The 56,830-nt window shown below is 63.7% G+C and carries 50 protein-coding genes and 1 pseudogene (2 of these 51 cut by a window edge); 34 read left to right on the forward strand and 17 right to left on the reverse strand.

The genetic code is table 11. The annotated features are described in order from the left end of the window. Positions 1-567, forward strand: partial view of an MFS transporter gene (locus AC07VU_RS23645; RefSeq protein WP_495030581.1) — the 3' end only. 858 nt of this gene lie to the left of the window's left edge; only the last 567 of its 1,425 coding nucleotides appear in the window; the start codon falls outside the window, past its left edge; it ends in the stop codon at positions 565-567. Positions 568-764: 197 nt separating this feature from the next. Here AC07VU_RS23645 and AC07VU_RS23650 read toward each other — a convergent pair whose 3' ends face one another. The 3 genes from AC07VU_RS23650 to AC07VU_RS23660 all read right to left on the reverse strand — a co-directional run bounded on the left by AC07VU_RS23650 (position 765) and on the right by AC07VU_RS23660 (position 3,957). Further along, entirely contained in the window at positions 765-2,294 is a 1,530-nt protein-coding gene (locus tag AC07VU_RS23650; RefSeq protein ID WP_495030582.1) for a phospholipase effector Tle1 domain-containing protein, read from the reverse strand. A gap of 181 nt (positions 2,295-2,475) precedes the next feature. After that, positions 2,476-3,252: a nucleotidyltransferase domain-containing protein gene (locus AC07VU_RS23655; RefSeq protein WP_495030583.1), complete on the reverse strand. Its 777-nt coding sequence runs from the start codon at positions 3,250-3,252 to the stop codon at positions 2,476-2,478. A 114-nt stretch (positions 3,253-3,366) separates the two neighbouring features. Beyond that, a complete protein-coding gene (locus AC07VU_RS23660; RefSeq protein WP_053261981.1) occupies positions 3,367-3,957 on the reverse strand; it encodes a hypothetical protein in 591 nt (196 codons plus the stop codon). A gap of 441 nt (positions 3,958-4,398) precedes the next feature. Between AC07VU_RS23660 and katG the strand changes: the two genes are divergently transcribed. The 7 genes from katG to AC07VU_RS23695 all read left to right on the forward strand — a co-directional run bounded on the left by katG (position 4,399) and on the right by AC07VU_RS23695 (position 15,195). Continuing rightward, complete coding sequence (gene katG, locus AC07VU_RS23665) at positions 4,399-6,663, forward strand: catalase/peroxidase HPI (protein ID WP_495030584.1); 2,265 nt, start codon at positions 4,399-4,401, stop codon at positions 6,661-6,663. Positions 6,664-7,293: 630 nt separating this feature from the next. Then, positions 7,294-9,825, forward strand: a complete 2,532-nt coding sequence (locus tag AC07VU_RS23670; RefSeq protein ID WP_495030585.1) for a type VI secretion system Vgr family protein — start codon at positions 7,294-7,296, stop codon at positions 9,823-9,825. After that, a complete protein-coding gene (locus AC07VU_RS23675) occupies positions 9,822-11,522 on the forward strand; it encodes an esterase/lipase family protein (RefSeq protein ID WP_495030586.1) in 1,701 nt (566 codons plus the stop codon). The genes AC07VU_RS23670 and AC07VU_RS23675 overlap by 4 nt, the downstream gene beginning before the upstream one ends. Next, entirely contained in the window at positions 11,519-12,658 is a 1,140-nt protein-coding gene (locus AC07VU_RS23680) for a T6SS immunity protein Tli4 family protein (RefSeq protein ID WP_495030587.1), read from the forward strand. Before AC07VU_RS23675 ends, AC07VU_RS23680 begins: the two co-directional genes overlap by 4 nt. Positions 12,659-12,901: 243 nt before the next feature. Further along, positions 12,902-13,930 carry a T6SS immunity protein Tli4 family protein gene (locus AC07VU_RS23685; RefSeq protein WP_495030588.1) on the forward strand — a complete coding sequence of 343 codons (1,029 nt, stop codon included), beginning with the start codon at positions 12,902-12,904 and terminating at the stop codon, positions 13,928-13,930. 73 nt (positions 13,931-14,003) lie between these two features. Then, positions 14,004-14,264, forward strand: coding sequence for a PAAR domain-containing protein (locus AC07VU_RS23690; protein WP_150052334.1), 261 nt, complete (start codon positions 14,004-14,006; stop codon positions 14,262-14,264). A gap of 580 nt (positions 14,265-14,844) precedes the next feature. Then, complete coding sequence (locus tag AC07VU_RS23695) at positions 14,845-15,195, forward strand: BON domain-containing protein (RefSeq protein WP_062825222.1); 351 nt, start codon at positions 14,845-14,847, stop codon at positions 15,193-15,195. Positions 15,196-15,388: 193 nt separating this feature from the next. Here AC07VU_RS23695 and argC read toward each other — a convergent pair whose 3' ends face one another. Further along, on the reverse strand, positions 15,389-16,315 hold the full coding sequence (gene argC / locus AC07VU_RS23700; RefSeq protein ID WP_277589266.1) for an N-acetyl-gamma-glutamyl-phosphate reductase: 927 nt from the start codon (positions 16,313-16,315) through the stop codon (positions 15,389-15,391). Positions 16,316-16,427: 112 nt separating this feature from the next. Here argC and AC07VU_RS23705 point away from each other — a divergent pair, with 112 nt between their 5' ends. Next, complete coding sequence (locus AC07VU_RS23705) at positions 16,428-17,312, forward strand: LysR family transcriptional regulator (RefSeq protein ID WP_009044742.1); 885 nt, start codon at positions 16,428-16,430, stop codon at positions 17,310-17,312. 12 nt (positions 17,313-17,324) lie between these two features. Here AC07VU_RS23705 and AC07VU_RS23710 read toward each other — a convergent pair whose 3' ends face one another. Then, positions 17,325-17,696, reverse strand: coding sequence for a PH domain-containing protein (locus AC07VU_RS23710; RefSeq protein WP_009044741.1), 372 nt, complete (start codon positions 17,694-17,696; stop codon positions 17,325-17,327). Between the two features lie 270 nt (positions 17,697-17,966). Here AC07VU_RS23710 and AC07VU_RS23715 point away from each other — a divergent pair, with 270 nt between their 5' ends. Further along, the gene (locus AC07VU_RS23715) at positions 17,967-18,383 is read left to right on the forward strand and encodes a T6SS amidase immunity protein Tai4 family protein (RefSeq protein ID WP_277589265.1); all 417 of its coding nucleotides are present in this window, start codon (positions 17,967-17,969) and stop codon (positions 18,381-18,383) included. 53 nt (positions 18,384-18,436) lie between these two features. On the opposite strand, the gene AC07VU_RS23720 is transcribed toward AC07VU_RS23715, so the two are convergent. Both AC07VU_RS23720 and AC07VU_RS23725 read right to left on the reverse strand, forming a co-directional pair. Further along, positions 18,437-19,699 (reverse strand): OprD family porin, encoded by a 1,263-nt coding sequence (locus tag AC07VU_RS23720; protein WP_277589264.1) that lies wholly within the window; start codon positions 19,697-19,699, stop codon positions 18,437-18,439. A 168-nt stretch (positions 19,700-19,867) separates the two neighbouring features. Further along, positions 19,868-20,761, reverse strand: a complete 894-nt coding sequence (locus AC07VU_RS23725; RefSeq protein ID WP_150052324.1) for a LysR family transcriptional regulator — start codon at positions 20,759-20,761, stop codon at positions 19,868-19,870. Between the two features lie 125 nt (positions 20,762-20,886). Here AC07VU_RS23725 and AC07VU_RS23730 point away from each other — a divergent pair, with 125 nt between their 5' ends. The 13 genes and pseudogenes from AC07VU_RS23730 to AC07VU_RS23790 all read left to right on the forward strand — a co-directional run bounded on the left by AC07VU_RS23730 (position 20,887) and on the right by AC07VU_RS23790 (position 32,829). Then, positions 20,887-22,014, forward strand: coding sequence for a muconate cycloisomerase family protein (locus AC07VU_RS23730; RefSeq protein ID WP_495030603.1), 1,128 nt, complete (start codon positions 20,887-20,889; stop codon positions 22,012-22,014). Positions 22,015-22,046: 32 nt separating this feature from the next. Continuing rightward, complete coding sequence (gene catC / locus AC07VU_RS23735) at positions 22,047-22,337, forward strand: muconolactone Delta-isomerase (protein ID WP_009044734.1); 291 nt, start codon at positions 22,047-22,049, stop codon at positions 22,335-22,337. Between the two features lie 41 nt (positions 22,338-22,378). Next, positions 22,379-23,308, forward strand: coding sequence for a catechol 1,2-dioxygenase (gene catA, locus AC07VU_RS23740; RefSeq protein ID WP_274304122.1), 930 nt, complete (start codon positions 22,379-22,381; stop codon positions 23,306-23,308). A gap of 164 nt (positions 23,309-23,472) precedes the next feature. Then, positions 23,473-24,429, forward strand: coding sequence for an AraC family transcriptional regulator (locus tag AC07VU_RS23745; RefSeq protein WP_277589263.1), 957 nt, complete (start codon positions 23,473-23,475; stop codon positions 24,427-24,429). Between the two features lie 441 nt (positions 24,430-24,870). Further along, positions 24,871-26,232, forward strand: coding sequence for a benzoate 1,2-dioxygenase large subunit (gene benA, locus AC07VU_RS23750; RefSeq protein WP_053262097.1), 1,362 nt, complete (start codon positions 24,871-24,873; stop codon positions 26,230-26,232). Next, positions 26,232-26,720, forward strand: a complete 489-nt coding sequence (gene benB, locus AC07VU_RS23755; protein ID WP_009044730.1) for a benzoate 1,2-dioxygenase small subunit — start codon at positions 26,232-26,234, stop codon at positions 26,718-26,720. Before benA ends, benB begins: the two co-directional genes overlap by 1 nt. Positions 26,721-26,730: 10 nt before the next feature. Continuing rightward, the gene (gene benC / locus AC07VU_RS23760) at positions 26,731-27,744 is read left to right on the forward strand and encodes a benzoate 1,2-dioxygenase electron transfer component BenC (RefSeq protein ID WP_007922864.1); all 1,014 of its coding nucleotides are present in this window, start codon (positions 26,731-26,733) and stop codon (positions 27,742-27,744) included. Positions 27,745-27,894: 150 nt separating this feature from the next. Beyond that, a complete protein-coding gene (locus AC07VU_RS23765) occupies positions 27,895-28,668 on the forward strand; it encodes a 1,6-dihydroxycyclohexa-2,4-diene-1-carboxylate dehydrogenase (protein ID WP_495030589.1) in 774 nt (257 codons plus the stop codon). Between the two features lie 170 nt (positions 28,669-28,838). Further along, a complete protein-coding gene (locus AC07VU_RS23770; protein ID WP_274304119.1) occupies positions 28,839-30,176 on the forward strand; it encodes an MFS transporter in 1,338 nt (445 codons plus the stop codon). A gap of 117 nt (positions 30,177-30,293) precedes the next feature. Continuing rightward, positions 30,294-30,599, forward strand: a pseudogene (locus AC07VU_RS23775) (benzoate/H(+) symporter BenE family transporter); the annotation flags it as partial. A 242-nt stretch (positions 30,600-30,841) separates the two neighbouring features. Further along, positions 30,842-31,012 carry a hypothetical protein gene (locus AC07VU_RS23780; RefSeq protein ID WP_277589260.1) on the forward strand — a complete coding sequence of 57 codons (171 nt, stop codon included), beginning with the start codon at positions 30,842-30,844 and terminating at the stop codon, positions 31,010-31,012. Between the two features lie 242 nt (positions 31,013-31,254). Further along, positions 31,255-32,340, forward strand: a complete 1,086-nt coding sequence (locus AC07VU_RS23785) for a hypothetical protein (RefSeq protein WP_277589259.1) — start codon at positions 31,255-31,257, stop codon at positions 32,338-32,340. A 135-nt stretch (positions 32,341-32,475) separates the two neighbouring features. Further along, positions 32,476-32,829, forward strand: coding sequence for a DUF1428 domain-containing protein (locus AC07VU_RS23790; protein WP_053261957.1), 354 nt, complete (start codon positions 32,476-32,478; stop codon positions 32,827-32,829). A gap of 4 nt (positions 32,830-32,833) precedes the next feature. On the opposite strand, the gene AC07VU_RS23795 is transcribed toward AC07VU_RS23790, so the two are convergent. From AC07VU_RS23795 to AC07VU_RS23805, 3 genes are all read right to left on the reverse strand, one after another. Next, positions 32,834-33,373: a phosphohydrolase gene (locus tag AC07VU_RS23795; RefSeq protein ID WP_274304115.1), complete on the reverse strand. Its 540-nt coding sequence runs from the start codon at positions 33,371-33,373 to the stop codon at positions 32,834-32,836. Between the two features lie 143 nt (positions 33,374-33,516). Further along, positions 33,517-33,723 carry a tautomerase family protein gene (locus tag AC07VU_RS23800; RefSeq protein ID WP_007922853.1) on the reverse strand — a complete coding sequence of 69 codons (207 nt, stop codon included), beginning with the start codon at positions 33,721-33,723 and terminating at the stop codon, positions 33,517-33,519. Positions 33,724-33,789: 66 nt separating this feature from the next. Continuing rightward, the gene (locus AC07VU_RS23805) at positions 33,790-34,536 is read right to left on the reverse strand and encodes an SDR family NAD(P)-dependent oxidoreductase (protein WP_277589258.1); all 747 of its coding nucleotides are present in this window, start codon (positions 34,534-34,536) and stop codon (positions 33,790-33,792) included. Between the two features lie 118 nt (positions 34,537-34,654). On the opposite strand from AC07VU_RS23805, the gene AC07VU_RS23810 reads away from it, so the two are divergent. Next, the gene (locus AC07VU_RS23810) at positions 34,655-35,575 is read left to right on the forward strand and encodes a LysR family transcriptional regulator (protein WP_277589257.1); all 921 of its coding nucleotides are present in this window, start codon (positions 34,655-34,657) and stop codon (positions 35,573-35,575) included. A 159-nt stretch (positions 35,576-35,734) separates the two neighbouring features. Continuing rightward, the gene (locus AC07VU_RS23815; RefSeq protein WP_274304113.1) at positions 35,735-36,184 is read left to right on the forward strand and encodes a hypothetical protein; all 450 of its coding nucleotides are present in this window, start codon (positions 35,735-35,737) and stop codon (positions 36,182-36,184) included. Between the two features lie 109 nt (positions 36,185-36,293). Here the strand turns inward: AC07VU_RS23815 and AC07VU_RS23820 are convergent, their stop codons facing one another. Further along, on the reverse strand, positions 36,294-37,340 hold the full coding sequence (locus AC07VU_RS23820; RefSeq protein WP_277589256.1) for a class I SAM-dependent methyltransferase: 1,047 nt from the start codon (positions 37,338-37,340) through the stop codon (positions 36,294-36,296). Between the two features lie 389 nt (positions 37,341-37,729). Then, positions 37,730-38,581, reverse strand: coding sequence for a CAP domain-containing protein (locus AC07VU_RS23825; protein WP_053261951.1), 852 nt, complete (start codon positions 38,579-38,581; stop codon positions 37,730-37,732). Between the two features lie 225 nt (positions 38,582-38,806). Between AC07VU_RS23825 and AC07VU_RS23830 the strand changes: the two genes are divergently transcribed. Continuing rightward, positions 38,807-39,418, forward strand: coding sequence for a cell wall hydrolase (locus AC07VU_RS23830; protein ID WP_277589255.1), 612 nt, complete (start codon positions 38,807-38,809; stop codon positions 39,416-39,418). A 185-nt stretch (positions 39,419-39,603) separates the two neighbouring features. Beyond that, positions 39,604-40,290 (forward strand): GNAT family N-acetyltransferase, encoded by a 687-nt coding sequence (locus AC07VU_RS23835; protein ID WP_277589254.1) that lies wholly within the window; start codon positions 39,604-39,606, stop codon positions 40,288-40,290. Between the two features lie 34 nt (positions 40,291-40,324). Here AC07VU_RS23835 and AC07VU_RS23840 read toward each other — a convergent pair whose 3' ends face one another. Together AC07VU_RS23840 and AC07VU_RS23845 are read right to left on the reverse strand one after the other, a co-directional pair. Beyond that, a complete protein-coding gene (locus AC07VU_RS23840; protein WP_277589253.1) occupies positions 40,325-42,499 on the reverse strand; it encodes a DNA/RNA non-specific endonuclease in 2,175 nt (724 codons plus the stop codon). A 111-nt stretch (positions 42,500-42,610) separates the two neighbouring features. Continuing rightward, positions 42,611-43,471 carry a type 1 glutamine amidotransferase domain-containing protein gene (locus AC07VU_RS23845; protein ID WP_053261947.1) on the reverse strand — a complete coding sequence of 287 codons (861 nt, stop codon included), beginning with the start codon at positions 43,469-43,471 and terminating at the stop codon, positions 42,611-42,613. Positions 43,472-43,592: 121 nt separating this feature from the next. On the opposite strand from AC07VU_RS23845, the gene AC07VU_RS23850 reads away from it, so the two are divergent. The 5 genes from AC07VU_RS23850 (at position 43,593) to AC07VU_RS23870 (ending at position 49,329) form a co-directional block, all read left to right on the forward strand. Next, entirely contained in the window at positions 43,593-44,498 is a 906-nt protein-coding gene (locus AC07VU_RS23850) for a LysR family transcriptional regulator (protein ID WP_274304107.1), read from the forward strand. Between the two features lie 150 nt (positions 44,499-44,648). Continuing rightward, a complete protein-coding gene (locus AC07VU_RS23855) occupies positions 44,649-46,775 on the forward strand; it encodes a TonB-dependent siderophore receptor (protein WP_495030590.1) in 2,127 nt (708 codons plus the stop codon). A gap of 304 nt (positions 46,776-47,079) precedes the next feature. Then, the gene (locus tag AC07VU_RS23860; RefSeq protein ID WP_274304105.1) at positions 47,080-48,576 is read left to right on the forward strand and encodes a methyl-accepting chemotaxis protein; all 1,497 of its coding nucleotides are present in this window, start codon (positions 47,080-47,082) and stop codon (positions 48,574-48,576) included. 230 nt (positions 48,577-48,806) lie between these two features. Further along, positions 48,807-49,061 carry a bacteriocin immunity protein gene (locus AC07VU_RS23865; RefSeq protein WP_274304104.1) on the forward strand — a complete coding sequence of 85 codons (255 nt, stop codon included), beginning with the start codon at positions 48,807-48,809 and terminating at the stop codon, positions 49,059-49,061. A 7-nt stretch (positions 49,062-49,068) separates the two neighbouring features. Continuing rightward, positions 49,069-49,329, forward strand: coding sequence for a bacteriocin immunity protein (locus tag AC07VU_RS23870; RefSeq protein ID WP_274304103.1), 261 nt, complete (start codon positions 49,069-49,071; stop codon positions 49,327-49,329). A 76-nt stretch (positions 49,330-49,405) separates the two neighbouring features. On the opposite strand, the gene AC07VU_RS23875 is transcribed toward AC07VU_RS23870, so the two are convergent. Genes AC07VU_RS23875 through AC07VU_RS23885 form a run of 3 tightly spaced genes read right to left on the reverse strand, consistent with a single transcriptional unit; the run spans position 49,406 to position 53,462 of the window. Further along, positions 49,406-50,701, reverse strand: a complete 1,296-nt coding sequence (locus AC07VU_RS23875) for a cytochrome c (RefSeq protein WP_277589251.1) — start codon at positions 50,699-50,701, stop codon at positions 49,406-49,408. Beyond that, positions 50,698-52,992, reverse strand: a complete 2,295-nt coding sequence (locus tag AC07VU_RS23880; protein WP_495030591.1) for a xanthine dehydrogenase family protein molybdopterin-binding subunit — start codon at positions 52,990-52,992, stop codon at positions 50,698-50,700. Before AC07VU_RS23880 ends, AC07VU_RS23875 begins: the two co-directional genes overlap by 4 nt. Next, entirely contained in the window at positions 52,989-53,462 is a 474-nt protein-coding gene (locus tag AC07VU_RS23885; protein WP_123363376.1) for a (2Fe-2S)-binding protein, read from the reverse strand. Before AC07VU_RS23885 ends, AC07VU_RS23880 begins: the two co-directional genes overlap by 4 nt. Positions 53,463-53,819: 357 nt before the next feature. Here AC07VU_RS23885 and AC07VU_RS23890 point away from each other — a divergent pair, with 357 nt between their 5' ends. After that, positions 53,820-55,232 (forward strand): TolC family outer membrane protein, encoded by a 1,413-nt coding sequence (locus AC07VU_RS23890; protein ID WP_495030592.1) that lies wholly within the window; start codon positions 53,820-53,822, stop codon positions 55,230-55,232. Positions 55,233-55,364: 132 nt separating this feature from the next. Further along, positions 55,365-56,830 carry the 5' portion of a type I secretion system permease/ATPase gene (locus tag AC07VU_RS23895; RefSeq protein WP_495030593.1) on the forward strand. 673 nt of this gene lie beyond the right edge of the window, so 1,466 of the gene's 2,139 nt are visible here — the first part of the coding sequence; it begins with the start codon at positions 55,365-55,367; its stop codon lies beyond the right edge, outside the window.

Below are 56,830 nucleotides of genomic sequence, written 5' to 3' on the forward strand. Positions count from 1 at the left end.
ATGGCGACGCTGGTGGTCGGGCCTTTTTACCTGGCCCACGGGCTCGGGCTGGAAACCTTCGCGGTGGGCCTGGCGATGTCGCTCGGCCCCTGTGTCACCGCGCTGAGCGGCGTGCCGGCCGGGCGCATCGCCGATCGTTTGGGCGTGCGGCCGATGATTCTCGCCGGTCTCGGCGCCATGGTCCTCGGTTGCCTGATGCTGGCCTTGCTGCCGGCGAGCCTGGGCATTGGCGGCTACCTGGCGCCCATCGTTGTCATCACCCTGGGCTATGCGACGTTTCAGACCGCCAACAACACCGCGGTGATGAGCGAGGTGGGCGCCGAACAGCGCGGGGTGATTTCCGGCCTGCTCAACCTGTCGCGCAACCTCGGGCTGATCACCGGCGCCTCGCTGATGGGCGCGCTGTTCGCCGCGGTGACAGGGGACCTGAGCACGGCAAGCGCCGAGGCCGTCGGCAGTGGTATGGGCTTCACCTTCGCCCTGGCCGCGGGGCTGGTGGTCATGGCGTTGTCTGTTGCGCTGGCCAGCCAGCTGCGTGGGCGGCAGGCAGTGGATTCGACGGTTTAGCCCGCAGGCAGCGTCAGCCGACCGCAAACATCTTCTGTAGGAGCGAGGCTTGCCCGCGATAGAGCCATTACATACAACCCGCTTCTTGCGTCGGACCAGAGTCCGTCATCGCGGGCAAGCCTCGCTCCTACAGAGGCGTGGCGGGGAGCGGCCGCGATTGCGTGGGACAATCGCGGGCCGTTCCTGGTCCGGTGGTTTTATTGGGCGCTCTCGACGTTCACCGCGTCGTTGTTTGCGCCTTTCCTGACGGTGCCGTTGGTGGTTGAGCAATTGGGCCTGTAGGTACCGACAATGGTGTAGTTGCGCTCCAGGTCGTCGTTCTGGCAGCGTTCGCGCCTGGCGTAACCCAGGTTGATCGGGTCGTAGCGGGCCTCGGGTTCGCGCAAGGGATGAGGCGCCTTCAATTGGGGGATGTCCATTCTCAAAAACACACTGGCATGGACCTTGTCTCGTTCCACCGGTTTGCGGCGAATCAGCCCGGCTTCCTTATAGGCGGAACTGATCACGTATTTGGCATCGTGGAATTCATCATGCAGCGGACCGCCGATGCACTCGGCCGGCCAGCTCGTGCTGTTGGCGAATAGGCCGTCGCTCTCGAGGTTTTTCAGCATCCAGCGCAGCGGGATGGTCTCCAGTCCCTGGCCACCCTTGGCATACGGGCTTTCACCGCACTTGGCGGTGTCCGGGTCATTGAGGTAGCCGCCCCCCACATCGGCATGCACGCCGGCGAACCACACCTCTTCCAGTACCTGTGACTTCGATTGCTGCAGGCCGAAACGCAGCAGGCGGAACGACGCCCTCTGTTCGTCCAGGGACATGGCGTGGTAACCGCGCTCGGCATACAGCTCCAGGCGGTGTTCGTCGGGCTCTTCCTTCAGGTTGGTGCCCACCGCCGGCACGGTGTCGAATACACCGATGACTTTGACCACGACCTTTTTTTCGTCTTTTTTAGCCGGGTCGTCTCCGTAGACCCGGATGCCGTTGGCGTCTTGATAGTTCTTCAGGCGCTTGCGCAGCGTGTCATCGAAGCCGGGTACACCATCGTTGCGCGACTTGTAGATGTCGTACATGTCTTCGACCACATCGTGCATATGGCCGGTCCAGCCCCACAGGAGGCTGTTGTCCCAGTAATCGGCCTTCAGGTTGCTGGGCAGGCCGGCGACTTCGATAAAACCGTTCAACGAACGTGCGGTGAAGGCTCCCCGGCTGAACCCGAAGATATAGATCTCGTCACCGGGCCGGTAAGCCTCGATCAGAAAGCGGTAGGCCTGGCGGATATTCAGGCTGACCCCGCTGCCGAACAGGGCACCGAAGGGAGTAGTAATACTGGTGGCCACGCCCTTGTCGTAATAAGGAATGACCCTGGCCCCGCTATTGGCCTGTTCGAGCGCCTGGTTATACATGCGCCAGATATTGGTGTTGTCCTTTTTGGTGTTTTCCGTGCCATCGAGCAGCACCACCAGTTTTCTGGGGCCTTGGTTGTTGTACAGGCACTTGTTGAGTCGCTGCCAGAGTTTGCGGACTTTGCGGTAGCCGTCTTCGACGCCCCCGGCGGCTTTGGCGTCGGAATCCTTACATTCTGGTGTCTTTGCCGCCTGGGGGGATATTCGGGTTTTTGCCAGTAGCTGGCGGTCCAGGGTTTGTGTGGTTTGCAGGTTGATCGCGCTGTACTGCGAGGTGGAACAGGCTGACAGGAGGGCGAGGCTCAACAGAAGGGCGATGCGCATTTCGAAGGTCTCCGTGACCGGATACGGAAGGCGTGGCAATGCAGCCGATGGAGGTCGGTGAGGGTGCCCCGCTGGCTGCTCAAGTGAACCTAGTCGAAGGTTGTCAAAATGCCATCATCGGGTCGGAATCAGGTTCCCCAAAGCGACGCCAGCGCCATGAGCGGAGAGGGCGTGCCAGGAATCACCCCACGCTTTCCCCTGCCAGCAACGCGCTGTAGGCCCGCAACCGCCGCACGAATTCACTCACCGAACCCTGGGAAACATAGGCCTGCTTGAGGAGGAACGCGGCGTACTCGGCCATCCCAGGTTCGGCCGCGGTCAGCAGCTGCGCATGCTCCTCCAGGGTGGTCGGCCAGCCGCGCTCCTGTTCGCCGCGCAGCAGGTTGGCCGAACGTAGCGCCTTGCGCGCCGCGGCCCGTTGCAGGCGTTGCTGCTGCAACGGTTCGCGGCTTTGTTCCAGCTGCTGAGCGTAGCCTTCCAGCACTTGGGAGAAGTCGCCATTCAGTGCCAGGGCGATGGTCCGGCTCGGACGGAAGGGTTCGAAGCGCAGCCCCAGGTCATTGCCCCAGATGCAGCGGCACTGATGCTTGAGCCAGAAACCCCAGCGGTAGCGATTGTCGGGCGCCAGCACTTCGCTGAGCACACCGATGTCGAAATCGATCTTCGACACTTCCGGGTGCCGCGCCTCCAGCGCCTGCCGCGTCTGCTCCAGCCGCTGGCGCTCCGCGGGGCTCGGCGCCCAGGCCAGGACCAGGGTCACATCCAGGTCGGAGGTGCCCGGCCGCGCGTCGCCACGGGCCACGCTGCCGTAGAGGTACAGGCCATCGAGCAGCGCCGGAAAACGCCGCGAGAGCATCGCGCGCAACTCATCCACCAGGTGGCTGAACGCTGGTTGCAACGGCTGGTCGGGCAGGGACTGGATAAAACCTTCGGCGTCGACGCCTGGGTACTGCGACATGGTGATCTCGGTGGGGCAATGGCGATGAAAACCGCCCGGGCCAGGCGGGCGATTGGCAGACAGTCTGGCTGACTTCACGGATCGCGCAAGCCGGCGCGGTTCAACGCCACGCCGTCACGGGTCGAGGCTTGCCAGATCGTTACCGAGGGGCGTCGGCGACTCGCCGTTGATCGCGCACAACAGCGCCGTGATGGCTTCCCCCTCGACCATGCCGCGCTCTTGCAGCAGGTCCGCCACCGCGCCGACCGCCGGCCAGTAGCGATGCACCAGGCAACTGGCGCGGGCCAGGGCCCGGGATTCGGCGTCGAGCAGCTTGCGCGGTGGCAGCAGGCTGATCAGCTCATGAGCGCGGCTCAGGTCGCCGCGGCCGCTGCCTCTTATCAGCCTGTCGGATCGGCCATGGCGGTAGATCGCTTCGGCCACCGGGCCGGCAAAGCAATGCAGCAGGTCGCGCTCGATGGACTCAATCATCGATGGCAGGTATTCGGCGATCCCCGGGGCGTCGAAGGCCGGGCGCGGGACCAGGTAATCGGCTTCCACCAACCCCTCTACATAGCGCGGGTTGCCCCGCCGATCGAGCATCGGACCCGCGTCGGCTTCGGCCCTGGTGCGCACGGTAATGCGGGCGATCGGCTGACCGTTCCACCAGAAGGCCAGGGCGTGGCCGGCTTCGTGGATGGCCGTGCAACGCGGGCGCTGGTTCATGGTCTTCTCCCGTGCTCTGTACGCGTCGGGCGGACGAAAAAGGCGGGGCATCAGTCGCAAAAGCCGTCAGAGCCCCCGCGGGGCTGTCCCTATCATTGGCTTCGGCCTTGGGCCCCGGGTAAAAGTTTGTCCCTATCAACAACCAATAGTCCGGCTATTAGCGATCCGCCACAGAGGGTCTAGCCTTAATTCAGCGCTGGCGCGAGCCGGCCGGATGAGACCTGATCAAGAGATAACGAAGAACGAGTCAGAAGCGTACTGGGCTTACCGTGGGCCACCGTCCTGGCAACTCGCTTGCCGCTCTGCAGCATGCCCTGTGGCCACACCCATCAGTTGAGCGAACTGTGAGCCCCGCAACCTATGTCATTGCTTTCGCCTGTCGCTATTTCGCGCCCATCCGGGGGCGGATAGCTGGATGAACACGACCAAAGGTAGCTCCTCATGGCAAACGAATCGAAATGCCCGTTCAACCACGCCGCCGGCGGTGGGGTAACCAACCGCGACTGGTGGCCGAACCAACTGAACCTGAAGATCCTGCACCAGCACTCGTCCCTGTCCGACCCCATGGGCGAGGACTTCAACTATGCCGAAGCCTTCAAGCGCCTGGATTTTCAGGCCCTGAAACAAGACCTGCATGCGCTGATGACCGACTCCCAGGACTGGTGGCCCGCCGACTTCGGCCACTATGGGCCGCTGTTCATCCGCATGGCCTGGCACAGCGCCGGGACCTACCGCGTCGGTGACGGCCGTGGCGGCGCCGGTTCTGGCCAGCAGCGTTTCGCCCCGCTCAACAGCTGGCCGGATAACGTCAGCCTCGACAAGGCGCGCCGGCTGCTGTGGCCGATCAAGCAGAAGTACGGCCGCAACATCTCCTGGGCCGACCTGATCGTACTCACCGGCAACGTCGCCCTGGAATCCATGGGCTTCAAGACCTTCGGTTTTTCCGGCGGTCGCCCGGACGCCTGGGAGCCGGACGAAGACGTCTATTGGGGCTCGGAAAACAAATGGCTGGGCGGCGACACCCGCTATGGCAAACCGGATAAAGCCGCCATGCAAGAACCCGGCGAGGGCCAACTGGTGGCCGAGCCTGGCAATGAAGAAAGCCGCACCGACCAGGGGCGCAATCTGGAAAACCCCCTGGCCGCGGTGCAGATGGGCCTGATCTATGTGAACCCCGAAGGCCCCGAGGGCAACCCGGACCCGGTGGCCGCCGGGGTGGATATCCGCGAAACCTTCGCCCGCATGGCGATGAACGACGAAGAAACCGTGGCCCTGATCGCCGGCGGCCACGCCTTCGGCAAGACCCACGGCGCCGGCCCCGCCGACAATGTCGGCGCCGAACCCGAAGCCGCCGGCCTGGAACTGCAGGGCCTGGGCTGGAAGAGCACTTTCGGCAGTGGCAAGGGCGCCGACACCATCACCAGCGGCCTGGAAGTGACCTGGACCACCACGCCCACCCGCTGGAGCAACAACTACCTGGAAAACCTGTTCGGCTTCGAGTGGGAACTGACCAAGAGCCCGGCGGGCGCGCACCAGTGGACGCCCAAAGGTGGCGCCGGCGCCGGCATCATCCCCGATGCCCACGACCCCTCCAAGCGGCGCAACCCGACCATGCTGACCACCGACCTGTCGCTGCGCTTCGACCCGATCTACGAGCCGATCTCGCGACGCTTCCTGGCGAACCCTGATCAGCTTGCCGACGCCTTTGCCCGCGCCTGGTTCAAGCTGATCCACCGCGACATGGGCCCGCTCTCGCGCTACCTCGGCCCGGAACTGCCCCACGAAGAACTGCTGTGGCAAGACCCGATCCCTGCGGTGGACCATGCCCTGGTCAACGACAGCGATATCGCCGCACTCAAGGCCAAATTGCTGGCCTCGGGCCTGTCGGTGTCGCAACTGGTGTCCACCGCCTGGGCGGCGGCTTCCAGCTTCCGTGGCTCCGACAAACGCGGCGGCGCCAACGGCGGGCGCCTGCGCCTGGCCCCGCAAAAGGACTGGCCAGTCAACCAGCCCGAGCAACTGGCCAAGGTGCTGGCGACCCTCGAAGGGGTCCAGAAGGACTTCAACAGTGCGCAATCCGGTGGCAAGAAAGTCTCCCTGGCCGACCTGATCGTGCTCGGCGGTAGCGCCGGCATCGAACAGGCCGCGAAAAACACCGGCCTCGACATCAGCGTGCCGTTCTCCCCAGGGCGCATGGACGCCAGCCAGGAGCAGACGGACGTCGAGTCGTTCGGCTACCTCGAACCCATCGCCGATGGTTTTCGCAACTACCTCAAGACCCGCTACGCGGTACCGGCCGAAGCGCTGCTGATCGACAAGGCGCAACTGCTGACCCTCACCGCCCCCCAAATGACGGTGCTGATCGGCGGCCTGCGCGTGCTCGACATCAATGTCGGCCACACCCCCCACGGCGTCTTCACCACACGGCCGGGCGCGCTGACCAACGACTTCTTCGTCAACCTGCTGGACATGGGCGTGGAATGGAAACCTGTCTCCGACGCCCAACAAGAGTTCGAAGCCCGCGACCGCAAGACCGGCCAGGTCAAATGGACCGGCACCCGCGTCGACCTGGTCTTCGGCTCCAACGCCCAGTTGCGGGCCCTGGCCGAGGTCTATGCCAGTGCGGATGCGCAGGGGCAGTTCGTGCAGGACTTTGTCGCGGCGTGGGTCAAGGTGATGAACCTGGATCGGTTTGATTTGCGGTGAGGAGGGCGCCTTAAGGTCTGGAAACAGGGCTCTCGACCTGATGGTTCAGGTCGGGGGCACCCGGCCGGAGGTAGGCGCGTCATAAACCATTCGGTGTTTTGAAAGTTGCTAACGCCTCCCAGTGTGGAGGCGTTTTTTTGTCCGAGGGGAAGGTGCAGTGACTGTTCGCGGGGTGGAGATTGCCTGGGCTCATTGGGGCAGGACGGGGATATCCACCTCTTGATAGGTGTCGACAACCTGTCCTTTCTCTGGCTACTCAAGTGCATTTGATCTGATCAGGATCAGGTTTTCCTTACGGCAATTTTGGATAATTCCTACCCCTATACCTTCGTCTCTTTGGGTATGGTGGCAAGCCTGATTTGGACGCCTGATGTGGCGGCCACAGGCCCATCGGATCAGGCGTCGAGAACATGCAAGCGGTGTGAGTGCGGAGTTGACCCTCGTGCATTTTTACAAATAGGCTGCTGCCCTGATGTGCTGCCTGGGCAGATGAACAGTGCTGGATTGTTCAGTCATTTCCGGGGCGGAGCCAGGTATCAGTCCAGGTATTACAAGGTGCGGTTGACGCTTGGTATTGGATGCCAAGTTCATACACCGGGCGCCTCAATACGTTGACCAAGGATGAGTCATATGCGTCAAAGGGATTTGAGATTCACCTTCTCCGTGCTGTCCGGCCGGATGGAGTTCGAGGTCGTAGAGTTCACCCTGGAAGAAGCCATTTGCGAGCCTTATCGGCTGACGCTCGAACTGGCCAGCGACAACCCCGCCATCGATTTTGCCCAGGTCCTCGATCAGCCGGCGTTGCTGACCATCTGGCAAGGCACCACGGCTGTCCGTCATGTGCATGGCATGGTCTCCCGCTTCACCCAGGGCAAAACCGGGTTCCGCCGCACACGTTACCGTGTCGTGGTCGAGCCACAGCTGGCCCGACTGGCCCTGAGTTCCGACTGGCGGATCTTCCAGCAGAAAAACGTGCCCGAAATACTCAAGTCGGTATTGGCCGAGCACGGCATCCTGGATTATCAGCAGAGCACTCATACCGAGCACCTGCCCCGCGAATATTGTGTCCAGGCCGGGGACACCGACCTTTATTGGTTCGACAGGCTTTCCACCGAAGAAGGCCTGTTCTACTACTTCAAATCCGACGCGACCTCCCACACGCTGATCCAGAGCGACAAACTCTACGTTCAGAAGCGCATCCAGGGTGATCCGGTGCTGTACAGCGCACAGCCGGCTGCAGATGCCACGCGACCGGTGCTGTATGCGTTCAGCTACACGGAAAACGTCCGCACGGCCGAACAGACCCAGCGCGACTACACCTTCAAGCGTCCGGCTTTCGACCAGCAACAGCGTCTTGTCGGCGAAGAGCTGCAACACCAGGCCCGGCACTATGAACGCTACGATTATCCAGGGCGCTACAAGGCCAGCGCGGCCGGCAAACCCTTCACTGAAAACCGCCTGCGTGGCCACCGTCGGGACGCCCAGGGCGCCCTGGTCGAAGGTGACGATCCGCGTTTGATCCCGGGTCTTTCCTTCCAGTTGACGGGCCACCCTCGGCAAGACTTCAACCGCTGGTGGCGCTCGGTTCGCATTACCCACCGAGGCGTGCAGCACGCCAGCCAGCAGGAAGAGTCCGCCGACGCCGAAATGGGCGTGAGCTACGACTTCACCGCCGAGATCATTCCCGAAGAACTGGAATGGCGCCCAGCACCCCTGCCCAAGCCCCGTATCGACGGGCCGCAGATCGCCAGCGTGGTGGGCCCGGAAGGCGAGGAGATCCACACCGACGAGTTTGGCCGGGTCAAGGTCCAGTTCCCCTGGGACCGGGAGGGCCGGAGCAACGAATTCAGTTCCTGCTGGGTCCGGGTCTCGCAGAACTGGGCCGGTGCTGACTGGGGCCATATGGCGATCCCGCGTATCGGCCAGGAAGTCATAGTCGATTATCTCGATGGCGACTGCGACCAGCCGATCATCACCGGCCGCACCTACCGTGCGAGCAACATGCCGCCGTACCCACTGCCCAATCACAAGATCCTCAGCACCATCAAGAGCAAGGAATACAAAGGCAGCCGTGCCAACGAACTACGCATCGATGACACCACCAAGCAAATCAGCGCGGCCCTGATGAGCGATCACGGCAGCACCGCGCTGCACCTGGGGTACCTGACCCACCCGCGCCCCGACGGTGGTGCGCCACGGGGTGAAGGTTTCGAGCTGCGCACCGACGAGCATGGTGCGTTGCGCGCAGCCAAGGGGCTGTTGCTCAGCACCGAAGAACAGTTGAATGCCGGCGGTGGCCACCTTGACCGTGACACCGTCGTTCAAGTGCTGGAGGCTGCGCTGCAACTGGCCAAGGGCCTGGGAGACTATGCCGCCGATCACCAGGGCATCGACCACGACACCGATCCTCAGAAAGCCCTCAGTGAAGCGGTTCGCGATCTGGGGCATGGCGCCAACGATGAGTCGGGCAAAACCAACGGTGGCATACCGGCCATCGCCCTGAGCGGCCAGGCGGGTATCGCTGCCGCCTCTCCCAACAGCGTCACGCTGGCGGCCGGGGAGCATATCGACAGCGTGGCCCAGCAGAACCAGCAACTGACTTCAGGCCAGAAGTTCGTGGTCAACGCCGGCACCGACCTCGGGCTGTTCGCCCAAGGCGGGGAGATGCGCCATATCGCTCACCAGGGGCCAATGTTGCTGCAGGCGCAGAAGAACACCATCCGCCTGGAGGCGGACCAGAGCGTAGAGGTCAGTGCAAGCAATCAGCACGTGCTGATTGCCGCGAAGGAGCACATCACCCTGATGTGTGGTGGCGCCTACCTCACCCTCAAGGGCGGCAACATCGAGCTGGGAATGCCGGGCAACTTCATTGTCAAGGCGGCCAAGCACAGTCACGTCGGACCGGCACACGCCTCGACCACCTTCAACACCTGGGACTCCACGCCGTTTGACGATGCCTTTGTCCTGCGTGACGAAAACACCTTGGAGCCCCTGGCCAATACGGCTGTAGAGCTGCTGCGTGGCGACGGAGCCCCGCTTAAGCTCACTACCGACGCTCAGGGTCGTTTGCCGAGGCAACAGGACCTGGCCATGGATCGGGTTCAAATACGTGTTTTGGCCAAGGGAGCCAGTATCAAGGGTGCCAGGGAGTCCACCACATGAGCAGCGAAGCGAATACCCAGGAAGTGATAGTCCCGCGTGCGCGCGACAACCTGGGCCGTCCCATCTACACCAGTCAGCTCACCCGCACTGAGGATCAGCGCGACAAGGTGTTACTTGTGAAGCAGCAGGTCACCATTCCGGTGATTTTCATTCCCGGCATCATGGGGACCAACCTGCGCAACAAGAAGACCTTGAACAGTGTCTGGAGTCCGCCCAACGCGTCGTTCAGCCTTGGCGATATCGCGGGTGCCCTGGGAGCATTGTTTGTCTGGGGTTTCCGGGGGCCGAAAAGACGACAGGAGTTGCTCAAGGCCGATGATGTCGAGGTCGATGATCGTGGAACGGTCGATCCCGGCGCATCGGGGCTGAGCGAGGAGGCCGCACGGATGCGCGGTTGGGGCAAGGTCATGCGCACCTCCTATAACCCGATCATGGCGCTGCTGGAAAACCGGCTGGATCATATCGTCAAACAACGCGAGCTTCAGGGATGGTGGAAAGCTGAAAGCCTGCGCCCGCCTGCCGACTATGGCGAAGAGTTGGGCAATGCCGCCCCCCTTAGCAGCGACGAGCTGAGCGCGGCGGGCAAGTATCAGTTCGATGTCTGGTGCGCAGGCTACAACTGGCTGCAATCCAACCGTCAATCCGGCCAGGACGTGCGCGACTATATCGAGAACACGGTATTGCCTTTCTATCGCGAGAAGGGCGGGGTCGACCCTGAGCAACTGGCGCGGACCAAGGTCATTGTGGTCACTCACTCGATGGGTGGCCTGGTGGCCCGATCGCTGACTCAACTGCATGGCTACAAGCGGGTGCTGGGCGTGGTCCATGGTGTGCTGCCCGCGCTTGGCTCATCGGCCATCTATCACCATGTGCGCTGTGGCTACGAAGGGGTGCCCCAGGTTGTCCTCGGCGCCAACGCCGGTGAAGTCACGGCGGTAGTGGCCAACTCGCCCGGCGCGTTGGAACTGACCCCCTCCGCGGAGTACCGGGAAGGGCGCCCTTGGCTGTTCCTGTGCGATGCACAGGGGCAGGTCATGAAGGACATCGATGGAACGCCTCGTGCTTATCCTCAGCAGCGCGACCCTTATGAGGAGATCTATAAGAGTTCAGCCTGGTATGGGTTGGTGCCGGAGCAGAATACTAAGTACCTCAATATGTCGGATGGCCTCAGTAATGCTGACGTGATGGGACCACGAGTAGTTTTCAAAAGGCTGATTGACTCTGTAGCCAAATTTCATCGTGAACTTGCGGCGGCTGGGTATTACCCCGAAACCTACGCTCATTATGGCGCCGACGACTCCCCTGACAGGCACAGTTGGCGGGACATGATCTGGCAAGGCGATTCAACTTCCCTGGAGTCATCCGGTTCTACCGTCAAGGATGATGAGAATGGCAGTTACAACGGCTGGTTTCGCCGAGGTCTGCCTTCGGTTGTTGAGGGCCCTTTACGGTCCGCAATGTCCCAGGAGTCATTCGGCAGCGGCGGGGACGGGACCGTTCCGACCGACTCCGGACTGGCCCCCGGCAAAGCCGGCATCAAGGCCAGCTTCCGCCAGGGCGGCAAGGGCGTCGGGCAGTACAACACCGACAAAGGCTACGAACATCAAAAAAGCTACAACGACAAACGTGCCCAATGGGCCACTCTCTATGGCGTTATCAAGATTGCCCAGCATGCTGACTGGGCAGGAGGTTCATGATGCGCCGGCGTCAGTTCTTCGCTGTTCTTGGCATGGTCGCCTTGACCAGTATCACCAGTTGCACATCATTCTCCTCTTCTCGGAACTCTTCCATGGACAAGACCGGATGGATCACCCATTGCTTCGGCAGATTCCTGATTGATTTGCCGCCCCAAGCGGAAGTCAGAGCGGGGTATTACTTGCGTGGGCAGGTTATTGAGCCACTAAAGGACGATCTCGCTGCATTCACGTCCAGGATCGATCAGCATGAGCAGGAGCTTAAACGGCAGCAGCATGATACGAAGGGAAGCATGTTTGTGCGCCGGTATGATCTGGGCAAAGGCTCAACCGGGATACTGTCTTGGGCTTCCGATGCCAGCATCGAGTCGTATTACCTGTACGCCTATGCTGTTTCAGAACCTGTGTGGCAGCCTTATTACTGGAGGATTGAGATGGAGCCAGATCGCGAGCCTCGTGGCATTGAGGTCGCGAAGAACCTGGTACGCGATCTTCGCTCTCGCGAACCCAGTGAAATTCCCACCGAGCCGGGGTTTTGCATTGATCGTGGCTATATCGCAGGCAATCACTTCCAGAGCGAACGTTTCGATATTGGCGTGACTTTCCCGGATCATCCCGGTGCTCATTTCGAATTCAGTTCCAGCACCGGCGCAGAAGAGAACCGCCTGCTGGATCGTGTGGGAGGTTTCCTAGCAGGTGCCGCCAGGGCTGTTACGGGTATCGAGACCCTGCGTAAAAGGGAGCGGGGCGGTCCGGTTCCCGCTGACGAATACCTGTTGGCTGGCACCGACAAGGGGCAGCGCATCTATACGTTCGCCTGGGAAGCTCAAGGCAAAGACGGCTCTATCACCGAGCCAAATATCTCAGCTGCCCTTGGCGTACTCGAGCGTAGCCCTGACAGCAGCGGCAAACTACCTGCGCCCCCATTCAAGTCAGACAAAGAAGCGCTGGAATTGTGGGACACCATCATTGGCTCTATCCGCTTGCGCCCGGTGTCTTCTGCGCCGCGTGGCAGTAACGCAGGCAGCCCCGCTCCAACTGCCCCAACGGGGAATACGAAGGCCGTGGATGACGATTACGCCATCGAGAGATTCCTGGCCGACCTGAAGCCGAACAACAACTGGATGGATGAGTTGTAGGAGCTTTGTCGGCATCAGTACGCGTTGGGGCAGAGGGTACTTCTCTCTCTGGATCATCACTCTTCACAGCCGACACTTTTCCTTCGGCGGGCATAAAGCCTGCCGAGGCAGAAGTGTCGGGTGGTACAGCGGAAAAGGACTAGACGTGAACATCATTCGAGATGATAAGGACCGCAGGGATAACGGCCGGTTTCACCGAGATTTGCCATCGATTGTCGAAGTCCTCCAGCAGTTAGAAGATTCATGATGCGTGCCCATCAGTTCCTCACTGTTCTTGGCATCGTTGCCCTGACCGGGATAACCAGTTGCACATTATTTTCTTCTTCTCGGGACCCAGTCATGGACAAGAGCGGATGGATCACCCATTGCTTTGGCAGATACCTGATCGATTTGCCGCCCCAAGCGGAAGTCAGAGCGGGTTACTACCTGTGGGGTGACAATATTGAGGCTCTCGACGAAACGCCTGCGGCCTTGGCCACCAAAATCAATCAGAGTGAGCAGGAATTAAAAAGCCAACAACATGACTCGAAGGGCAGTATGTTTCTTCGCCGGTTGGATTTTGGTGCAGGTGCATCTGGATTGTTATCTTGGTCTTCGGAAGTCGCTTCTAAGGTATATCTTCTAGATACCTACGTTGTTTCTCACCCAACATGGCGTGCTTATAGATGGAAAGGAAATGTGTCGGCAGATAGAGAGCCTCGCGCCATAGAGCTTTCTACCCTTCTAGCCCGTAGTCTTCGCTCCCGTGAGCCTAATGAAGTTCCTTCCGAGCCCGGATTTTGCATTGATCGTGCCTATATCGCAGGCAACAGTTTCCAGAGCGAACGTTTCGATATCGGCGTGACTTTCCCGGATCATCCCGGCGCCCACTTCGAATTCACCTCCAGCACCGGAGCAGAAGAGAACCGTCTGCTGGATCGGGTGAGTGGTTTCCTCGCAGGTGCCGCCAGGATGGTGCTGGGGATCGAGACCCTGCGCAAAAGGGCGCGTGGTGGACCGGTTCCGGCCGACGAATACCTGTTGGCCAGTACTGATAAGGGGCAGCGTATCTATACCTTTGCCTGGGAAGCCCAGGGCAAGGATGGCTCGATCACCGAACCCAATATCTCCGCCGCGCTCGGCGTGCTTCAACGTAGCCCCGACAGCAACGGCAAGCTGCCAGCGCCGCCATTCAAATCAGACAAAGAAGCACTGGCGTTTTGGGACACCATCATCAGCTCCGTCCGCCTGCGCCCGGTGTCTTCGCGTGACGGTAATACAGCAGGCTCTTGAATATTTATCCTTCGGAGGGCGCAAGGCCCAAGGAGGGAGGAGTTTTTGTGAGTACAACGGAAAAGGAGCAGATATGGACATCATCCGACTCGGCGATTCCACCAGTCACGGGGGAACCGTGATTGAAGCGTTCAACCAGACCGACCTGAACGGCAAACCCATGGCCGGGGTCGGGCACAAGGTCACCTGCCCTCTATGCAAAGGTGTGTTTCCTATTGCCGAGGGCAGTGCCTTGCTGGATGTCGGCGGTGTTCCCGTGGCGCTCCATGGAATGAAAACCGCCTGTGGCGCCAGCCTGATCGCCAGCGGACCGAAAGGCGATGCTGAGAGTTAGTCAGGTAGAGGGTGATGCTTGCTTGGGGCTGGAGGGTGAACAGGGCGATCCCTTTTGAATCGATTGCAGAGGCGTTGCGGTACGTCGAGCAGGGCAGGTCAAAAGGCAAAGTCACCGTCACAATCAAATAGCGCACTACAAAACATGTCGGTAGAAAACGTAGATGCCACCCAGTATCAGGCTCCCGCGCCTGAACCAGAGCCGCCGCCCAACATACCCATACAGGAGCCGTTGCCACCGAAAGTCGCGCCTGCAGAAAAGCCGACGATCATCTGGCGCAGTTTGCTGCTTGAGCAGTAACGAGAAATGTTTCATTGCAATTGAAACAATGCTTGCTGCGTCACCGGCTCCCATCGGATGGCAAGTTCGCCGAAAACCACCATTCACAAAAGGGCCATCGGACGACCAGAGCCCCCGCGGACCAAGCCCCGCCAACCGCCGAACTATAATTAACAAGCACCCCATCTGCCCGGCGAGTACCGCTGCGCCTATCGGTTACCCCGCAAGCTCATCCGTCCGGCAGAGGGCAGTCCAACCAATGGGACGGGACGCCCAACTGATGACACGAGAGGGACCCGCCATGAAACTTCATTCCTTCCAGCATTACTCCCATGGTCTGGAAATGGCCGTTCACGATGCATGGGTCACCACCAAGGTGAGGTCGGCATTGACCTTTGCCGAATCGACCCGTGGTTTGCCTATCCATGTCAAAACCCATGCAGGCATGGTGACCTTGAGCGGTCGGCTCAACACGCATAAACAGTGTGAGCAGGCTGTTAGCCTGACCCGTGGGGTACACGGCGTCGCCGGCATCGATGCCAGCGACTTGCAGACCCATATGTTCACGCCGGGAAGCCTGCCTGAAGCGCCCAATGCTGAAGAGACCAGCGAATACCCTTCGCCGTCGGCGACGAAGAGGGACGACAAATGACCAAGGCGAAGGCTTGAGCGTCGCGCCGGGAGGCCAGGGCGGCGCTGGGTTCGCTAGCCTTTTCGGCGGGGCCTCAGGAGGATCGCTAGCACGTTGAAAGCCCTGCCCGGTCGGGTGGGGCTTTCTCTCAGTTGCCAAAGGGTTGCACCCAGCCAGGCTGTATCTGACCCGTTGCAATGCGCAGGCAGTCCCTTCAGCCCAGCGCGGCCAGCATCAAATCCAGATTCTCCACTGCCGCCCCTGCCGCGCCTTTGCCCAGGTTGTCGAACACCGCCGCCAGCAGCACCTGCCCCTCACCCTCGAACACCATCAAGCGCATAGCGTCCGTATCGTTCAGCACCTGCGGGTCAAGGCCCGTGAGTTCTTGTGCCTGCCGAAGCGACATCACCTGCACACAACCGCTGCCGACGTAGTGCTGTTCCAGGCAGGCATGAATGCGCGTGGCATCCACGCCTGGAGCGAGCAGGCGCAGCTGTAGAGGAATGGTCAGCACAATGCCCTGGCGAAAGGCACCGTAAGCCGGGACGAACAGCGGCCGTTCGCTCAGGCCACTGTGTTGCTGGATCTCCGGCACATGCTTGTGGGCCAGGCCCAGGCCATAGACCTGGAAAGGGGCGGCTTGGGACGCATTCGGCCCTTCATGGGCTTCGACCGCGGCGCGGCCGCCGCCGGAGTAACCGGAGATGGCGTTGATGCTGATCGGGTAGTCCTTCGGCAGCAGCCCGGCTTGCAGTAAGGGGCGCAGCAGGCCGATGGCGCCAGTGGGGTAGCAGCCGGGGTTGCTCACCCGTTTGGAAGTGGCGATGCGTTGTGCCTGTTGCGGGTGCATTTGCGCAAAGCCGTAGGTCCAGTGGGGGTGGGTGCGGTGCGCCGAGCTGGCGTCGATGACTCGCACGGCCGGGTTGCGAATACTGGCGACGGCATCGCGGGCGGCATCGTCGGGCAGGCAGAGCAGGGCGATGTCGCAGGCGTTGATGGCTTCGGCGCGGCGTTGCGGGTCTTTGCGCTGGTCGGCGGCGAGGGTCAGCAGGTGCAGGTCGCTGCGGCCCTGCAGGCGCTGGTGGATCTGCAACCCGGTGGTGCCCTGGTCGCCGTCGATAAATACGAGGGGTGTGCTCATGCTGTGTGCTCGCAAGAAGGAAGAGTTGGGCAAATCTTCCGGCCGCAGCTGAAATAGAGAAAGTTGAATTTAATAACGCTAAGCTTCAGTTTTTCTGAATCTGGAGCAGGCCATGCGTGAGATCAGCCTCGACCGGTTGCGCACCCTGGTGGCGATTGTCGACCTGGGGTCCTTTGCCGAAGCGGCCCGCGCGCTGAACCTGGCGCCGCCCACGGTCAGCCTGCATATCGCCGACCTGGAGGCGCGGGTGGGCGGCTCGCTGTTGTCGCGCACCCGGGGTCGGGTGCAGCCGTCGGCCATTGGCGAAACCCTGGTGGAACGGGCGCGGCGGCTGTTGGCCGATGCCGAGCAGGCGCTGGAGGATGTGCAGCGCCAGGTGCTGGGCCTGGCCGGGCGGGTGCGCCTCGGGGCATCCACCGGCGCCATCGCCCAGTTGCTGCCCCAGGCCCTGGAAACCCTCGGCCAGCGCCATCCGGGCATCGACCTGCAGGTGGCGGTGCTGACCTCCCAGGAGAGTTTGAAGAAGCTCGCCGAAGGTTCGCTGGATATCGGCCTGGTGGCCCTGCCGCAAACCCCGGTCAAGGGCTTGCGTATCGAGCCCTGGCGCAAGGACCCGGTCATGGCTTTCCTGCCGGCCCGCTGGCAATGCCCCGATCCGGTGACGCCGCAATGGCTGGCCGCCCAACCGCTGATCCTCAACGACCACAGCACCCGGTTGTCGCGCCTGACTTCGGAATGGTTCGCCCTGGGCGGCCAGCAACCCACGGCGCGCATCCAGCTCAACTACAACGATGCCATCAAGAGCCTGGTGGCCGCCGGTTATGGCGCCACCTTGCTGCCCCACGAAGCCGCCACGCCGCTGCCCGACACCCGGATCGCCATGCGCCCGTTGCAGCCGCCGCTGTGGCGCCAGCTGGGCATTGCCCATCGGGACGGAGAGGTGGAGCGCTCGACCCAGCATGTGCTGGAGGTGCTGTGGGGGCTGAGTGCCGATTGATAACGGAGCGCCTTAGCCCAGCAGGTGCCTGGAAATGTGCTTCGAGATTTCCACCATCGAAGTCTTGCCGGTGAATTCGAACTTCACCTGGCCCAGCGATGAAAAGTAGATCTCCAGTTCGGAGTCCAGGTCGAAGGTCCCGGAGGTTTCCACCGAGTAGGCGACGATGTTTTTGTAGGGCAGGGAGGTGAAGTCCTTTTTGCTGCCGGTGATGCCCTGCACATTGACCGCGATAATGCGCTTGTTGGTAAACACCACGCCGTCGCGCATGGCCTTATAGGCGTCGATCACCTGCTCGCCTTCCAGCAACAGGTCGCTGACCCGCTCGGCGTATTCGTCGTTTTGCTTGAGCTTGAAGAAGCCTTTGTTGTTGAAGTCGATCATGGGGAGCGTCCTTATTTTTGAAGTAATATTCCAGGTTTTTGCTAGCTGTTAAGGCGTATCGGACCCGGCTCAGGTTCCATCGCCGCTTGGGTACAGCGTTATACCAAGAGTTTGCTGGTAGCAGATACCAGTTAAGGCGATGTCTCCGATGGTCTTTGAATTATTCTGATCGACTTTTAACTGGAATTAATAATTCATGAGGTAGCTACTACTTTGGATTGCACATGATTCTTGGCATCACTGGAAGAGCAACTATTAGGAACTGAAAGGATGAAACGGATTTTAGCGGTATGGCTGTTGATTGCCGGCAACATGGGGAGTGTTGCCTATGCTGGGGGCAATATTACAGCGGCCCGGCAGTCGTTGAAGAATTACGGCCTTGGCTATTGCATCGTTAATCAGTTCAAAAATGAGTCCGATGTGAAGAGCGATATAGAGTCGGCTATTGGCGCCTATTCCTTCATGGGGAGTGGTATGCACACCATTCTTCAGAATGAAGATACCCTGGAGACTCTGCATAATCCTTATGATGCAACGACGAATTTTGTATTTTCCAGGTATGAGAAAACCCAAGTCAGTAGCAAATATACGGATAAGAAAGTCGTGTTCTATGCCTGCCTCGATATCTATAACTCCAAGGCGTTCGACGATTTTATCAAGACGCAGGACCCGTACATTACACAATGATGGGTAAAGAGCTGGCCGAGCGCGATATCCCATATCGCGCTCGCCACCCAGCCTTAAAACAACTTCCAGCTATAACTCAGCAACAACCGGTTCTCATTGATATCGGTCCGATAATTCGAGCGCGCCAGCACATTGCGCACCTTGATCCCCAGCCCGCCCAACGGGCCGGACTGGATCACGTAACCGATATCCAGGTCGCGCTCCCAGTCCTTGCCTTCATAACCCTTGCCGGTGTCGACGTTGTCGCCGCGGATGTAACGCACGGTGCTGGTCAGGCCGGGCAGGCCGCGGGCGGCGAAGTCGTAGTCGTAGCGCAGTTGCCAGGAGCGTTCGTCGGTGTAGGCGAACTCGTAGGTCGGCACTTCGTTGCCCAGCGGGGTGATGTTGGCGAAGACCCGGGGAAAGGCGCTGTCGCCGAACATGCCTTGGTAGCCGACGTAAAAGGTGTGGCCACCGCGCTTGGCCGACAGCAGGGAGAAGAAGGCCTGGTTGTCGATGGCGCCGAGCAGCTGTTTGCCGTCTTCTTCGCTGTCGTAGTAGCCGAGGTTGGCGCCGAGTATCCAGTTGCCCAGCGACTGGCTGTGTTTCAGGCCGAGGAAGCGCTGGTGGTAGATGTCTTCCAGCTGGCCGTACCAGGCGCTGACGCTGCTGCGTTTGTCGTTGAAGGCGTAGTCGGCGCCGGCGTAGTTGAAGGCGTCGCTGCTGACTGCGCGTTTCGGTACGTGGCCGAGCATGGCTTGCAGTTTGCCGTCGCCGGATTCGTTGCGCAGGCTGGTGGAGTGCAGGCGGCCGCCTTGCAGGGTCAGGCCGTCGATGTCGTTGGAGACGATGCTCGCGCCCTGGTAGGACGGCGGCAGCAGGCGGATGTCGCTGAAGCTGAGTACCGGCAGATTGGGTTGCAGTTCGCCGATGCGCAGTTCGCTTTTTGCCAGGCGCAGTTTCAGCGCCAGGCCGAGGCGGCTGTAGTTGTCGGCGGCTTCGCCATCCTCCTGTACCGGCAGCAGGCCGCTGTTGACCCGGCCCTTGCCGCTGTCGAGCTTGAGCCCCAGGGTGCCGATGGCATCCAGGCCCACGCCGAGGGTGCCGGGGGTGTAGCCGGACTTGAAGTTGAGGATAAAACCCTGGGCCCATTCCTGGGCCATGGACTGCTCGGTGCCGCGGATATCCGAATAGTCGCGGCTGAAGAAGTAGTTGCGGGCCTGGAGGGTGGCGGTGGCGTCCTTGATAAAACCGCCTTCTGCGGCCAGCAGCGGCTGGGGCGCGCTCAGGCACACCGCGCTGGCGCCTAGCGTGGCGAGGGTCTTTGCAGGTTTCATTGCTTTTACTCTTATTGTTATGGAAAGCAGTTCACTGCCCGGCAGGCTAGGGGCGGGTGTGGGGCGGGCGCTATCCGCTGCGTGCAGACCCGTATCCCTTTTCTGCAGGTGCGCTTTTTTGCGGTAAGGGGAGGTGGGCGCAACCGTGAGTCGGCTGCGCGCGAGGAGTCAGGTGTCGGGGTGTTCGGCGCGCAATTCGTCGATCATGCGCAAGCAGTGGCTGAGCCCCGCCGACACATCGCCGACCCGCCGGCTGATGATGATCGGCGAGGTGGCATTGGCTTCCAGCAGCGGGCTGAAGCCGATGTCGTCGCGGTGCAGCAATTGCACCGAGGCCGGCACCAGGGTGATGCCGATGCCGGCGCCCACCAGGCCGATGGCGGTCTGCAGTTCGTTGGTCCACTGCACGATGCGGATGTTCAGGCCGTGGGTGTTGAACAGCGCGATCACATGGTCGGCGTAGCTCGGGCGCGGGTTGCCGGGGTAGAGCACGAATGGCTCGTCGGCCAGTTGCGCGAGGCTCACCGGCTGGCCGATCAGCGGATGGCCGGCGGGCAGGGCGGCCACCAGGCGATCCTCGGTCTGCACCTTCTGCACGATGGCTGGGTCGTCGATGCGGATCCGCCCGAAGCCGATATCGATGCGCCCGGCCTTGAGCGCTTCCACCTGTTGCAGGGTGGTCATTTCCGACAGCCCCAGTTCCAGGGCCAGGGTCTCGTGGCTGCGCAGGCGGCGGATCAGTTCCGGCAGCAGGCCGTACAGGGTCGAGGGGGCAAAGCCGATGCCGAGCCAGGTCTTTTCGCCGTGGCCGATGCGCCGGGTGTTGTCGCAGACCTTGGCCAGTTGCTCCAGCAGCACGCTGGAATGCTCATAGAAAAAGCGCCCGGCTTCGGTCAGGCGCAACGGCCGGCCGCGCTCCAGCAGCAACACCCCGAGTTCCTCTTCCAGTTGCTGGATCTGCCGGCTCAGGGGCGGCTGGGCGATGTGCAGGCGCTCGGCGGCCTTGGTGAAGTTGAGGGTCTGGCCCAGCACCTGGAAGTAACGCAGATGACGCAGTTCCATAAGGCCTCCGCGGGCAAAGGTTGGATACCTTCAAGGTATCGAGCCAGACCAATTCTATATTGGAACCCTGGAAAAAGCCGTACGAGAATCGGTTCCATAACTTCAAGAACCTGATGGGTATGGAAATGCTTTCAAGTGCCATTGAATCGATCGAAACGATCATTGTCGATCTGCCCACCATCCGCCCGCACAAGCTGGCGATGCACACCATGCAGAACCAGACCCTGGTGCTGATCCGCCTGCGCTGCGCCGACGGCATCGAAGGCCTGGGCGAGGCCACCACCATCGGCGGCCTGGCCTATGGCAATGAAAGCCCGGACAGCATCAAGACCAATATCGACCGCTTCTTCACGCCGCTGCTGCTCGGCCAGGACGGCGCCAATATCAATGCCGCCATGCAGCGCTTGGAGCGCAGCATCCGCGGCAACACCTTCGCCAAGTCCGGCATCGAAAGCGCCTTGCTCGACGCCCAGGGCAAACGCCTGGGGCTGCCGGTCAGCGAACTGCTCGGCGGCCGGGTGCGCGACGCCTTGCCGGTGGCCTGGACCCTGGCCAGCGGCGACACCGCCAAGGACATTGCCGAAGCGCAAAAGATGCTCGACCTGCGCCGCCACCGCATCTTCAAGCTGAAGATCGGCGCCGGCGAGGTGGACCGCGACCTGGCCCACGTGATCGCGATCAAGAAGGCCCTGGGCGACCGCGCCAGTGTGCGGGTCGACGTCAACCAGGCCTGGGACGAAGCGGTGGCGGTGCGTGCCTGCCGAGTGCTGGGCGGCAACGGCATCGACCTGATCGAACAGCCGATCTCGCGCAACAACCGCGCCGGCATGGTGCGCCTGAACGCCATCAGCCCGGCGCCGATCATGGCCGACGAATCCATCGAGTGTGTGGAGGACGCCTTCAACCTGGCCCGCGAAGGCGCGGCCTCGGTGTTCGCCCTGAAGATCGCCAAGAACGGCGGCCCGCGCGCGGTACTGCGCACCGCGGTGATCGCCGAGGCGGCGGGCATCGGCCTGTACGGCGGCACCATGCTCGAAGGCGGTATCGGCACCCTGGCGTCGGCCCATGCCTTCCTGACCCTCAATACCTTGAGCTGGGACACCGAACTGTTCGGCCCGCTGCTGCTGACCGAGGACATCCTCGCCGAGCCGCCGCTGTACCGCGATTTCCAGCTGCACGTATCCCGGGCGCCGGGCCTCGGCCTGAGCCTGGACGAGGAGCGCCTGGCGTTCTTCCGCCGCGACCAAGCCTGAACTGCCATTCATCACGTCTTAAGGAGAGCACCATGCTGTTCCACGTCAAAATGACCGTGAACCTGCCGGTCGACATGAACCCCGAGCGCGCCGCCCAGCTCAAGGCCGACGAAAAGGCCCTGGCCCAGCGCCTGCAGGAGCAGGGCAAGTGGCGGCACCTGTGGCGCATCGCCGGCCTGTATGCCAACTACAGCGTGTTCGACGTCGACAGCGTGCAGGAACTGCACGACCTGCTGATGCAACTGCCGCTGTACCCGTACATGGCTATCGAAGTGAACGCGCTGTGCAGGCATCCTTCGTCCATTCATGCGGATGACCGCTGAGCCCGCTCCACACTCTAATAAATACAAGATGAGGAATAACCATGAACGTCCGAATTTCCCACACTGCCAGCGCCCAGAAATTTCTCGAAGAAGTCAGCGGCCAGCTCAACGACCAGGGCAACCCACGCACCAAGGCCCTGGTGTACCGCATCCTGCGTGACACGGTGAACATCATCGAAGACCTCGACGTGACCCCGGAAGAGTTCTGGAAGGCGGTCAACTACCTCAACGTGCTCGGTGCGCGCCAGGAGGCCGGACTGCTGGCGGCCGGCCTGGGCCTGGAGCACTACCTGGACCTGCTGATGGACGCCGCCGACGAACAGGCCGGCAAGACCGGCGGCACCCCGCGCACCATCGAAGGCCCGCTGTACGTGGCTGGCGCGCCGCTGAGCCAGGGTCAAGCGCGCCTCGACGATGGCGTCGATCCGGGCGTGGTGCTGTTCATGCAGGGCCAGGTGCGCAACACCGCCGGCGAACCGCTGGCCGGGGCCATTGTCGATGTCTGGCACGCCAACACCGGCGGCACCTATTCCTACTTCGACACCACCCAGTCCGAGTTCAACCTGCGTCGGCGCATCGTCACCGATGCCGAAGGCCGCTACCGTTTTCGCAGCATCGTGCCGTCGGGCTACGGCTGCCCACCGGACGGTCCGACCCAGCAGTTGCTCGACCAGTTGGGCCGCCACGGCCAGCGTCCGGCGCATATCCACTTCTTCATCTCGGCTGACGACCACCGTCACCTGACCACCCAGATCAACCTCGATGGCGACGAATACCTGCACGACGATTTCGCCTACGCCACCCGTGACGAACTGATCGCCAAGATCACCTTCAGCGACGATCAGCAGCGTGCGGCGCAATACGGGGTCAGCGGGCGTTTCGCCGAGATCGACTTCGACTTCACCCTGCAGTCGTCGGCCCAGCCCGAAGAGCAGCAACGCCTGGAGCGGGTGCGAGCGCTGGAGGACTGACAGCGCGGCAGATCCCGATTCGGGGCCACGGGATAACGTGAGTGATCCCGTGGTTTTTGCCGTTGTGAGCCGTGGTCGAAGTCTTGCGTGATGGGCCAGCGGTGGCGAACGATCACCGCCCGGCAATAACAATCCCAATAACAAAAACGGGGAGTGACCCGCTTATGGAAACCCATCTGTTGAGTGAGCGCAGCCGGGTATTCGCCCAGGCCGATCCCTACGCTGTGTCCGGCTATGTCAACCAGCATGTGGGCAGCCACTGCATCCGTTTGCCCAAGGCCGGCAGCCCCCAGGCCAGCCTCAATCATCGGCAGTTCGCCAGCCTCGACCTGTGCTCGATCAGCTACGGCGGCAGCGTGCGCGTCACCTCGCCGGCGCTGGAAACCATCTACCACCTGCAAGTGTTGCTGCGTGGCCACTGCCTGTGGCGCGGCCATCGCCAGGAGCATTACTTCGCCCCCGGCGAGCTGCTGCTGATCAACCCTGACGATCCGGTGGACCTGACCTACTCCGACGATTGCGAGAAATTCATCATCAAGGTGCCCACCCGCCTGCTGGAGTCGGTGTGCGATGAGCAGCGCTGGCTGTATCCGGGGCAGGGCGTGCGCTTTGTGGGCAACCGCTACCAGCTGGATGAGCTGGAAGGTTTTATCAACCTGCTGAACGTGGTCTGCCGCGAAGCCGAAGCCGCCGAATGCATCCCCCGGGTGCAGGAGCATTACGCGCAGATCGTCGCGAGCAAGATGCTCAGCCTGATGAAGACCAACATCCGGCGGGTGGGCCTGGGCTCGTCGTCGGCGACCTTCGAGGCCATCGCCGATTACATCGAGCGCAACCTCAAGCAGGACATCGGTTGCGAAGAGCTGGCGCAACAGGCGCAGATGAGCCTGCGTTCGCTCTATGCGCTGTTCGAGCGCAACGCCCGCACCACGCCCATGCGCTACATCCGCCAGAAGAAACTCGAGCGGATCCACGCCTGCCTGCGCGACCCCGGCTGCAATGTGCGCAACATCACCGAACTGGCCATGGACTTCGGTTTCCTGCACCTGGGACGCTTCTCGGAAAGCTACCGCAAACAGTTCGGCGAACTGCCGTCCGACACCCTCAGACGCCGGCATTGACCCGCCCATGCTTCTGTAGGAGCGAAGCTTGCTCGCGATGACGTCGGATCTGACCCACCGTGTCGTCTGCCATCGCCGGCAATCGAGCGTCGACCGGCCGCTCCTACAGAAACCGTGCCCGCCGCGTCATCCCCGATTCCTCGTAGCCGCTGCCGAGCCCGCGAGGCTGCGATCGGCTGCGTAGCAGTCGCAAAACCTGAAACCGCGATCGTCCTGGATAAACAGGCGAGGCCCGAGTGGCGGCCGCTACGTCGGAATGCCGCCCAACCCGGTCGCAGCCTCGCAGGCTCGGCAGCGGCTACAGCAGCGGCTACCCATGTAGGACTTGCCCTACAAAACTCTGCAGAAAACGGATAGTGGTCTGCACGCAACGGATATTGCCCCCGCACACCCCGCCCTAGCATGAGCCTTGCCTGAATAAAAACAATGGAGGCGGCGGCCATGACCCTGCGACCCGAATACCTTCACTCCCTGCTTGAAGAAGACCGTGACCGGGGCGTCTACCGCTGCAAGCGGGAGATGTTCACCGACCCCCGGCTGTTCGACCTGGAAATGCAGCACATCTTCGAGGGCAACTGGCTGTACCTCGCCCACGAGAGCCAGATCCCCAACAACAATGACTACTACACCACCACCATGGGCCGGCAGTCGGTGTTCATCGCGCGCAACAAGGACGGCGAACTCAATGCCTTCCTCAATGCCTGCAGCCACCGTGGCGCCATGCTCTGCCGGCACAAGACCGGCAACAAGTCGTCCTACACCTGCCCGTTCCACGGCTGGACCTTCAACAACTCCGGCAAGCTGCTCAAGGTCAAGGACCCGGCCGCCGCGGGCTACCCGTCGAGCTTCAACTGCGAAGGCTCCCACGACCTGACCAGGGTCGCGCGCTTCGAGTCCTATCGCGGCTTCCTGTTCGGCAGTCTCAACCCCGACGTACTGCCCCTGGTGGAGCACCTGGGCGAGTCGGCGAAGATCATCGACATGATCGTCGACCAGTCCGCCGACGGCCTGGAAGTGCTGCGCGGTTCCTCGAGCTACATCTACGAAGGCAACTGGAAACTCACCGCGGAAAACGGTGCCGACGGCTACCACGTAAGCTCGGTGCACTGGAACTACGCGGCCACCCAGAGCCAGCGCAAGCAGCGCGAAGCCGGGGAAGAGATCAAGACCATGAGCGCCGGCAGCTGGGCCAAGCAGGGCGGCGGTTTCTATTCCTTCGACAAGGGCCACATGCTGCTCTGGACCCGCTGGTCCAACCCCGAGGACCGCCCGCTCTACGAGCGTCGCGATGAGCTGGCCCGGGACTTCGGCCAGGCTCGCGCCGACTGGATGATCGAGAACTCGCGCAACCTGTGCCTGTACCCCAACGTCTACCTGATGGATCAGTTCAGCTCGCAGATCCGCATCGCCCGGCCGATCTCGGTGGACCGCACCGAGATCACCATCTACTGCATCGCGCCCAGGGGCGAAAGCGACGAAGCCCGGGCCATGCGCATCCGCCAGTACGAGGACTTCTTCAACGTCAGCGGCATGGCCACCCCGGACGACCTGGAGGAATTCCGTTCCTGCCAGATGGGCTATCAGGGCTGCAACAGCGCCTGGAACGACATGTCCCGCGGCGCCGAACACTGGGTCGAGGGCGCGGACGATGCGGCCCGGGAAATCGACCTGCAACCGATCCTCAGCGGCGTGCGCACCGAAGACGAAGGCCTGTTCGTGATGCAGCACAAGTACTGGCAGCAAACCATGCTCGAGGCGGTGGCCGCCGAAGCCGCGCGAACCATTGCCGTGGAGGCTGTGTGATGAGCATTTCCCATGACACCGTGCGCGATTTTCTCTACCGCGAAGCGCGCTACCTGGACGACAAGGACTGGGACAGCTGGCTGGAACTCTATGCCGCCGACGCGACCTTCTGGATGCCGTCCTGGGACGACAACGACGAACTCACCGAAGACCCGCAGCGGGAAATCTCGCTGATCTGGTACGGCAGCCGCTGCGGCCTGGAAGACCGGGTGTTCCGGATCAAGACCGAGCGCTCCAGCGCGAGCATTCCCGACACCCGCACCTCGCACAACCTGAGCAACATCGAGCTGCTGGAGCAGGCCGACGGCCTGTGCAAGGTGCGCTGCAACTGGCACACCCTGAGCTTTCGCTACAAGACCGTCGACAGCTACTTCGGCACCAGCTTCTACACCCTCGATGTGCGCGGCGAGACCCCGCGGATCCTGGCCAAGAAGGTCATCCTGAAGAACGATTACGTTCGTCAGGTCGTCGATGTCTACCACCTCTGAGGCGACCGCCATGACTCATCACATCGCACTCAATTTCGAAGACGGGGTGACCCGCTTCGTCGCCGCCAACGCCGGCGAAACCGTGGCCGATGCCGCCTACCGCCAGGGCATCAATATCCCCCTGGACTGCCGCGACGGCGCCTGCGGCACCTGCAAGTGTTTCGCCGAAGCCGGGCGCTACGACCTGGGCGAGGAATACATCGACGACGCGCTGACAGCGGCTGAAGCCGAGCAGGGCTTCGTGCTGACCTGCCAGATGCGCGCCTTGAGCGACTGCGTGGTGCGGGTGCCGGCTTCGTCGCAGGTTTGCCGCACGGCCCAGGCCACTTTCGACGCCACCATCAGCGCGGTACGCCAGCTGTCCGACAGCACCATCGCCCTGTCGATCAAGGGCGAGGCCCTGAGCAAGCTGGCGTTTCTGCCGGGGCAATACGTCAACCTCGGCGTGCCCGGCAGCGAGCAGACCCGCGCCTATTCCTTCAGCTCGCTGCAGCGCGACGGCGAGGTCAGCTTCCTGATCCGCAACGTGCCGGGCGGCCTGATGAGCAGCTTCCTCACCGGCCTGGCGAAAGCCGGCGACCCCATGAGCCTGGCCGGGCCCCTGGGCAGCTTCTACCTGCGCGATATTCGCCGGCCGCTGTTGCTGCTGGCCGGCGGCACCGGGCTGGCGCCGTTCACCGCGATGCTGGAGAAGATCGCCGAGCAGGGCAGCGAGCATCCGCTGCACCTGATCTACGGGGTGACCAACGATTTCGACCTGGTGGAAATGGATCGCCTGGAAGCCTTCGCCGCGCGCATCCCCAACTTCAGCTTCAGCGCCTGCGTGGCCAACCCCGAGAGTCGCCACCCGCTCAAGGGCTACGTGACCCAGCATATCGAGCCCAGGCACCTGAACGACGGTGATGTGGATGTGTACCTGTGCGGCCCGCCGCCGATGGTCGAGGCGGTGAGCCAGTTCATTCGCGAGCAGGGCATCGCCCCGGCCAATTTCTACTACGAAAAATTCGCCGCCAGCGCGGCCTGACAGCCCCCCCGCGCCCTATGTAGGAGCGAGGCTTGCCCGCGATGGCGATAGTGGGGCAACGCTGACCTTTCAGCCTGTCGGCTGATCGCGGGCAAGCCTCGCTCCTACAGATGAAGGGGGGGCGTCGGTACATTGGCATGAGGTTTTGAGATGAGCAGATTCGAGGAAAAAGTCGCCCTGGTCACCGGGGCGGCGCAGGGCATTGGCCGGCGGGTTGCCGAGCGCCTGGCCGCGGAGGGGGCGCGGCTGGTGCTGGTGGATCGCTCCGAGCTGGTGTTCGCGTTGCAGGCCGAGCTGGCCCCCAGGTTCGAGGTGCTGGCGCTGACCGCCGACCTTGAGCAGTACGCCGAATGCAGCCGGGCGATGGCCGCGGCCGTCGAACGTTTCGGGCGCATCGACGTGCTGGTCAACAACGTCGGCGGCACCATCTGGGCCAAGCCGTTCGAGCACTATGCAGAGCAGCAGATCGAAGCCGAAGTACGCCGCTCGCTGTTCCCTACCTTGTGGTGCTGCCACGCGGCGCTGCCGTACATGCTGGAGCAGGGCAGCGGCGCCATCGTCAATGTGTCGTCCATCGCCACCCGCAGCATCAACCGCGTGCCCTATGGCGCGGCCAAGGGCGGGGTGAATGCCCTGACCGCCTGCCTGGCGTTCGAGACCGCCGGGCGCGGGGTGCGGGTCAATGCCACCGCACCTGGCGGCACCGAAGCGCCGCCACGGCGCATTCCGCGCAACAGCGCCGAGCAGAGCGCCGAGGAACAGGTCTGGTACCGGCAGATCGTCGACCAGACGGTCGACAGCACCCTGATGAAACGCTACGGCACCCTCGACGAGCAGGCCGCGGCGATCCTGTTCCTGGCCTCCGACGAGGCCTCCTACATCACCGGCCTGGTCATGCCGGTGGGCGGTGGCGACCAGGGCTGAAGTATCAGGCGTCATTGAAAATTGCACCCTGACCGTAGGAGCGAGGCTTGCCCGCGATGGCGTCCGGCCTGGCACACCGCAGCGCTCCAATCGCGGGCAAGCCTCGCTCCTACAGGACTGCGCAAACGCACATCCGGTTTCTCATAAAACAACAACAAGAGTCAGATGCCATGCGAAACATAGACAGCAATCAATTGATCGACGGGGCACGCTTCAATGCCTTTCACTGGCGCGTGCTGTTCTGGTGCGCGCTGATCATCATCTTCGACGGCTACGACCTGGTGATCTACGGCGTGGTGCTGCCGGTGCTGATGCAGGAGTGGGGCCTGAGCCCGCTGCAGGCCGGGGCGCTGGGCAGCTATGCGCTGTTTGGCATGATGTTCGGCGCGCTGTTTTTCGGCACGCTGTCGGAGCGCATCGGCTGCAAGAAAGTCATCGCCATCTGCGTGGTGCTGTTCAGCGGTTTCACCCTGCTCAACGGCTTCACCACCACGCCCACCCAGTTCGGCATCTGCCGCTTTATCGCCGGCCTCGGCATCGGCGGGGTGATGCCCAACGTGGTGGCGCTGATGAACGAATACGCGCCGAAGAAAATCCGCAGCACCCTGGTGGCGATCATGCTCAGCGGCTACTCGGTGGGCGGCACGCTGTCCGCCGGCCTGGGCATCGTGCTGCTGCCGAATTTCGGCTGGCAGGCGGTGTTCTATGTGGCGGCGATTCCGTTGTTGCTGCTGCCGCTGATTCTCAGGTTCCTGCCCGAATCCCTGGGCTTCCTGCTGCGCCAGGGCCGGGACGACGAAGCGCGCCAGGTGCTGCAATGGGTCGAGCCGGGCTTCGTCGCGCAACCCGGCGACTCGTTCGTCAAGGCCAACCTCAAGACCGCCGGCGCGCCGGTGGTGCAGCTGTTCCGCGAAGGCCGGGCGCTGAGCACCCTGATGCTCTGGGTGGTGTTCTTCTGCTGCCTGCTGATGGTCTACGCGCTCAACTCCTGGCTGCCCAAGCTGATGGCCAGCGCCGGTTACAGCCTGGGCTCGAGCCTGATGTTCCTGCTGGTGCTGAACCTCGGGGCGATTTTCGGCGCCGTGGGCGGCGGCTGGATCGGCGATCGCCTGAAGCTGCAAAAGGTCCTAGTGGCGTTTTTTATCGTGGCCGCGGTGTCCATCAGCCTGCTTGGCTTCAAGAGCCCGCACGGGTTGCTGTACGCCCTGATCGCGATTGCCGGGGCCACCACCATCGGCACGCAGATCCTGGCCTTCGCCTGCGTCGCCCAGTTCTATCCGGTGACGATCCGCTCCACCGGCATTGGCTGGGCCTCGGGGATCGGCCGCAGCGGGGCCATTGTCGGGCCGCTGCTGGGCGGTGCCTTGGTGAGTATCGAGCTGCCGCTGCACTATAACTTCATGGCCTTTGCCATTCCGGGGGCGGTGGCGGCGCTGGCGATGTGTTTCGTCTACCCGCGGCCCGCCAAGGCGCTGCCGGTCAGCCAGGCCAGCGCGCCGTCCCTGTAGCTGGGGTCATGACCGGTGCGGGCGCCCAGGTGCCGGCACCGGTGGTTCAGTCATGCCATGCCTCAGGGCTTCGGAGCCTGCATGCAGCCGTTGATCGAGGATTTCTCATTGTCGGCGCTGGTGGCCGGGTTTATCGCCACGCTGATTTCCTATGCCGGGCCGCTGGTGATCATCTTCCAGGCGGCCCTCGTCGGGCTCGCCCTGTCCGCCGCCATGGGCGCCGCCCTGAGCAGCGCCCTGGCCGTACCGCGGGATCGCGAGGCGGCATTGATCACCTTTCTGGTTACAGCGTCGGGCATGTCGCTGTTCGGCTTGTCGGCGGCCTTCTGGGGGCTGCTGTTTGGCCTGGTGGTCCATGGCGTGCTGACCCTGCGTCGTCCGCAGGGGCTACCGGTGGCGGGGGAGGCACAGGCGCGTAATTGACAGTGCCGCGGCATTGGCTATGTATCGAAAACCTTGCACAGGTCAATCACCTCCGGCACGGCCAGGGGCTGCGGGGTTGCCGTTCGCTGCTGCCGAAATGAGTGCGCAAGTCACTGGAAACCTGTGGGTTTTTCGATACAACCCTTACCCATTCTTTACCTTTGCGCGGTGCTCAATGTCGCGCGGGCACTGTCTGAAACGACGAGAAACTTGTGGTTCTCGTCCTGAAAGAGAGTGAAGCGATGATATTGAGTCGAGTTGCAAAAGTGGCGGTAGTGATCGCCTTGTTGGCGTCCCTGTCGGGCTGCTGGATGTTCTTCCCGCCGGGTGGCGGCGGTGGCGGGCATGGCGGCGGTGGCGGTGGCCCGCATGGCGGTTTTGGCGGAGGTCCCGGCGGTGGCGGTCCACGCTGACCGCGACTGACCTGCTTCTGTAGGAGCCAGGCTTGCCGGCGATCGAGGCGCCGCGGTGTATCAGGCCGGACGCCATCGCGGGTAAGCGGCTGGTCGGATACGCCGTCGCGAACCCCTTCTGGAGCCTGGGGCGCAAACCCCAGCACCTATACTCAATCCAGGCATGGTCGTGTGGTATCCGGTTGAAGCCTGCCCCGTCGTGAGCGGGCGGCCGTGGTCGACGCTGTGCGAGGGTTGCCATCTTGTACCTGCGTGCGCTGATCGTCGTGATGCTGCTGGTGCTGACCGGATGCGCCGCGACCCAGCGTGTCCGCGAGGCGGTGGCGCCGGTGGTGGTGCCGGCCAGCACCTGGCGCCAGGTGGACCGGGAGATCGCCGAGGCTTCGCAACAGGCGGTGATCCAGGTCAAGGTCTTTGCCCGCGGCTCCATGGAGCACTGGCGGGTGCGGGTCTATGCCGTTACCGAGGAAACCTTCATCCCCTGGTTCAGCAGTTACTGGACCCAGGAATGGATGGCCATGAAAGTCAGTTGGTACAGCCTCACCGCCGGCGACGAGCAGGACGCGGCGGCGACGCGGCTGGCGGAGTACCTCAAGGAACAGTATCAGGAGCAGGTGCTGGCACCGGTGGCGGTGGAGATCGACCCGGATGCGATTCTCAACCAGGCCACGGAGTTCTATATCGAGCTGCTGGACAAGCAGGTGCGGGTTATCGCCCAGCGTTATCGGTTGCCGGCCAAGCAGCTCGATCAACGGCTCAATGGCATCCAGGCGATTCGCCTGGGGCCGCCGCCGGCGCGCGATGCGTCGTTGTATCAGGTGTTGCATGCCAAGCCCCTGACTACGCTGCCGGCCTACTCGGCGCTGTACCAGCAGATCCATAGCGCGCCGGCGGGCACCGGCGAGGTGTCGTCCGAGGCCGGGATTGTCTCGGTGGCCAGGCAGGCCAGTGAAAAATTCGAAGCGCAGATGGCCGGCCGTGGCATTGCCGGCGCCGCGTCGGCGGTGGCCGGCAAGGTCGCCGGCGCGGTGATCTCCCTGGGCGCCGCGGGGTTTCGCGCGATTGCCCATGAGAGCGACCGGGCCGAGACCGAGGCGCAGATTCGCCAGAGCCTGGGCAAGGCGTTCGACCAGGCCTGGTTCAAGCTGTTGAACAACACCGGCAACGGGGTGATGGCCGGGGTGTATTACCTGGCCGGGCATATCGAGGGCGAACTGGGCCAAAGCGCGGTACCGGAGCCCCCGCTGGAGACGGTACCGGGCACTGTGCATCCGCCCGCGACGCCGGGCCTGAGCGCCCCGCAAACCGGTTGGCAGCCGGAGCCATGAAGCCCGTCGGTCGGTCGATTCAGGTTTTTTCGCGCCGACTTGTCGATTGTCGGCGATGCGGATCGACCAGTTCCCAGAGTGACCGACAGCAAGGTCGGGATCCGATGTTCAACCCCAATCAGCAGGAGCAGGATCATGTCTTATGTCGATGGTTGTGTACTGGCGGTACCCACCGCCAACCGCGAGGCCTTCAAGCAGCATGCGCAGGTCGCGGCGAAGGTGTTCAAGGAGTTCGGCGCCTTGAGCGTGGTCGATTGCTGGGGCGACGACGTGCCCGAGGGCAAGCTGACCTCGTTCCCCATGGCGGTCAAGCTCAAGGCGGACGAGACGGTGGTGTTCAGCTGGATCATCTGGCCGTCCCGTGAAATCCGCGACGCGGGCATGCAAAGAGCCATGGAAGACCCGCGGCTCAAGCCCGACGTCTGCCCGATGCCGTTCGACGGCCAGCGCATGATTTATGGCGGGTTCACGATGCTGCTCAATGCCTGAGGCGTCACCAGCGAAACATCGGCAACGGCCGCAGTGGCGTACGCAGCAACTGCCGGGCCGAAGCGCGTGCCAGCATCCAGTGAAACCCCTGGTCGGGGTAGCGTGCCTGTACCTCGCGGATAAACGGGCGGGGCAGGCCGAAGTTGAGCAAACCCAGGGAGACGTCGATCGTGTCGGCCTGCCGGAACGGTTCGACGCTCGCGGCGTGGGCCTGGCGATAAGGGCGCAGTTTGTGATGCTGCTCGATCAGCGCGCTGACTTGCTCAGCCAGCTGTAACTCGCCGCGCTCGGCCAGAAAGGCCCGGGCCAGTTGGATCGACGGCGCCAGGTAGTCGAGGGTGCCGTGGGTCCAGATACCCAGGTCATGAAAGGCCGCGGCGATCTGCACCGCGCAGGACAGCGGCCGGTCCTGCGGATTGAGCGCGCTGTAGAAACTCAGCACGCGATACACATGATTGCGATAGCCGGGCAGGTCCTTGCCGATCACCGTGGCGAAAGAGGCAAGGATCTGTTCGGTGAGCGGGCACTCGAGAACGACGTCCATGTGGTCTGCTCCGGGTCTGGAAGGGCGACAGTATAAGGCTCGGCGCAGGGCTTGAGGATGCGGGCGTCGCGGCGTACCGGCAGGTTGCGGATCGATTCAACGCCAGGAACAAAGGGCGGACCCGATGCTGGCCCGCCCTTTTTTCATTGCGCCGTTCGCTGGCGGTATTCGGTGGTGGTCATGCCGGCGTAGCCCCAGTTGTCGGTGTCGACTTCCTCGATGACGATGTGGGTCAGTTCCGGGGCCTTGTTCAGCACCCGTTGCAGGGTTTCGGTGATCTCGCGGATGACCTGGGCTTTCTGTTCGCGGGTCACGCCGTCACGGGTGATGCGGACGTTGACGAAAGGCATGGCATTACTCCTGAGGAAAAGGTGGGGGTTGCAAGGGACGGGAGGCACGCGGGCCTCCCGCCGGGTTTACCATTTGCCGCTGCTCATGCCGCCGTCCACCGGCAGCACCACGCCGGTGGTGAAGCCGGCGCCGGACAGGTAGAGCACCGCGTCGGCGATTTCCTCGATGCGTCCGACCCGTCCGGCCGGTTGCAGGCCGTCGAGGAAGGCACGGTGCGCCGGGTCGTGCATCGGCGTGTCGATGATCCCCGGGGCCACCGCGTTGACCTGGATATTGAACGGCGACAGCTCCAGGGCCAGGGCGCGGGTCATCTGGTTCACGCCGCCCTTGATCAGCACCGGTAACGCCGCCGGGACCGCCAGGTTCGGTTGCAGCGCGACGCTGGCGCTGATGTTGATGATGCGGCCCCGGCGCCGCTCGATCATGTGCCGCGCGGCGGCCTGGGAGGTGTAGACCACACCCTTGAGGTTGGTCTCCAGCAGGCTTTCCAGCTCCTCGGGGCTGTAGTCGATAAACGCCTTGGGCAGGAAGAAGCCGGCGTTGTTGACCAGCACATCGACCTGGCCGAAGCGGTCGATGGCGCGTTCGACCAGCTGCGTGGCGGTGGCCGGGTCGGCAATGTCGCCTTCGACCCCGAGAAAACGCTCGCTGTGGCCCAGGGTTTCGGCCGCCGCGGCCAGCCGCTGTGCCGAGCGGGCATTGCCGACCACGTTGTAGCCGCGTTCCAGGTAGGCCTGGGCCAGGCCGAGGCCGATGCCGCTGGAGGCGCCGGTGATGATGACGGTGCTGTTGTGGTTCAGGGTGTGGCTCATGGGGATAGTCCTGTTTTGCGGTGAGAGTGGTTCCAGCGCTGTTGGGCAGAACTATATTTGTGTGCGGAATACTGATAAACAGCGCTTCAGGTACTTCACTTGATACATGGTGTAATCAATGACTCGGCAATTCGACGACGTGCTGCTGGGCAGCATCGAGCTGTTCTGCATGGCGGCGGAGATCGGCAGCTTTACCGGCGCGGCGCTGGCGGCCGGGGTCACGCCGGCGGCGGTCAGCCGCTCGGTGTCGCGCCTGGAAGAACGGCTCGGCGTCCGTCTGTTCGTGCGCACCACCCGCAGCATCCGCCTGACCGACGGCGGGCGTGACTATCACCAGCAATGCCGCAGCGCGCTGAACCAGATGCTCGAGGCCGAGCGCCAGTTGACCGGGCAGCAGCTGGCGCCTTCCGGCACCTTGCGCATCAGCCTGCCGACCACCTACGGCCATCTGCGGATCCTGCCGCTGCTGCCGGAGTTTCGCCGGCGCTACCCGCAGATGCGGGTGGAGGTCAACCTGAGCAACCGCAATATCGATTTCGTCGAAGGGGGCTACGACATGGCGATCCGGGTGCGCGCGCAGCCGGATTCCGGGTTGGTCGCGCGGTTGCTGGAGGACGCCGAACTGGTGGTGTTCGCCGCCCCGGATTACCTGGCGCGGGCCGGTACCCCGCAGCGGCTCGACGACCTGGCGCAACACGAGTGCATCCAGTTCGAGCTGCCCAGCAGCGGCCGGCGCATCGCCTGGCTGTTCAACGGCGTCGACGGCCCCTGCGAAGTGCTCGCCGAGGGGGCCTACGTGTGCTCCGAGGACCTGCTGGGGGGCGTGACCCTGGCCAGGCACGGCGCCGGCCTGTTCCAGACCTACCGTTTCATGGTCGAGCGCGAGCTGGCCGAGGGTTCCCTGGTGGAGGTGCTGCAGCCTTACGGCGGCCGTTCGCGGCCCTTCAGCCTGCTGTATCCCCACAGCCGGCACGTGCCGTTGCGCCTGCGCGCCTTTATCGATTTCCTGCTGGAGAAACAGCAGGGCTGGAAGACCTGAAGCGGGGATGGGCAGCCCGGGATGGATTGGTTAGTATGGCGGCCGGGCTTCCTGGGCGCCCACCTCGCGAAAGCGCAAGCACCTTCAAATCCCGCAAGCACCACGCTTGCATACCCCCTCCGGGCCAATAGCGAGCAGGCCGATTCTCTTGGAGTTGGTATGCCTATCAACAAATCCGTTTCCCGTTCACCCGCCAGTCAGGCCGCCAGCCTGGTACTGCGCGAAGCCAAACGCCTGCATCGCACTGCAACCAGCGGTTCGCTGGCCGGCGCCTTGCCGATCCTGCGGCGCTTGCTGGCGAGCAACAGTTTGCCTGGCCTGTCGTTGCCCGAGCTGTATCGGCAGCGCGACAAGGTGCAGCGCAAACACCTGTTGCGCACCCTGGCCAGCGAGGCCGGTTTTGCCAGTTGGGAGACCTACCGTCAGGTCCTCGACGAGCTGGCGCCCGAGCAGTTGCAGCATTTTGAACTGGTCTACCGCCAGGCGGGCCATCTCAACTGCTGGTTCTCGTCGCCGGACGAGGCCCGGGAGTATGTGGCCCATCATGGCGGCCGGCTGTTATGCGTAGGGCAACAGGCGGTGGTGCTGGTGGATCTGCCGGCGGCGTAAGGCGCTATCCATTGCGGTACAGAAGCACGGCACCCGGGGTTTCCCGGGTGCCGTTTTGCGTTTTCAGGGCACGACGCCGACATGACCCTGTTACTTGCACGATTCTCCTTTATTTACGTGCCTCGAGAATCAGGTTGAACGGCGTCTCTGCGGCCCGGCGGAACTGGCTGAAGCCGGCTTCGCTGAAGACCTGGCGCAGGCGCGCTTCGCCGGCCTGGGCACCGAGCCCCAGGCCGACTTCCTGGGACAGCGAGTTGGGCGTGCAGATAAAGGTCGAGGCGGCATAGAACAGCCGGCCGACCGGGGTGATGTTCTGGTCCAGTTTATCGTTGGCGAACGGCTCGACCAGCAGCACGCTGCCGTCGTCTTTCAGCGCCTGGAAGGCATGTTGCGCGGCGCCCACCGGGTCGCCCATGTCGTGCAGGCAGTCGAAGAAGCAGATCAGGTCGTAGTCGTTGCCGGGGTAGGTCTTGGCGCTGGCCTGGGAGAACTGCACGCGGCCGGTCACCCCGGCTTCCTCGGCCCGTTGCGTCGCGGTGGCGATGGAGGGCTGGTGGTAGTCGAAGCCGAAAAACCGCGAGGCGGGGAAGGCCTGGGCCATGATCACCGTCGACGCTCCATGCCCGCAGCCGATGTCGGCCACCTTGGCCCCGGCCTGCAGTTTTTCCACCACGCCGTCCAGGGCCGGCAGCCACTCGGCCACCAGGTGCGCCCTATAGCCCGGGCGGAAGAAGCGCTCGGTGCCGCTGAACATGCAGGGGTGGTGGTCGCCCCAGGCCAGGGCGCCGTCGCCGCGCATTGCGGCCAGCAGTTTGTCCTTGTCGTGAAATAGCGCGGAGACCACCACGGCGCCACCGGCCACGTACACCGGCGAGTCCTCGATGGCCAGCGCCAGGGCCTGTTCTTCCGGCAGGCGGAACTGGCCGCCCTGGTGTTCCATGTAGCCGGACGCGGCATGGGCGCTCAGCCATTCGCGCAGCAGCCGCGCGTTGCAGCCGGTCTTGGCGGCCAGCGCCTCGGGGCTGACGAAATGACTGTCGGCCATGGCCCGGTACAGGCCCAGTTCTTCGCCGACAATCATATTGGCGAGCATCGCCGCGCCGCCCATGTCTGACACCAGCTTGCCCATGAAATCGTTGAGCTTGGCTTCGTCCATGGCCTGGTCCTCCGCTGTGAGGGGCACTGCCGCCGACGGCCCGGCAGTGGCCGGATGGAGATACGCGGCGTGCGTGGGGAGGCCATGTCCCGGCGCTGCCGAATGAGCGGGCCTGGCAGGGCCGGCCCGTGTTCTGAAGAGCTGACGCAGACCTCCCGCGGGGGACGGGGTGCGTGCCTACCGTTCAGGCAGATGAGGCTGGCCATCGGGCCTGGGCGTCGAACCCGTGGCGGCAGGCGAGGCTGCGCGTGGGTTCCGGGACGCCCGGAGCAAGCGATTGCTGGTCGGTAGATGAGTCAGTTTAGTTGCCCGGCGGGGGCGTCGCGGGGTTGGCCGATGAGGGGGCGGGGCGCCGCTGATGGCGCCCCGGGGCAAGGTCGGTCAGGCCGTCAAGGCGTACCGAACATCGCGGTCCAGTAGATGCCGGCATCGCTTTTCGGATCGACCGCATAGGACGCGCCCAGCTCGCGATACTGCGGGTTCATCAGGTTGGCGCAATGACCCGGGCTGGCCAGCCAGCCATCGACTACCTTGCGCACGCTGTCCTGGCCGGCGGCGATGTTCTCGCCGATCTGCTGGCCGGCATAACCCGCCAGTTCGGCGCGGTCGCCGGGGGTGCGACCGTCGCGGTCCTTGTGATCGAAGAAGTTGTGATTGGCCATGTCCCGGGTATGGTCCTGGGCCGCGCTGGCCAGGGTGGCGTTCCAGGCCAGCGGGGTGGCGGCGGCGAAGATCTGGTTGCCGCACTGGCGCGGCTGCGCGCGGGCGCTGTTGAGGCTTTCCAGGAGCTTCTGGCCCTCGGCCTGCCAGTCGCCGAGGCGCGCGGTCAGCAGTGGCCGGGCGAGGACGATGCGCCATTCCTGGCCGGTGCGGCTGACACCGATATCGACGAACTGCGGGTCCAGCACCACCTGGCAGAAACTTTCCTGCACCGCCTTCATGGCCGCCTGGGCATTGCGCGGTCCGGACAGGCTGATGGCCTGCACATTGACCATCGGGTAGGCACTGCTGGCCAGGGCCTGCTGCAGGTTGCCGATGCTGTTGGCCGGCAGCACCAGGCGCGGGTCGGCGGCCAGCGGCGGCAGTTCCTGGGACACCTGGCCGGCGCAGCGCTGGACCTGGCTGCGGTAGCTGTTGATCGATGTCACCAGTTGCGTCTCGTCGCTCGCCACGGCAGCGGTGGCGAAGGCCATGCTCAGCGACAACAGGGTCAGCGGCAGAACGGAGGATAGGCAGCGCATGGAGGTCTCCCTTGAGCGAATTGCGCCCATGATGCGCGATTTTGCCCCGTTCGGCGCAAGGTCTTTTTGCCGAGAACCGGCGCCGTTATCCGTCCTTGCCGTTGCCGGCGCGGTGCAGGTTACGGGCGGACGGCGGCGAACTACACTCAAGTCCAGTCGCTGCCAGCCGGCAGGCTGGCGGCGGCTTTCCCGTGCCCGGATCGGGTTTTTGGCAAAGGTACGAGCATGCGCCCGACAGCGATTGCCGGCGGTTTTCTGATCCTCCTGTGCGGGGGGCTGGCAATGGCCGCGGGTGAAACAGCGGACCCCGAAGTGGCGCAGGACAAGGCCCAGGTCCTGGAACAGAAAGCCGCGGGCCAGCAACCGGCGCCACGCAGCGAAACCATTACCCCTCCCGAGGCCCAGGCGGTGGACCCGGCGGGCGCCGCGCCGCTGGACGACGCCATTACTTGCCTGGCGCGCTCCATCTACTGGGAAGCCAAGGGCGGGGCCGCCGCCGACATGGAAGCCGTGGCCAGCGTGGTGCTCAACCGGCTCGGCCATGAGGGGTTTCCCGATACGGTGTGCGCGGTGGTCAAGCAGGGTTCGGAGCAGCGCGCCTGTCAGTTTTCCTGGTGGTGCGACGGGCGTGCGGATCAGGTGAAGGAAGATGAGCCCTACATCGCGGCCAAGGAAATCGCGCGCAAGGCGCTCAACCAGCAACTCGCGGACCGCACCCACGGCGCCCTGTATTTCCATGACCGGCGCGTGCGGCCCGCTTGGGCCAGGCAATACCGCAAGACCGCCGAGACCGGCAAGTTCCTGTTCTACAAGCCGCAAGGCGACAGCGCCCGTTAGCCCGGTTTACCCAGGCCATCTGTAGGAGCGAGCTTGCTCGCGATAGCGTCCGTGCTGACACGCCGCATCGCGAGCAAGCTCGCTCCTACAGGAACTGCGTCAAATACGCGGGCGGAGTATCATGCCGGCCCGCCGCCGACGCCTGCTGTCCCAGGCGAGCCTCAACCTTTGGAGCCCACCGCGCAATGCCGATCATCAGCCACTTCCAGACCCCGTGCCCGGAAGCCGTCAACAGCCAGATCCTGCAAATGGTGGTCGACTACCTGACCGATATCAGCGCGGTAGCGATCCCGCCCAGCAACCTGCTGTACAACATCTACCAGTACGCCATCGGCTTTGAGGTGCATCTGTATCTGCAGGCCCTGGACGGCTCCCGGGGCATCGCCGTGGAACTGCTGGTGGCCACTGACGAGGACGACCCGCAGCAGGTGCTGGGTTTTGTGCTGTACCTGCCGGTCAAGGACGATCCCGAGGCGTGCGGCGTGGCCTATATGGCGGTGCGTGCCAGCCATCGCCGGCAGGGGATCGCCCGTTCGCTGCTGGCACGGATGCGCGAGCGCTACCCCCATGCCGAACTGACCTGCGCGGCGGGCAAGGTGGCCTGGTTCGAAGCGCTGGGTTTCCAGGTGCTGGGCGTGCGCGGCCCGCAGGTGCTGATGAATACCCGCGATCACGCCACCGACGGTTTGATGGGCCTGCTGGACACGGCGCCGATCTATCACTCGCTGGAGGTACGGCAGATCCACAGCTACCTGCTGCAAAAGCATGGCAAGCGGGCAATGCTCGATGCCGAAAAACAGCGTGACCGCCACCTCGACCAGATGACCCGCAACGCCCAGGCGCTGGTCCGCGAACGCCTGGGGCAGGGCTGAGGCCGCTCGGTCGCTCAACCCTTGAGCCGCACGCTCAGCCCGGCTTGTGCTGGTCGGCGGCCATGATCGAGGGGGCCAGGGAAATGCCCGCCATCTGGCAGATGTCCGCCAGTGTCGCCTGCTGTTTGTGGAAGGCCTTGGCCAGGTCCAGGGCGGCCTCCTGGACGTTAAGGCCGAACTCCTTGATCACCTCGCTCTGATCGAACAGGAAACCATAGGCCAGCAGTTCCGGGGTGCGCGATTCGTCCTTGGGCACGATGACGATTTTCCAGAAGCGGGTCGGGTAATGCACCGGGCCCTTGCCGAAGTCCTGCTCGACGCAGGAGTCCCCCAGCACCGGGCCGGCGAAGATGATGGCCTGGCCGCCCCCGGCTTCGATCTGTTCGGCCAGCTCGCCCTCGAAGTAACCCCAGATGCCTTTGCGATTGCGGTATTGGGCGCCGTCGGGCGATTCCTGGTTGAACAGTTCGTGCTGCGGCGTGCAGTTGGTCCAGTGGTAGGTGTCGGCGTTAGCGTACTCGGTGTTGATTCCGGGCTGCCCCCAACAGCTGTCTTCGCGGCGCACGATATGGCCGCGATCGAAGTTGCCGGCCGGCGCGTAGATGTCGCTGTTGGTCAACTGGTAGCGGCTCGGCACCCGGCGGTCGAGGCGCCAGCTTTCGCCGCCGAAGCCGCGGCGGCCCCGCGCATCGCCACGGACCTCGGGCCGGTAGTCGGCATTGGAGGCGGTCCACATCGGCATGCGGTACTGCTTGTTCATCACCAGCGAATAGCGGTGATAGGGCAGTTCCAGCGGGGCGTCGTCGTCCAGGTGGGAGAGCCTCATGGCCGGTACATTGCGCGCCGAAGCAGCATGTTCGCGGTAGTCGCCGACGCGGTAGAGCTGGGCCAACAAGTCGCCCTCGACGAAGGGCGGCGGCACCGGTACCCCGAGAAAGTTCGGGTCATAGCCGGGACGGGCTTCGTAGTCGAGGTCGAAGGTCAGGGTCTTTTCCAGGGCCTCGACCGTCGGAGCCGGTTCGGCCGGCACCGGCTCGGCAGGCGTCGCACTGAAGGTGGGCGCGACGCTCGCCGGGCTGTCCGCAGCGTGACTGACGATGTTGATGGTGGTGGGGCCGCAGATATGAAAGATGTTCTGCGATCTCTCGGGCAGGCTTGGGTGGGGCGGCGTAACAGGCAGCGCTTCGTTGACGCTGAGCGCGGCCAGCGGGTCGGCGGTCTGCTCCATGAGCTGGGCCAGCAGCTCGGCCGGCCTGCCACTCAGTTGCAGGGCCTTGAGCGCGCCAATGATGCTGCTGACCCGGGTGCCTTCGTTGGCCACCCAGTCCACCGTGCTTTCCTCGTCTCCTTCGGCGTTCCAGATGCTGTGGTCGGTCTTGAGGATGTTGCCGGCTTCGTCGGTCCTGGGGATGCCGCAGTGGTGCAAGGCGATCAGCTCCCAGTTGTCGCTGAACACCGGGGAGCCGGAAGCGCCTTCGGCGGTGTCGGTTTCGTAGTGCAGGAAGCCCTGGTCGAGGATGTCCAGCAGCCGGTTGTGGGTGGTGGCGTACTGGCGCGGGCCGCCATCGGGGTGCTGGATGATGTTCATCGGCCGGCCACGCAGGGTCTTGCCGGTGGCTTCGATCAGGCGGATGCAGCCGTAGTCCGACAACGCCTCGCCGCGTGAGCCCTGTGTGGAGATGGCCACCAGGCAGAAGTCCAGCGCCTCGTCGGCGAAGTAGAACTGGTCCGGCTGCAGGTTGAAGTAGGTGCCTTCGTTGATGCCGCGCTCCTGCCTTTCGTAGAGAAAGTTGGCGGCGCAGTCCACGGCATCCACATACCGGGGGAACACATGCTGGTTGGTCAGCAACAGGCTGGGCGAGACCAGGAAGCCGGTGGCAAAACCCTCGACCACCGTGCCCGGCCGTGGCGCATTGACCAACCGCGCCACCGGCCTTGCCGCCTGGCGGGCGGCCTCGCTGGGGGCGTAGAAGGTCGGGTCCCAGGTGCCGATCCGGCGTTCCAGCCCGGCCCGGGTCAACAGGGCACGGGCGTTCTCGCGGGCGATCCACTTGGCCAATTGCTGCGGTGAATCGCCAGCGCCCGGGCCCAGTTCGCGGATGCGCGACTGCGATTCGCTGCGTGCTCCGGCCTGCTGGTTCCAGCGTTGCAGGGCTTTGGCCATGTTGCTTCGGCGGGCAGTGGCAACGGCATCTGGTGTCTTGCTCATGGGCACCTCCTGGCGAGTACGGGATTCCTTTCGGGCTGTCGATTTGAGCGTAGACAACCAGCGCGCTGGCAGACGGCTGGCGGCATGCCAGCTCGTCGGATCCACCGGCCTTTACGCGCCTTTGCCGGCGCGTGCCTGCAAGCGTTCCAGCAACACCTTGGCCACGCCCTGGGCCGAGCCCGGGTTCTGCCCGGTCACCAGCTCGCGGTCGATCACCACGTTCTCGCTCCATGGCGAGCGGTTGCTGCGGTACAGGCCGCCGGCCTGTTCCAGGGCGGTTTGCGGGTAGAAGCGCATGGCGCCGCCGCCCAGCAGGCCCTTGGCCAATTCCTCTTCCTGGTTGCTGATCACCGTGAACCGGTAGCCGGCGTAGATCCAGCCTGGGGCGCTGGCCTTGCCGCCGCTGGCCAGTTGCCGGGTGAAGTCCTGCGCCTGGGGCAGGGTCGACAGCAGGGCGATCGGACCGTGGCAGACCAGGGCGGTGGTCTTGTTGTTCTGATGGAAATTGCTCAGCAGCCGGCCCAGCTCGGGGCTGTGCAGCAGGTCCTGCATCGGCGCGTGGCCGCCGGGCACATACAGCGCATCGAAATGCTCGTAGCCGATCTGCTCGACCCGGGCCAGGCTGATCACCGGCGATTCGCCGGGGGAGGTGATTTTCAACTGGTCGAGCAGTGCCTGGTGCGCCTGCAGTGCGGCGACATCGTTGTTGAAATACATCTTGTCGGTGGAGGAGCGGTCCAGGGTCGGCGCCTTGCCCTGCGGGGTGGCGAAGGTCACCGAGTGGCCGGCGTCGAGCAGCTGTTTGACCGGCTGCATCAGTTCGTTGAGGTAGAAGCCGGTGGCAAACACCTTGCCGTCCTTGAGGTCGAGGTGGTCGGCGTCCGAGAGCACCACCAGGACGTTTGCGGCCTGGGCGTTGAAGGTGGCGGCGGTGATGCTCATGGCAAGAGCGAGGGTGCTGAGTGGGCGCATGGCGGTTTCCAAAGTGTGAGGTCAGGGAGTCGGCGGTGGCCGACGGGTGATTCACTGTATTCATGCCTCTGTGGGCGATAAACTCGCGCCACTGGAAATCACTTGTTCCCTGGAGATAAAGGTGAGCCGTCGATTCGATTATCTGGCTGACGTCGAGGTGTTCGTCAGCGTGGTGGAAAAGGGCTCGTTGAGCGCCGGCGCGGTGGCCTTGGGCACCACGCCTTCAGTGGTCAGCCGGGCGATTTCCCGGCTGGAGGCGCGCCTGGGCGTGCAGTTGCTACGGCGTACCACCAGGCGCCTGAGCCTGACCGAAGCCGGCCTGTTGTACCTGGAGCAATCGCGGGCGGCGTTCGAGCTGATCGACGGCGCGGAGCGCAGCATCCAGGGCCAGGACGGCGAGCTGAATGGGCGGGTGCGCCTGAGCGTGCCGACCACCTACGGCCATTACCGGCTGCCGGCGCTGCTCGGCGGCTTTGCCCGGCACTACCCGCAGGTGCGCATCGAGCTGAGCATCAGCAACCGCAATGTCGACCTGGTGGCCGAGGGTTACGACCTGGCGATCCGCCTCGGGCCACTGCCCGACAGCGGCCTGGTCGGGCGCAAGCTGGAGGACGCGCCGCTGTGCCTGGTGGCGTCCCCCGACTACCTGCGCCGCGCCGGCACGCCCCGGCGCCTGGAGGACCTGGCGGCCCATGCCTGCCTGCCGTTCATCATGCCCAGCAGCGGCCGGGTCGGTGCCTGGTTGCTGCGCGAGCAGGGGCGGGACCTGGAGTGGACGCCCCAGGCGAATATCCAGGTGGCCGACGATGTGCTGGGCATCGTGTCCCTGGCCGAACACGGCATGGGCATTTGCCAGACCTACGAGTTCATCGTCCGCGAGCGGATCGCCAGCGGCTGCCTGGTGGAACTGCTGCCGCAGGCGAACGGCCGTTCGCGGCCTTTCTCGGTGATCTACCCGCCGCACCGCCAGCTGTCGGCGGCGGCGCGGGCCCTGATCGATCACCTGACCCAGGCCGTGGCGCAGTGACAGACCGACTGGCTATCAGTCCCGCCGTTGCTCGGGAGAAGGATTAAAAAAGCGCCAACTCCCGTGGGGTAGGGGATTTACTGAGAATCAGGCGCTGATTACAATGATAATCATTGCTATTCATGTCCTTCCCTCCCTTGAGTGCACACCTTGAAGTCATCCTGTCCGCGTGCCCGCCGTAAAACCCTGATCAAACACCTGTTGCCGACACTGTCCTGTTGTCTGGTCGCCAGCCCGCTGTGGGCACAGGAGGCGGTCGAACTGCCGACCACCGATATCCAGGCCGATCGCCTCAGCCAGGACACCGGCTACACCACCTCGCAAGCCAGCACGGCGAGCAAAAGCAATGTGCCGATCAAGGAGGAGGCGCAATCGATCAATGTGGTGACCCAGCAGACCCTGGCCGACTATCAGGTGCGCTCGCTGAGCGACGCCATGAAGTTCGTCAGCGGCGTCAGCCAGGGCAACACCCTGGGCGGCTCCCGGGACTCGCTGGTCAAGCGCGGTTTCGGCACCAACGACGACGGCTCGATCCTGCGCGATGGCGTGCGTTCCAACCTGGGGCAGAACTTCAGCGCCACCACCGAGCGGGTCGAAGTGCTCAAGGGCCCGGCGTCGATGCTCTACGGCGCCCTGGAACCCGGCGGCCTGGTGAACATCATCAGCAAGCAGCCGCAGTATTCCCAGAGCACCACCCTCAGCGGCTCGGCCTACAGCGAGGGCGGCGGCAGCATGGCCCTGGACACCACCGGGCCGCTGGGCGATACCGGCCTGGCCTACCGCCTGATCGCCGAGCGCGGCCATGAGGATTACTGGCGCAATTACGGAGTCAACGAGCACACCCTGGTGGCGCCGTCGCTGACCTGGACCGGCGAGCGCGCCAGCCTGACCCTGAACTACGAATACAACGACTACTCCAGCCCCTTCGACCGCGGCACCGTGTTCACCAACGGGCATCCGGCGGACATCGACTACGACAAGCGCCTGGATGAACGTTGGGCGAAAAGCGTGGGCATTCGCGAAGTGGCCAGCGCGCGCTTCGAGTACCAGCTGAGCGACGCCTGGAAAACCCGCGTCACCTACGGCTGGAACAACGACCGCTACAGCCTGTCGATCGCCCAGCCCAACAGCCTGACCGGCAACACCCTGCGCCGGGCCGCCAACGGCGCCCACTACGACGACGAAACCCGCTACGCCAGCTGGGATTTCATCGGCCAGCAGGAGCTGTTCGGCCAGCGCCATGACCTGCTGGTGGGCGTCGACAGCGAGCACTCCGACCAGTACCGCGGCAAGACCTACCGCAACACCGCCCAGGGTGGTTTCAACATCACCGCGCCGGTCTACGGCAACCTGGCCGAACCGAGCCTGGTCAGCGCCGCCCAGAGCAACCTGCGCAACCAGCTGACTTCGAGCTCGCTGTACTTCAAGGACAACTGGCATTTAAGTGAACAGTGGATCCTGGTCTTCGGCGGTCGCCAGCAGCATTACGACCAGTACAGCGACCAGGGCCTGGGCAAGAGCTACAAGGTCAACCGCGACAGCAATGGCGATACCTTCGTGCCGTTCCTCGGCCTGGTGTTCAAGGCCACCGACAGCCTGTCGCTGTACGGCAACTACAGCCGTTCGTTCAAGCCCAACACCGACGTCGACGACGCCGGCAACACCTTCGATCCGGAAGAGGGCCGCAGCTACGAGGTGGGCGCCAAGTACGATCCGCTGCCGGGCCTGAACATCAACCTGGCGCTGTACGACATCGAGAAGAAGAACGTGGTGACCACCACCACGGTCAATGGCGTGAGCCTTTCGGAAGCCGCCGGCAAGGTCGGCTCCCAGGGTGTGGAGCTGGACGTCACCGGGCGCATCGCCGAGCGTTGGGACCTGATCGGCACCTACGCCTACAACCACACGGAAATCCTCGACGACCCGAGCAACGAAGGCCACCGCCTGGCCAACGCGCCCAAGCACACCGCCAGCCTGTACCTCAGTCATCACCTGAACGTACCTGCGGAATTTGGTGCCTGGCATGCGGGCGGCGGCGCCCGTTATGTCGGCGAGCGCGCGGCCAACAACGCCAACGACTTCTGGCTCAGCAGCTACACCGTGGCCGATGCCTTCGTGCGCTGGGAATCGCCGCTGTTTGGCTACCAGACCAGCTTGCAGTTCAACGTCGACAACCTGTTCGACAAGCAGTACTACCCGTCGTCCACCGGCAGCCAACTGCAGGTCAACGTCGGCGAGCCACGCACCGCACGCCTGAGCGCCAGCGTGACCTTCTGACAACACGCGGACCGCTGCGCGTCGTCCCACCGGGTGGCGCGTCGGCGGGCCCCGTTTTGCCGCTGTCTCTTATTCCCCCGCACATTTCACTCTTCATGGCATTCCCGCCAATCTCCCGACTTTGCCCTCCCGCGGCCCGACTCCCCGCGGCCCGGCGTCAAGAAAGCCCTGGCCCGGTCAATAGTTGAAAAGCGAATTGGGCTATTTGCCACTATCGTTGTTGACTGAACCGCTCGCCGAAGGCGGTCATTCCGTTTTGCCCTCTGCCGTTTTTCTTCCCGCCCCGTACATGGAGTAAGAGTGCATGGCTTTCCCCCCACGTTTTCTCGAGCATTACCGCAAAGCCGACCGCATCATGATGGGCCTGATCTGGCTGATGTTCGCCTATGCGCTGGGCCTGGCGTTCTGGCACGACACCTTCACCCAGGCGCTGCTGGTGGGCGGTGGCACCACCCTGGTCCTGAGCCTGCTGTACCGCGTCATCAGCGGCACACGCCTGATGCGCTGCTGCATCGCCATCGGCTTCATGTTCATGGCGGCGCTGCACATCAACCAGGCCAAGGGTTTGATCGAAGCGCACTTCGGTATTTTTGTGCTGCTGGCGGTGCTGACCTTCTATCGCGACTGGCTGCCGATCCTGCTGGCGGCGGTGACCATCGCCCTGCATCACGTGCTGTTCCATGTGCTGCAGCACCAAGGCTTTCCTGTCTACGTCATGGCCCATCATGGCGGTTTCGGCATGGTGGCGGTGCACGCCTTCTACGTGGTGGTGGAGACGGTGATCCTGCTGTACCTGGCGGTGCACAGCCATGCCGACGCGGTGGAGAGCCAGGACATGCTGGACAAGATGCTCGCCGCCACGTCTCAGCTGACTGTCGACCCAGGCCAGGGCGAAAGCGCCAAGGCGCATGTGTCGCTGGCCCAGCGTTTCGACCACTTCATGCAGCAGATCACCGCCCTGGTGGATGGCGTGGTGCGCGACACCCATGGCCTGCGCGAACTGGGCCAGGACCTGGCGAAAACCAGCCAGACCCTGGAGCAGGGCGCCCAGCACCAGTTGACGGAAATCACCCAGATGACCGGCTCCATGCAGCGCATGGGCGATGCCATGGGCGACATCGCCGTGCATGTCGAGCAGGCGGTCGAGCGTGCGGGGCAGGCCAGCGCGCAAATCAGCCGCGGCCAGCAAAGCGTCGATCGCGCCCAGGCGGAAATCACCCAGTTGGCGTCACGCATCAACGGCACCAACGAAACCGTGCAACGCCTGGCGGGGCAGGCGCAGCAGATCGGCAACGTGCTGGAGGTGATCGGCAGCATCGCCGCCCAGACCAACCTGCTGGCCCTCAACGCCGCCATCGAGGCCGCCCGCGCAGGCGAAGCCGGCCGCGGTTTCGCGGTGGTCGCCGATGAGGTGCGCAACCTGGCCCAGCGCACCGCGCTGTCCACCCAGGAAATCAAGACCATCATCGAAGCCCTGCAACAGGGCAGCCGCCAGGCCGCCGAAGCCATGCACGACAGCCACGAAGGCGCCCAGCGCTGCGTCGAAGACAGCCGCCAGGCCTCCGCGATGTTCCAGGCCGTCGGCGCCGATATTTCCCATATCGACCAACTCAACGGCCGCATCGTCAGCACCACCCGCGAACAATCCAGCGCCAGCCTCGACATAGTCGGTCGCCTGCACTCGGTCCAGGCCATCGCCCAGAACACCGCCGACGACATGGGCAACCTGGCCCTGAGCAGCCAACGCCTGCCACCGATCGCGATCCGGCTGGAAGCGTTGGGGCAGACGTTTCACAAGTAACGTGGGATGGGCGCCTGCTTGCCGACAGGCAGTGGGCGCCATCACTGCTGCTGGCTCGCAGGCCCTGACTGGAATCCGGACTACAGGTCATTCAGACCGGTCAACGTCAATCTCAGAGTTCTCCAAGTTTCCAAGGGCGAGCCGTTTCGCCAACTTGAGATATCGACAACCTGAGTGTCGTTACACCGAAACATCACATCGACATTCACAGAAATGGATGACGTTTATCAATGAAGAACAACATCACTGACTTTACCGAAGACGAATTTGTCAGCTATCTGAAAGAACTGCTCGCCGCTAACAAGACCGCAACCGACGATGTGCTTGACGACCTTCTAGAGAAGTTCTGCGAGATTACTGGTCATCCAGACGGCACCGATTTGATTTACTACCCGGAGGACGGTTCAAGGGGAACCGCTGAAGACATCACGCGCGTTGTGAAAGCATGGCGTGCCGCGCATGGTTTGCCGGGCTTCAAGGGTTAAGGTGCTTATGAAAAACAACTTCTCTGATTACACAGAGTCCGAGTTCATCAAGCTTTTGGAGGAGCTTCGTAGAGCAGACGAGGAAGATGAAACAGACGCTCGTGCGGACGTGCTTTTGTTGCACTTCAAGAAAGTCAGCCAGCACCCGGCAGGCTCCGACCTCATCTACTACCCCGAAGAGGGTGCAGATAACTCGCCCGAAGGTGTCACGCAAATTGTAAAAGCATGGCGTGCCGCGCATGGTTTGCCGAGCTTCAAGGCGGGATGACTTAGCTGGTTGAGCACCAAGCAGAAACGATAAAAAAGCCCCGCTCATGCGGGGCTTTTTCATGGCCGGGAGCAGGTCAGCCCGGAGGCAGGCTGGCGCGTATCTGGCTGACGCGTTGTTTCACGTCTTTCCAGGGTGCCTGGCCCGCCAGATCCTGGCGCAGGAAGCGCAGCAGGTCGGCGATCTGCTGGTCGTCGAGGCTGTAGCGAAAGGCCGGCATGTAGCCCAGCGCTGGGTTGGCCGGTTGGGCGATGCCTTCGAGGATCACGCGGATCGCGTTGTCGGGGCTGTCGGCGTAGAGGTTGCTGTTGAGGGCCAGGGAAGGGCGCACGCCGGTCAGGGTCGGGCCTTTTTCCTGGGCGTGGCAGGCCATGCAGGCCCCCGAGAACAGGCGGGCGCCGGGGGAGCTTAGGGGCTCGGTGCGTTGCTCGGCCTGGTGGTTCAGGGTGGTGGCGCTGGCTTGCGGGGTGCTGGCCGGCTGCAGGCTGGACAGGTAATGGGCGATGGCCTGCAGGTCGGCGTCCGGCAGTTGCGCCAGGCCTTCGTGGATCACCGGCGCCATCGGGCCGGCGGCGACGCCATGGCGCGGGCTGTAGCCGTGGCGCAGGAAGTCCAGCAGGTCCTGTTCGGTCCAGGCCAGCGGGGCATTGCCGCCGACCAGGGCATGGGCGCTCCAGTCTTCGGCAACGCCGCCGCTCAGGTGGCGCCGGCCGCCGCGTTCGCCAAACAGCGGGTCGCGGGGCGAGTGGCAGGCGCTGCAATGCCCCAGGCCCTCGCTCAGGTAGGCGCCACGGTTCCACTGGGCACTGCGCCCGGGGTCGTCGGCCATGGCGCCGGGCCTGAGGTAGAGCCAGTTCCAGGCGAGGATGCCCGGGCGGATATTGAAGGGGAAATGCAGGTCGGTCGGCGGTGGCTGGTGGCGGACCGGCGGCTGGCTCATCAGGTAGGCGTAGAGCGCCTTGAGGTCTTCGTCGCGGGTCTTGGTGAAGGCGGTGTAGGGGAACGCCGGGTACAGGTAGCGCCCGCTGCGGTCGATGCCGTGGCGCATGGCGCGCTCGAAGGCCGGATAGGACCAGCTGCCGATCCCCGTCTCGGGATCGGGGGTGATGTTGGTGCTGTACAGGGTGCCGAACGGGATGCGCATGGCCAGGCCGCCCGCGTTGCGTGCCCCGCCCGGTGCGGTATGGCAGACCGCGCAATCGCCCACGGCCGCCAGTTGCTCGCCCCGGGCGACTTGCTCATGGCTGAAGTACTGGGTGTCGTGATTGTCCAGCGGCGCGATGGCCGGCTGCCAGCTGAGAAAGGCGCCTGCGGTGGCAACCAGGCTCAAGGCGGTCAGGCTCCAGCCGGCGATGCTCTTGAATTTGCTCATGGGCGGGCCTCCTGGCCAGGGCGGTCAGTCTCGGGAGCTCGCTGCAAGGCTTGCAACACCCGCTCCGGGGTAAAGGGCACTTGCCGCAGGCGCACGCCGACCGCGTCGAAGATCGCGTTGGCGATGGCCGCCGCGCTGGGTACCGAGGCCGATTCGCCGGCGCCCATGGACGGTTCTTCCGGGCGGTCCAGCAGCTGCACATCCACCTCGGGCAATTCGTCGAAGCGCAGGATCGGATAGCCGCCCCATTCCAGGGAGGTGCTGCCGGAGCGGTCGAAGCTGACGTATTCCTTGAGCACCCGGCTGCACGACTGGACGATATTGCCGTGCACCTGGTGACGCACGCCGGCCGGGTTGACCATGCGCCCGCAGTCGTGGCTGACGAAGATCTTGTCCAGGCGAATCTGCCCGGTGCGCCGGTTGACGCTCAGGTCGCAGACCCACGCGGCCCAGGCGGCGCCGAAGCCGGGGAACTTGCTGTGGAAATAACGGGCATAGGCAAAACCCCGGCCCTTGGCCCATTCCTGCGAGGCCGGCGCCGGGTAGCGGTGGGCGCTGCCGTCCTGCCAGTCGGCCTGTTTTTTCAGCGCCGCGATCAGCGCCAGGGCGCGCGGGTCATCCAGGTAGCGCAGGCGGAAGGCGATCGGGTCCTGCTGGGCGATGTAGGCCAGCTCGTCGATCCAGGATTCGTGGGCGAAGACATTGGGCTGCGCGGAAACCCCGCGCATCCACGAGGCGCGGACGATCGGCGCGGCGTCCTGGCAGACGATGCGCATCTGTGGAAAGCGGTATTGCGGGATCGCCGTGCGGTCGCCCATCTGCTGGATGTCGGGGCGGTTGGCGACGGTGCCGGTGAGCAACAGCGCCAGGGTGCGGGCGTTGTTCGAGGGGTAGCAGGTTTTCAATTCGTAGGCGGCCACTTCTCGTTTACCGTCGAGGCCACCGCGGACCTGCATCAGTTGCGCGGTGCCCTTGGGTTCCCAGCCGGCTTCCTGTTCGCGCATCAGTTGCACCCGCACCGGGCGCCCGACCGCCTGGGAGAGCAGGGCGGCGTCGGCGGCCACGTCATCGGCGCAGTTGCGTCCGTAGCAACCCGAGGCCTCCATGCGGTTGATCTGTACCTGTTGCGGCGCGCGTCCCAGCAACAGGGCGATGTCCTTGCGCAGGTCATGGGGGTTCTGGCTGCCGGTCCAGACCTCGGCGCGCTCGGCGTCGACCATCGCCACCGCGCAGGACGGGCCGATGGAGGCATGCAGGTGATAGGGCCAGACATAGTCGACATTGAGCGGGCTGTTGAGCTTGCCCAGGCTGCTGTCGATGCCGGGATCGTCGCGCAGCACGCGATCCTGCTTGGGGTGGGCCAGGAGCGTTTCACGCAGGATGTCCGGCCGCAGGTCGGGCAGCGCGTCCCAGGGTTTCCACTGGACCTTGAGCTGGCGCATGGCGTCGATGGCCTGCTCCTCACGCTCGGCGACGATGCCGACAAAGTCACCGATCACCACCAGTTTGACGATGCCCGGCAAGTGCGCGATGGACGCCGCGTCCACCGCGATCAGTGCGTGGCCCAAGGGCGCGCTGGCGTCGGCGCCGGGGTAGGGCGGGCGTACCACGCGGCCGTGGAGCATGTCGTCCAGGCGCAGGTCGTGGACATAGGTCAGCTGGCCGGTGACCTTGGCCGGGATGTCCACGCGCGGGGTGGACTGGCCGACATAGCGACCGGCGCCGACCGCCTTGAGTTCGACGCGCGGGTCCAGGGGCAGGTGCAGGTCCTGCCCGCGGGCCAGTTCGGCGTAGCTCAGGCGCCGTTTGGGGCGAGCTCTGGCGTAGATCTGTCCGCGCTCGACCCGCAACCCGGCAATCGGTTGGTCGAGGATTTCCGCTGCGCCTTCCAGCAGCCACTGGCGCAACTGGGCGGCGGCCTGGCGCAGGGGCAGGGCGCTGACCTGGAGGGTCGCGCTGGCGATGGTCGGGCCCTGGTCCGGGGTTCTGGCGGTGTCGCCGAGGATCATCCGCACTTGCTCGAAGTCGACATCCAGTTCGTCGGCGACGATCTGTGCCAGCGCGGTGCGTACCCCGGTGCCGAGATCGACATGACCGCAGAACGCGGTGACGTGGCCGTCGGCGTCCAGGGCGATAAAGCTGTCGACGTGGTCCGGCGTCGGGTCCGCTGGCAATGCGCTCGAGTTAAGAATCTCGGCCGTGGCCAGCAAGGGTTTGGACAGCAGGGTGCTGATCATGATCAGGCCGCCGGCCTGGAGCAGGCGGCGACGGGTCAACGGCAAGTCGTTCATGGTTGCCCCCGCTCTGCCAGCAGTTGGCGGGCTCGTGCCGCCGCTTGCAGGATCTCGAAGTGCGCGCCGCAGCGGCAGAGGTTGTAGGCCAGCTCGTTCTTGATTCGTTGCTCGTCGGCCTCGGGTTCGCGCTCGAACAGCGCCACCAGGGTCATGATCATGCCGTTGCTGCAGTAGCCGCATTGCGCGGCCTGCTCATCGATGAACGCCTGTTGCACCGGGTGCGGGCGCTCTTCCTGCACCAGGCCTTCCAGGGTGGTGACGTGTTTGCCTTGCACGCTGGACAGCGGCAGGGTGCAGGAGCGGGCGGCGATGCCGTCCACCAGCACCGTGCAGGCGCCGCATTGGCCCAGGCCGCAGCCGTACTTGGGGCCATTGAGGCCGAAGTCGTTGCGCAGGGCATACAGCAATGGGGTGTTCGGCGGCAGCTGATCCAGTAAAAGGTGGCGGCCGTTGAGGGTAAAAGTCATGGCAGCTTGGGTCCTGTGGGTGAGTGGCGTGGCGCGCGACATGCGCGACAGCGGTCAGGGCAGGTTTGAGCCGGCAACGGGCTTATTGTCAGGGGCTGGACAACAAGGTGGCGCTCAGGTGCTGTGCAGATTGGCGGGGGCGAAGCATGCGGGGTTTATGGTGGGTCGATAAATAAGACGATTCTGGTTTTTTGTAGGCCTAAGCCAGGGAGTAATTCGGTTTTATCTGATCCGATGCCTGAGAAAATGATGGCTAGTAGCCATAATTGTCGCTTGTGACAGCCTTGGTCACGGCGTAGGATGCGCGCCCTGATCAGCCTGGCTGAACCGTTTTACCCGAATGCGACATGGATTGTTATGACCCACTCCCCCCGTTTTTTCTCGCCGTTGCTCATCCTGGCAATGGCGACGATGCCGGCTTTCGCCGATCCCGGTGCCCAGCGCGCCGAGCTGCTGCAGGTTTACCGCCAGGCCGTCGAGCATGACGCCCAGCTGTCCGCGGCCCGCCACGAGTACCAGGCCCAGCGTGAAAGCATCCCCCAGGCCCGGGCCGGTTTGCTCCCCACACTCAATGCAGGCAGCACCGTGGAATCGGTGCGTCTGGAGCGCGATGAGCCTGGCCTGACCCGCACGCGCAGCACCAGGGTATTCCAGGCCAATCTCAACCAGCCGCTGTTTCGTGCCGATCGCTGGTTTCAACTGGAGGCCGCCCATGCCAGCACCGCCCAGGCCGAGCTTGAATTGGGCGCGAAGGAGCAGGGGCTGGTGCTGACCACGGCCCAAGCCTATTTCGAAACCTTGCGTGCCCTGGACCTGCTCGCCGCCTCCAAGGCCGAGGAAGCGGCGCTCAAGCGCCAGCAGCAACAGGCCCAGGCCCGCCTGGAAAATGGTGCCTCGAGCATCACCGATGTGCTCGACGCCCAGGCCGCCCATGACAACGCCGGGGCCAATCGCAAACTCGCCGAGCGCAAGGTCGACGATGCCTTCGAGGCCTTGTCCCGCCTGACCCGCCAGGACTATTCGACGATCGAGGGCATTCAGCATCAATTGCCGGTGGAGCTGCCGGTGCCCAATGATGCCAACGAATGGGTCAGCCGCGCGGTGCGCCAGAACCTGGCGTTGCAGGCCAGCAGTTACGCGGTGATTGCCGCCGAACAGACCAACCGCCAGCGCAAGGCCGGCTATGCGCCGACCGTCGATGCGGTGGCGTCCTGGCGCAAAGGTGAAAACGACAGCTTCGGCTACAGCAACCCCACCGATTTCGGGCGCGATGGCTATCGGGGCAATGTCACGCAGAGCAGCATCGGCCTGGAGCTGAATATTCCGTTGTACTCCGGCGGCATGACCCGCTCGCAGGTGCGCGAGGCGACCGAGCGGCTGGCCCAGAGTGAAGACGAGCGCGAGGACCGTCGCCGCGAAGTGGTGCAGAACACGCGCAATTTCTACCGCGCGGTGAATTCCGATATCGAGCAGGTCATTGCCCGGCGGCAGACGATTCGTTCCGGCCAGGCCTCGGTCAAGGCCAACCAGGTAGGGCGGGACCTGGGCTCGCGTAACACCGCGGATGTGCTCAATGCCCAGCGTCAGCTGTACAGCGCGGTGCGTGAGTACAACAACGCGCGCTACGACTACATCATCGACACCCTCAAGCTCAAGCAGGCGGCGGGAACCCTGAGCCCGAAGGACCTGAGCGACCTGGCGATGTACCTGACGAAAGACTACGACGCCGATCGGGATTTCCTGCCACCGCAGGAGCGCAAGGCGCTCTGACGGGTGACTCATACAGCTGAGTGAAATAAATCTCAATCAATGATGTCGTATTGATACTAATTGTTTCTTGTTTGATATAACATCTTGAAATATTAGGACTTTACGGCCGCAGCGCGGCATGCATGGAAGCTTATGAGCGAACAAGGAAGGGGCGCCGAGTCGCCCACGCCAGACACTGGCCTGGTCTGTCTGGTGATGCTGGCCCGGTTTCATTCGGTGGCGGCGTCCGCCGAGCAACTGGCCCATGAATTCGCTCCAGAGAACCAGCCGTTCACCCAGCGCGAACTGCTGCTCGCCGCCCGCAAGCTGGGGCTCAGGGCCAAGTCGGTCAGCACCTCCATCGCGCGCCTGGAGCGCACGCCATTGCCGGCGATCGCGGCCGATGGCGACGGCAGGTTTTTCATCATTGCCAGGCTGGACCAGGGCCAGGCGCTGATCCAGGACCCGCGTGCGGATCGGCCTGAGGTGATCTCCTTCGAAACCCTGGCCGCGCGCTGGACCGGCGAGCTGGTGCTGCTGCGTTCCGAAGCCGGGTTGCCGGGGGAAACCTCGCGGTTCGATTTCACCTGGTTCATTCCCGCCATCGTCAAATACCGCAAGTTGCTGGGCGAGGTGCTGCTGGTGTCCTTTGCCCTGCAGCTGTTTGCCCTGGTGACGCCGTTGTTTTTCCAGGTGGTGATGGACAAGGTGCTGGTGCACCACGGGCTGACCACCCTGGATGTCATCGCCGCCGGGTTGCTCGGCATCATGCTGTTCGAGTCGGCCTTGAGCGGTTTGCGCAGCTACGTGTTCGCCCATACTGCCAGCCGTATCGATGTGGAGTTGGGCTCGCGCTTGTTCCGCCATCTGATCAACCTGCCGCTGGCGTATTTCCAGGCGCGCCGGGTCGGCGATTCGGTGGCCAGGGTGCGTGAGCTGGAGAACATCCGCAGCTTCCTGACCGGCAACGCCATTACCTTGTTGCTGGACGTGCTGTTCTCGCTGGTGTTCATCCTGGTGATGTTCTACTACAGCGGCTGGCTGACCCTGGTGGTGCTGTTGTCGCTGCCGCTGTATGTGCTGGTCTCGCTGTTTGTCACCCCGCTGCTGCGCGCCCGCTTGCAGGACAGTTTCACCCGCGGCGCGGAGAACCAGGCGTTCCTGGTGGAGACGGTGAACGGCATCGACACGGTGAAATCCATGGCCGTCGAGCCCCAGGCGATTCGCAAGTGGGACAACCAGATGGCGGCTTATGTCGCGGCCGGGTTCAAGACCCAGACCTTGTCTACCATCGCCAACGAGAGCGTGTCGCTGATCGGCAAGCTGGTCACGGTGGCGACCCTCTGGCTGGGCGCCCGGCTGGTGATCGACGGACAGCTTTCGGTGGGCGAGCTGATCGCCTTCAACATGCTGGCCGGCCGGGTCAGCGGCCCGATCATGCGCCTGGCGCAGTTGTGGACCAGCTTCCAGCAGACCGGTGTTTCGGTGCAGCGCCTGGGCGATATCCTCAACACCCGCACCGAGCTTTCCCAGGCCACCCGCAGCGCCTTGCCGCCCCTCAGGGGGCAGATCGAATTCGACCAGGTGCATTTCCGTTATCGCGCCGACGGCTCGGAGAT

The organism is Pseudomonas sp. GW821-FHT02B10 (assembly GCF_059421865.1).

Excerpts from the sequence above, each read along its gene's own strand:
- AC07VU_RS23650 (WP_495030582.1), bottom strand. The coding sequence starts at position 2,294 with ATGCGCATCGCCCTTCTGTTGAGCCTCGCCCTCCTGTCAGCCTGTTCC.
- AC07VU_RS23655 (WP_495030583.1), bottom strand. The coding sequence starts at position 3,252 with ATGTCGCAGTACCCAGGCGTCGACGCCGAAGGTTTTATCCAGTCCCTG.
- AC07VU_RS23660 (WP_053261981.1), bottom strand. The coding sequence starts at position 3,957 with ATGAACCAGCGCCCGCGTTGCACGGCCATCCACGAAGCCGGCCACGCC.
- katG (WP_495030584.1), top strand. The coding sequence starts at position 4,399 with ATGGCAAACGAATCGAAATGCCCGTTCAACCACGCCGCCGGCGGTGGG.
- AC07VU_RS23670 (WP_495030585.1), top strand. The coding sequence starts at position 7,294 with ATGCGTCAAAGGGATTTGAGATTCACCTTCTCCGTGCTGTCCGGCCGG.
- AC07VU_RS23675 (WP_495030586.1), top strand. The coding sequence starts at position 9,822 with ATGAGCAGCGAAGCGAATACCCAGGAAGTGATAGTCCCGCGTGCGCGC.
- AC07VU_RS23680 (WP_495030587.1), top strand. The coding sequence starts at position 11,519 with ATGATGCGCCGGCGTCAGTTCTTCGCTGTTCTTGGCATGGTCGCCTTG.
- AC07VU_RS23685 (WP_495030588.1), top strand. The coding sequence starts at position 12,902 with ATGATGCGTGCCCATCAGTTCCTCACTGTTCTTGGCATCGTTGCCCTG.
- AC07VU_RS23690 (WP_150052334.1), top strand. The coding sequence starts at position 14,004 with ATGGACATCATCCGACTCGGCGATTCCACCAGTCACGGGGGAACCGTG.
- AC07VU_RS23695 (WP_062825222.1), top strand. The coding sequence starts at position 14,845 with ATGAAACTTCATTCCTTCCAGCATTACTCCCATGGTCTGGAAATGGCC.
- argC (WP_277589266.1), bottom strand. The coding sequence starts at position 16,315 with ATGAGCACACCCCTCGTATTTATCGACGGCGACCAGGGCACCACCGGG.
- AC07VU_RS23705 (WP_009044742.1), top strand. The coding sequence starts at position 16,428 with ATGCGTGAGATCAGCCTCGACCGGTTGCGCACCCTGGTGGCGATTGTC.
- AC07VU_RS23710 (WP_009044741.1), bottom strand. The coding sequence starts at position 17,696 with ATGATCGACTTCAACAACAAAGGCTTCTTCAAGCTCAAGCAAAACGAC.
- AC07VU_RS23715 (WP_277589265.1), top strand. The coding sequence starts at position 17,967 with ATGAAACGGATTTTAGCGGTATGGCTGTTGATTGCCGGCAACATGGGG.
- AC07VU_RS23720 (WP_277589264.1), bottom strand. The coding sequence starts at position 19,699 with ATGAAACCTGCAAAGACCCTCGCCACGCTAGGCGCCAGCGCGGTGTGC.
- AC07VU_RS23725 (WP_150052324.1), bottom strand. The coding sequence starts at position 20,761 with ATGGAACTGCGTCATCTGCGTTACTTCCAGGTGCTGGGCCAGACCCTC.
- AC07VU_RS23730 (WP_495030603.1), top strand. The coding sequence starts at position 20,887 with ATGCTTTCAAGTGCCATTGAATCGATCGAAACGATCATTGTCGATCTG.
- catC (WP_009044734.1), top strand. The coding sequence starts at position 22,047 with ATGCTGTTCCACGTCAAAATGACCGTGAACCTGCCGGTCGACATGAAC.
- catA (WP_274304122.1), top strand. The coding sequence starts at position 22,379 with ATGAACGTCCGAATTTCCCACACTGCCAGCGCCCAGAAATTTCTCGAA.
- AC07VU_RS23745 (WP_277589263.1), top strand. The coding sequence starts at position 23,473 with ATGGAAACCCATCTGTTGAGTGAGCGCAGCCGGGTATTCGCCCAGGCC.
- benA (WP_053262097.1), top strand. The coding sequence starts at position 24,871 with ATGACCCTGCGACCCGAATACCTTCACTCCCTGCTTGAAGAAGACCGT.
- benB (WP_009044730.1), top strand. The coding sequence starts at position 26,232 with ATGAGCATTTCCCATGACACCGTGCGCGATTTTCTCTACCGCGAAGCG.
- benC (WP_007922864.1), top strand. The coding sequence starts at position 26,731 with ATGACTCATCACATCGCACTCAATTTCGAAGACGGGGTGACCCGCTTC.
- AC07VU_RS23765 (WP_495030589.1), top strand. The coding sequence starts at position 27,895 with ATGAGCAGATTCGAGGAAAAAGTCGCCCTGGTCACCGGGGCGGCGCAG.
- AC07VU_RS23770 (WP_274304119.1), top strand. The coding sequence starts at position 28,839 with ATGCGAAACATAGACAGCAATCAATTGATCGACGGGGCACGCTTCAAT.
- AC07VU_RS23780 (WP_277589260.1), top strand. The coding sequence starts at position 30,842 with ATGATATTGAGTCGAGTTGCAAAAGTGGCGGTAGTGATCGCCTTGTTG.
- AC07VU_RS23790 (WP_053261957.1), top strand. The coding sequence starts at position 32,476 with ATGTCTTATGTCGATGGTTGTGTACTGGCGGTACCCACCGCCAACCGC.
- AC07VU_RS23795 (WP_274304115.1), bottom strand. The coding sequence starts at position 33,373 with ATGGACGTCGTTCTCGAGTGCCCGCTCACCGAACAGATCCTTGCCTCT.
- AC07VU_RS23800 (WP_007922853.1), bottom strand. The coding sequence starts at position 33,723 with ATGCCTTTCGTCAACGTCCGCATCACCCGTGACGGCGTGACCCGCGAA.
- AC07VU_RS23805 (WP_277589258.1), bottom strand. The coding sequence starts at position 34,536 with ATGAGCCACACCCTGAACCACAACAGCACCGTCATCATCACCGGCGCC.
- AC07VU_RS23810 (WP_277589257.1), top strand. The coding sequence starts at position 34,655 with ATGACTCGGCAATTCGACGACGTGCTGCTGGGCAGCATCGAGCTGTTC.
- AC07VU_RS23815 (WP_274304113.1), top strand. The coding sequence starts at position 35,735 with ATGCCTATCAACAAATCCGTTTCCCGTTCACCCGCCAGTCAGGCCGCC.
- AC07VU_RS23820 (WP_277589256.1), bottom strand. The coding sequence starts at position 37,340 with ATGGACGAAGCCAAGCTCAACGATTTCATGGGCAAGCTGGTGTCAGAC.
- AC07VU_RS23825 (WP_053261951.1), bottom strand. The coding sequence starts at position 38,581 with ATGCGCTGCCTATCCTCCGTTCTGCCGCTGACCCTGTTGTCGCTGAGC.
- AC07VU_RS23830 (WP_277589255.1), top strand. The coding sequence starts at position 38,807 with ATGCGCCCGACAGCGATTGCCGGCGGTTTTCTGATCCTCCTGTGCGGG.
- AC07VU_RS23835 (WP_277589254.1), top strand. The coding sequence starts at position 39,604 with ATGCCGATCATCAGCCACTTCCAGACCCCGTGCCCGGAAGCCGTCAAC.
- AC07VU_RS23840 (WP_277589253.1), bottom strand. The coding sequence starts at position 42,499 with ATGAGCAAGACACCAGATGCCGTTGCCACTGCCCGCCGAAGCAACATG.
- AC07VU_RS23845 (WP_053261947.1), bottom strand. The coding sequence starts at position 43,471 with ATGCGCCCACTCAGCACCCTCGCTCTTGCCATGAGCATCACCGCCGCC.
- AC07VU_RS23860 (WP_274304105.1), top strand. The coding sequence starts at position 47,080 with ATGGCTTTCCCCCCACGTTTTCTCGAGCATTACCGCAAAGCCGACCGC.
- AC07VU_RS23865 (WP_274304104.1), top strand. The coding sequence starts at position 48,807 with ATGAAGAACAACATCACTGACTTTACCGAAGACGAATTTGTCAGCTAT.
- AC07VU_RS23870 (WP_274304103.1), top strand. The coding sequence starts at position 49,069 with ATGAAAAACAACTTCTCTGATTACACAGAGTCCGAGTTCATCAAGCTT.
- AC07VU_RS23875 (WP_277589251.1), bottom strand. The coding sequence starts at position 50,701 with ATGAGCAAATTCAAGAGCATCGCCGGCTGGAGCCTGACCGCCTTGAGC.
- AC07VU_RS23880 (WP_495030591.1), bottom strand. The coding sequence starts at position 52,992 with ATGAACGACTTGCCGTTGACCCGTCGCCGCCTGCTCCAGGCCGGCGGC.
- AC07VU_RS23885 (WP_123363376.1), bottom strand. The coding sequence starts at position 53,462 with ATGACTTTTACCCTCAACGGCCGCCACCTTTTACTGGATCAGCTGCCG.
- AC07VU_RS23890 (WP_495030592.1), top strand. The coding sequence starts at position 53,820 with ATGACCCACTCCCCCCGTTTTTTCTCGCCGTTGCTCATCCTGGCAATG.